Annotated in this window: 41 protein-coding genes (1 of these 41 only partly in view); 26 read left to right on the forward strand and 15 right to left on the reverse strand. The window is 70.4% G+C overall.

Annotation, left to right across the window (positions count from 1 at the left end; genetic code table 11):
* Positions 1 to 72: 72 nt before the first annotated feature.
* The 4 genes from OV208_RS24200 to OV208_RS24215 form a co-directional block, all read right to left on the reverse strand.
* Positions 73 to 1623: a DHA2 family efflux MFS transporter permease subunit gene (locus OV208_RS24200; protein ID WP_267576246.1), complete on the reverse strand. Its 1551-nt coding sequence runs from the start codon at positions 1621 to 1623 to the stop codon at positions 73 to 75.
* A gap of 3 nt (positions 1624 to 1626) precedes the next feature.
* Complete coding sequence (locus tag OV208_RS24205) at positions 1627 to 2907, reverse strand: HlyD family secretion protein (protein ID WP_267576247.1); 1281 nt, start codon at positions 2905 to 2907, stop codon at positions 1627 to 1629.
* Positions 2908 to 2950: 43 nt separating this feature from the next.
* Positions 2951 to 3457: a MarR family winged helix-turn-helix transcriptional regulator gene (locus tag OV208_RS24210; protein ID WP_267576248.1), complete on the reverse strand. Its 507-nt coding sequence runs from the start codon at positions 3455 to 3457 to the stop codon at positions 2951 to 2953.
* Positions 3458 to 3583: 126 nt separating this feature from the next.
* Positions 3584 to 4705 carry a glycerophosphodiester phosphodiesterase family protein gene (locus OV208_RS24215; RefSeq protein WP_267576249.1) on the reverse strand — a complete coding sequence of 374 codons (1122 nt, stop codon included), beginning with the start codon at positions 4703 to 4705 and terminating at the stop codon, positions 3584 to 3586.
* A 173-nt stretch (positions 4706 to 4878) separates the two neighbouring features.
* On the opposite strand from OV208_RS24215, the gene OV208_RS24220 reads away from it, so the two are divergent.
* Positions 4879 to 5595 carry a sterol desaturase family protein gene (locus OV208_RS24220; RefSeq protein WP_267576250.1) on the forward strand — a complete coding sequence of 239 codons (717 nt, stop codon included), beginning with the start codon at positions 4879 to 4881 and terminating at the stop codon, positions 5593 to 5595.
* Positions 5596 to 5649: 54 nt separating this feature from the next.
* A complete protein-coding gene (locus tag OV208_RS24225; RefSeq protein WP_267576251.1) occupies positions 5650 to 5880 on the forward strand; it encodes a hypothetical protein in 231 nt (76 codons plus the stop codon).
* Here OV208_RS24225 and OV208_RS24230 read toward each other — a convergent pair whose 3' ends face one another.
* On the reverse strand, positions 5881 to 6351 hold the full coding sequence (locus tag OV208_RS24230) for a nuclear transport factor 2 family protein (RefSeq protein WP_267576456.1): 471 nt from the start codon (positions 6349 to 6351) through the stop codon (positions 5881 to 5883).
* Positions 6332 to 15091, reverse strand: a complete 8760-nt coding sequence (locus OV208_RS24235; RefSeq protein WP_267576252.1) for a non-ribosomal peptide synthetase/type I polyketide synthase — start codon at positions 15089 to 15091, stop codon at positions 6332 to 6334. Before OV208_RS24235 ends, OV208_RS24230 begins: the two co-directional genes overlap by 20 nt.
* Before the next feature lie 119 nt (positions 15092 to 15210).
* On the opposite strand from OV208_RS24235, the gene OV208_RS24240 reads away from it, so the two are divergent.
* Complete coding sequence (locus tag OV208_RS24240) at positions 15211 to 15747, forward strand: metal-dependent hydrolase (RefSeq protein ID WP_120533975.1); 537 nt, start codon at positions 15211 to 15213, stop codon at positions 15745 to 15747.
* Between the two features lie 9 nt (positions 15748 to 15756).
* On the opposite strand, the gene OV208_RS24245 is transcribed toward OV208_RS24240, so the two are convergent.
* Positions 15757 to 16557 (reverse strand): glutaminyl-peptide cyclotransferase, encoded by an 801-nt coding sequence (locus OV208_RS24245; protein WP_267576253.1) that lies wholly within the window; start codon positions 16555 to 16557, stop codon positions 15757 to 15759.
* A gap of 66 nt (positions 16558 to 16623) precedes the next feature.
* The gene (locus OV208_RS24250; protein ID WP_420715042.1) at positions 16624 to 17085 is read right to left on the reverse strand and encodes a response regulator; all 462 of its coding nucleotides are present in this window, start codon (positions 17083 to 17085) and stop codon (positions 16624 to 16626) included.
* 444 nt (positions 17086 to 17529) lie between these two features.
* On the opposite strand from OV208_RS24250, the gene OV208_RS24255 reads away from it, so the two are divergent.
* Positions 17530 to 19053 (forward strand): Do family serine endopeptidase, encoded by a 1524-nt coding sequence (locus OV208_RS24255; protein WP_267576254.1) that lies wholly within the window; start codon positions 17530 to 17532, stop codon positions 19051 to 19053.
* Between the two features lie 24 nt (positions 19054 to 19077).
* On the opposite strand, the gene OV208_RS24260 is transcribed toward OV208_RS24255, so the two are convergent.
* On the reverse strand, positions 19078 to 19740 hold the full coding sequence (locus OV208_RS24260; RefSeq protein ID WP_267576255.1) for a hypothetical protein: 663 nt from the start codon (positions 19738 to 19740) through the stop codon (positions 19078 to 19080).
* Between the two features lie 117 nt (positions 19741 to 19857).
* Positions 19858 to 21522, reverse strand: coding sequence for a hypothetical protein (locus OV208_RS24265; protein WP_267576256.1), 1665 nt, complete (start codon positions 21520 to 21522; stop codon positions 19858 to 19860).
* A 301-nt stretch (positions 21523 to 21823) separates the two neighbouring features.
* Between OV208_RS24265 and OV208_RS24270 the strand changes: the two genes are divergently transcribed.
* Positions 21824 to 22177 carry a calmodulin gene (locus tag OV208_RS24270; RefSeq protein ID WP_267576257.1) on the forward strand — a complete coding sequence of 118 codons (354 nt, stop codon included), beginning with the start codon at positions 21824 to 21826 and terminating at the stop codon, positions 22175 to 22177.
* Positions 22178 to 22572: 395 nt separating this feature from the next.
* The gene (locus OV208_RS24275; protein WP_267576258.1) at positions 22573 to 26496 is read left to right on the forward strand and encodes a serine/threonine-protein kinase PknK; all 3924 of its coding nucleotides are present in this window, start codon (positions 22573 to 22575) and stop codon (positions 26494 to 26496) included.
* A 16-nt stretch (positions 26497 to 26512) separates the two neighbouring features.
* Here the strand turns inward: OV208_RS24275 and OV208_RS24280 are convergent, their stop codons facing one another.
* Complete coding sequence (locus OV208_RS24280; RefSeq protein WP_267576259.1) at positions 26513 to 28327, reverse strand: OPT/YSL family transporter; 1815 nt, start codon at positions 28325 to 28327, stop codon at positions 26513 to 26515.
* On the reverse strand, positions 28324 to 30588 hold the full coding sequence (locus OV208_RS24285) for a PAS domain S-box protein (protein ID WP_267576458.1): 2265 nt from the start codon (positions 30586 to 30588) through the stop codon (positions 28324 to 28326). Before OV208_RS24285 ends, OV208_RS24280 begins: the two co-directional genes overlap by 4 nt.
* A gap of 261 nt (positions 30589 to 30849) precedes the next feature.
* Here OV208_RS24285 and OV208_RS24290 point away from each other — a divergent pair, with 261 nt between their 5' ends.
* The 8 genes from OV208_RS24290 (at position 30850) to OV208_RS24325 (ending at position 42391) form a co-directional block, all read left to right on the forward strand.
* Positions 30850 to 32238: a serine/threonine-protein kinase gene (locus OV208_RS24290; protein WP_267576260.1), complete on the forward strand. Its 1389-nt coding sequence runs from the start codon at positions 30850 to 30852 to the stop codon at positions 32236 to 32238.
* Positions 32239 to 32544: 306 nt separating this feature from the next.
* Positions 32545 to 33456, forward strand: coding sequence for a hypothetical protein (locus OV208_RS24295; RefSeq protein ID WP_267576261.1), 912 nt, complete (start codon positions 32545 to 32547; stop codon positions 33454 to 33456).
* Positions 33457 to 33752: 296 nt separating this feature from the next.
* Positions 33753 to 34742, forward strand: a complete 990-nt coding sequence (locus OV208_RS24300) for a sensor histidine kinase (RefSeq protein ID WP_267576262.1) — start codon at positions 33753 to 33755, stop codon at positions 34740 to 34742.
* A gap of 49 nt (positions 34743 to 34791) precedes the next feature.
* Entirely contained in the window at positions 34792 to 35625 is an 834-nt protein-coding gene (locus OV208_RS24305; RefSeq protein ID WP_267576263.1) for a sterol desaturase family protein, read from the forward strand.
* Between the two features lie 127 nt (positions 35626 to 35752).
* Positions 35753 to 37273 (forward strand): FAD/NAD(P)-binding protein, encoded by a 1521-nt coding sequence (locus OV208_RS24310; protein WP_267576264.1) that lies wholly within the window; start codon positions 35753 to 35755, stop codon positions 37271 to 37273.
* 172 nt (positions 37274 to 37445) lie between these two features.
* Entirely contained in the window at positions 37446 to 38726 is a 1281-nt protein-coding gene (locus OV208_RS24315) for a hypothetical protein (protein ID WP_267576265.1), read from the forward strand.
* Between the two features lie 126 nt (positions 38727 to 38852).
* Positions 38853 to 41081 carry a hypothetical protein gene (locus OV208_RS24320; protein ID WP_267576266.1) on the forward strand — a complete coding sequence of 743 codons (2229 nt, stop codon included), beginning with the start codon at positions 38853 to 38855 and terminating at the stop codon, positions 41079 to 41081.
* 155 nt (positions 41082 to 41236) lie between these two features.
* Complete coding sequence (locus OV208_RS24325) at positions 41237 to 42391, forward strand: bestrophin family protein (RefSeq protein WP_267576267.1); 1155 nt, start codon at positions 41237 to 41239, stop codon at positions 42389 to 42391.
* A gap of 5 nt (positions 42392 to 42396) precedes the next feature.
* Here OV208_RS24325 and OV208_RS24330 read toward each other — a convergent pair whose 3' ends face one another.
* Positions 42397 to 43185, reverse strand: coding sequence for a 2-keto-4-pentenoate hydratase (locus OV208_RS24330; protein WP_267576268.1), 789 nt, complete (start codon positions 43183 to 43185; stop codon positions 42397 to 42399).
* A 193-nt stretch (positions 43186 to 43378) separates the two neighbouring features.
* Between OV208_RS24330 and OV208_RS24335 the strand changes: the two genes are divergently transcribed.
* From OV208_RS24335 to OV208_RS24375, 9 genes are read left to right on the forward strand one after another with little or no spacing between them, the layout of a single operon-like run.
* Positions 43379 to 44821 (forward strand): aldehyde dehydrogenase, encoded by a 1443-nt coding sequence (locus tag OV208_RS24335; protein WP_267576269.1) that lies wholly within the window; start codon positions 43379 to 43381, stop codon positions 44819 to 44821.
* Between the two features lie 26 nt (positions 44822 to 44847).
* The gene (locus tag OV208_RS24340) at positions 44848 to 45276 is read left to right on the forward strand and encodes a RidA family protein (protein ID WP_120542578.1); all 429 of its coding nucleotides are present in this window, start codon (positions 44848 to 44850) and stop codon (positions 45274 to 45276) included.
* A gap of 1 nt (position 45277) precedes the next feature.
* On the forward strand, positions 45278 to 45802 hold the full coding sequence (gene nbaC, locus OV208_RS24345) for a 3-hydroxyanthranilate 3,4-dioxygenase (protein WP_267576270.1): 525 nt from the start codon (positions 45278 to 45280) through the stop codon (positions 45800 to 45802).
* On the forward strand, positions 45799 to 46815 hold the full coding sequence (locus OV208_RS24350) for an amidohydrolase family protein (RefSeq protein ID WP_120542580.1): 1017 nt from the start codon (positions 45799 to 45801) through the stop codon (positions 46813 to 46815). The genes nbaC and OV208_RS24350 overlap by 4 nt, the downstream gene beginning before the upstream one ends.
* Positions 46812 to 48089: a kynureninase gene (kynU, locus tag OV208_RS24355; RefSeq protein WP_267576271.1), complete on the forward strand. Its 1278-nt coding sequence runs from the start codon at positions 46812 to 46814 to the stop codon at positions 48087 to 48089. The genes OV208_RS24350 and kynU overlap by 4 nt, the downstream gene beginning before the upstream one ends.
* Positions 48076 to 49467: an FAD-dependent oxidoreductase gene (locus OV208_RS24360; RefSeq protein ID WP_267576272.1), complete on the forward strand. Its 1392-nt coding sequence runs from the start codon at positions 48076 to 48078 to the stop codon at positions 49465 to 49467. The genes kynU and OV208_RS24360 overlap by 14 nt, the downstream gene beginning before the upstream one ends.
* Positions 49445 to 50182, forward strand: a complete 738-nt coding sequence (locus OV208_RS24365) for an SDR family oxidoreductase (RefSeq protein WP_267576273.1) — start codon at positions 49445 to 49447, stop codon at positions 50180 to 50182. Before OV208_RS24360 ends, OV208_RS24365 begins: the two co-directional genes overlap by 23 nt.
* 34 nt (positions 50183 to 50216) lie before the next feature.
* Positions 50217 to 50699: a hypothetical protein gene (locus tag OV208_RS24370; RefSeq protein ID WP_267576274.1), complete on the forward strand. Its 483-nt coding sequence runs from the start codon at positions 50217 to 50219 to the stop codon at positions 50697 to 50699.
* Positions 50696 to 51277 carry a hypothetical protein gene (locus OV208_RS24375; protein WP_267576275.1) on the forward strand — a complete coding sequence of 194 codons (582 nt, stop codon included), beginning with the start codon at positions 50696 to 50698 and terminating at the stop codon, positions 51275 to 51277. Before OV208_RS24370 ends, OV208_RS24375 begins: the two co-directional genes overlap by 4 nt.
* A 62-nt stretch (positions 51278 to 51339) precedes the next feature.
* Here OV208_RS24375 and OV208_RS24380 read toward each other — a convergent pair whose 3' ends face one another.
* Positions 51340 to 51690: a hypothetical protein gene (locus tag OV208_RS24380; protein WP_267576276.1), complete on the reverse strand. Its 351-nt coding sequence runs from the start codon at positions 51688 to 51690 to the stop codon at positions 51340 to 51342.
* A 202-nt stretch (positions 51691 to 51892) separates the two neighbouring features.
* Between OV208_RS24380 and OV208_RS24385 the strand changes: the two genes are divergently transcribed.
* Together OV208_RS24385 and OV208_RS24390 are read left to right on the forward strand one after the other, a co-directional pair.
* The gene (locus tag OV208_RS24385) at positions 51893 to 55099 is read left to right on the forward strand and encodes a TonB-dependent receptor (protein WP_267576277.1); all 3207 of its coding nucleotides are present in this window, start codon (positions 51893 to 51895) and stop codon (positions 55097 to 55099) included.
* A 47-nt stretch (positions 55100 to 55146) separates the two neighbouring features.
* Entirely contained in the window at positions 55147 to 55899 is a 753-nt protein-coding gene (locus tag OV208_RS24390) for a hypothetical protein (protein WP_267576278.1), read from the forward strand.
* Here OV208_RS24390 and OV208_RS24395 read toward each other — a convergent pair.
* On the reverse strand, positions 55871 to 56587 hold the full coding sequence (locus OV208_RS24395) for an HAD family hydrolase (protein WP_267576279.1): 717 nt from the start codon (positions 56585 to 56587) through the stop codon (positions 55871 to 55873). The two genes, OV208_RS24390 and OV208_RS24395, sit on opposite strands and share 29 nt — an antisense overlap.
* Positions 56588 to 56820: 233 nt before the next feature.
* Here OV208_RS24395 and OV208_RS24400 point away from each other — a divergent pair, with 233 nt between their 5' ends.
* On the forward strand, positions 56821 to 57671 hold the 5' portion of the coding sequence (locus OV208_RS24400; RefSeq protein WP_267576280.1) for a sigma 54-interacting transcriptional regulator. The gene runs 805 nt beyond the window's last position; 851 of the gene's 1656 nt are visible here — the first part of the coding sequence; the start codon lies at positions 56821 to 56823; the stop codon falls past the right edge of the window.

Genomic DNA, 57671 nt, shown 5'->3' on the forward strand with positions numbered 1-57671 from the left:
TGACGTAGAAACGCGCGGACCCGAATGCACCCGGGTCCGCGCGTCTTCATTTCCGGCCGGCCGCCAGCGCCGTCAGTGCGCGCCTTCCACCTTCACCGTGGGGTCCGGCTTCTGGAGCATGCCGACCAGGATGAGGGCGCAGGCGAAGATGACGGCGAGGATGAGGAAGTTCGCGTTGAAGGCCCGCACCAGCGCCTGCGCGTTGACGCGCTGTCCGAGCAGCCCCATCGCCGCGCCCGTCGGGTCCAACACGCCCTTCGCGGCCATGGCGCCCTTGAGCTGGGCGAACTGTTCCTGGGCCACCTGACCGTACGCGTCCACGTGCGACGTGATGGCGGTGAAGTGGGCCTTGGTGGTGCGGCTGAGCGCGCTGCTCATCCACGCGGTGCCAATGGAGCCGCCCAGCTCACGCGTCAGGTTGAAGAGACCCGCCGCGTTGCCGCGCTGCTCCGGACGCAGGTTGCTGAGCGCCATCACCGACAGCGGCACGAAGATGAAGCCCATGGAGCAGGCGCGGATGAACACCGGCGTAATCAGCGTGATTTCGTCCACCCGGGTGGTGAGGTGGCCGTTGGTCCACAGCGACGCGCTCATGCCGATGACGCCCAGGGCCACCAGGAAGCGTCCGTCCACCTTCCCGCCGAACTTGCCGATGAGCGGCATCAGCAGGATCTGGATGGCGCTGCCCTTGAGGAAGATGAGGCCGATGTCCAACGCCTCGTAGTGCATCACCGAACCGCAGAAGAGGCTGAACAGGAACGAGCCGGAGAACAGCGCGGTCCCCACGAGGAAGTTCACCCCCGTGGCCGCGGTATACGAGCGGTTGGCGAACACCCTCAGGTCCACCACCGGACTGGGTGTCTCCAGTTCGTGGATGACGAAGGTGATGAGCGCGATGCCGGCGATGACTGCCAGCAGCGTGATGAGCTTGCTGTCGAACCAGTCCTCGCGGTTGCCCTCCTCCAGCACGTACTGGAGGCAGGCCATGCCCACCGCCAGGAGCGCGATGCCGTTCTTGTCCACCTTCTCCGTGGAGCGCTCGAAGTGGGGCTGGTCGATGGAGCGCCACGCCATGTACGCGGCGAAGAGGCCCACCGGCACGTTGATGAGGAAGATCCAGTGCCAGCTCGCCGCGTTGATGAGCAGCCCGCCCACGGTGGGCCCCAGGAGAGGCCCCGTCACAGCGCCCAGGCCGAAGAGCGCGCCCGCCATGCCGTGCTCCTCGCGCGGGTAGCGGGCGAAGAGGATGGCCTGCGAGGTGGGGATGATGGCGCCGCCGCCCATGCCCTGGAGGATGCGGAAGGCGACGAGCGACGGGAGGTTCCACGACAGGCCGCACAGCACGCTGGCCAGGGTGAAGAGCAGGATGGAGAAGGTGAAGTACTTGCGGAAGCCGAACCGGCGCTGGAGCCAGCCCGTCATCGGGATGACCACCACGTTGGCCATCATGTAGCCGGTGGACACCCAGGCGATCTGATCCAACGGCGTGCCGAAGCTCGCGCGGATGTCGCTCAGCGCCACGTTGACGATGGAGATGTCCAGCACGGACATCAGCGCCGCCGCCATGGCCGCGATGGTGATGCCCGCCTTGGAGCCCTGGATGACGTCGCGACGCGCGTCCACGGGCTACTCCGCCTTCCGGACGTCCACCGCCGCCGTCTTGTGGGGCTCCGGCTGCGCGCCGGTGGCCACCGTCACGTAGGCGCTCATGCCCGGCTTGATGGGCAGCGCCTTCAAGTCCCCGTCGAAGCGGATGAGGACCGGGATGCGCTGCACCACCTTCACGAAGTTGCCGGACGCGTTGTCCGGGGGCAGCAGGGCGAAGCGCGCACCGCTGGCGCCCGCGAGGCTGTCCACGTGGCCGCGGAAGGCGTGGCCACCGAAGGCGTCCACCTTCACGTCCACCGGCTGGCCCGCGCGCATCTCACCGACCTGGTCCTCCTTGAAGTTGGCCACCACCCAGAGGTCGTTCTGCGGCACGACGGCCATCAGCGGACGCTCCGGGCCCACCATCTGCCCCACCTCCACCGTGCGGCGGCTCACCACCCCGTCCACCGGGGCGCGCACCTGGGCGTAGGACACGTTCAGCTCCGCCAGCGTCAGCGCGGCGCGCGTCTGCTTGAGGCGGGCCTCCGCGAGCCTGAGCGCGGCGTTCGCGGACTGCACCTGCACGGGGCCCGTCTCCGCGGCGGTCAGCTTGCCCTGCGCGGCCTCCAGGCCACCGGACGAGCTGGTGATGCCCGCCTCCGTGGACACAAGCCGCGCGCGCGACTGGTCCAGGGCCGCCTTGGCCTGGTCGAACGCAGCCTGACGCGTGTCCAGGTCGGACTGCGACAGCGCGCCCTGCTCGCGCAGCTGCTTCACGCGGCCCAGGTCCGTCTCCGCCAGCCTGAAGCGCGCCTCCGAGGACGCCACGTCCGCGCGGGACTGGTCGAGCGCCGCCTTGGAGGAGCTGATGCCGCTGGAGGCCTGGGTGACGCCCGCGCGGGCCTGCCGCAGGGTGGCGCCCGCGTTGGTCTCCGTGAGGGTGAGCTGGGCCTGGGCGTTGGTGAGCTGGGCCTCCGCGCTCATCACGTCCGCGCGGGCCACCTCCAGCCGGGCGTCCAGGTCCGCGTGGTCCAGCACCACCACCACGTCGCCGGCCTTCACCGACTGGTTGTCATTCACCAGCACGCGGGCCACCTGCCCCGACACGCGCGGCGACACGTTGGCGATGCGGCCTTCCACCTGGGCGTCGTCGGTGGATTCGTGGCCGTGGGTGAGGAGGAAGCGCGCGCCCCCGCCCAGCACCGCCACGCCCACGAGGAGGGGCAGCACCTGCTTCGCGCGGGAGCGCTTCGCGGGCTGCGGGGCGACGGGGGCTTCGGCGGGAACGGCGTCCAGGGGGGCGGCGGTGCGGGTCGTCATGGTTGTTGCTCGAATCGGATGATGAAAGGGGTCGAAAGGCGGATCAGGGATCGCGCAGGGCGGGGACGCCGGCGGACACCTTGGCCAAGAGGGCGCGCAGGGTGTCCCGCTCGTCGTGGCTCAGGTGGGCCATGAGCGCGGCGGTACGGCGGTAGTGGTCGGGCAACATGCCCTGCATGAGGTCGCGGCCGCGCTCGGTGAGGTGCACCGAGTACATGCGCCGGTCCTCGGGGTGGTCCACGCGGGAGACGAGGCCGTCCTTCTCCAGCGTGTCCAGCAGCCCCGTCATCGTGGCCCGGCTGCACGAGGACAGCTCCGCGAGATCCGCGGGGCTCAGGGTTTCCCCCCCGTCCTCCGCCAGGAACAGCTGCACCAGCACCACGAAGCGCCCCTGCGACAAGCCATGCCGCGAGAAGTGCGCTTCGTAGGCCCCCGTCAGCTCATTGGACAGACGCAGCATCGTGACGCACGTCTCGATGGCGCTCGGGTCCAACGTGGGGAAGCGGTGGACCAGCCGCTGCAACCGCTCGTACCGAGGCACGAGCTTCATCGGGGTCGCGTTCTTGGGGGGTGTGGGAGCCAAAGCGAAGCATCTAGTAAGGCCCCTAACGATTTCGCGCAAGGTGATTCGGGCCCTGACTACCTTCCCGAATCCTGGGGGCGGATGGGGGCTCTCCTACTCGGAGGCCACCTTCAGGTCCGACCCTGTTGGTAGGTGCTCCAAGAGGTAGACGGTGCGCAGCTCGGGGTGGTGGGTGTGCATGGTGCGGAGAGCTCCCACATCGAAGGACTGCACGTCCGCGCGGGCGGTGAATCCGGAGGACAGGATGGCCTGGGCGACCGCGTCTCCGTGTGTCGGGGGAATGTCTCGCTTCGCGGAGGTCCGTTTGAGTTCCACGTTGAAACGCACCCGCTTCGCGTTCCGGGCGCGGAGCGGGTCGCGGGCGGTGTGCTCGGCGTCTGACTGTGTTTCAGCGAAGGCGAACACCTGGCGCAGGGTGGGCACTGTGTAGGCGTCCGGAAGGCCCGTGCGGGCGGCGAACGCGACGGCTTCGGGAGACAGGGTGCGGTCGTTCGCCTGTTCGGGACGGTCCTCCAGGAGCCGGTCGCAGACGAAGTCGGACTGGAGTCGGGCGACGGGCAGGGAGGCGATGGGGACCGGGGCGGAGAGTGGGCTTCCGTCCGCGCGGCGGCACTTCTTCGGGGACAGGTCCGGGTCGTGGGAGAGCACGGGCACGCCGTCCGCCGTGAGCACGGTGTCCAGCTCCAGTGTGGTCATGCGGTGGTCGAGCGCGGCCTCGAAGGCGGGCAGCGTGTTCTCTGGACGCAGGCCCCGTGCGCCCCGGTGCCCCTGCGCATCGAAGCGCTTCGGGTCGATGAGGCCGTCCGCATCCAGCAGGTCGCCGGGTGTGCCATCCGCGTTGGCGTCGAAGTCGCGCACCGCCTGGGCGAGCAGGTCCGGCCGGTCGCTGATGATTCCGTCCACGCCTCGCTGGAGCAGGGCCCGCATCGTGGGCAGGTCGTTCACGGTCCAGACCACGACGGGATGCCCGGCCGCGCGGAGGCGCTCCAGGTCGATGCCCCGTCCTGACGTCGCGGACGGCGTCAGCAGCGCGACGGACGGGGAGCAGACAGGCCTCTGGCTGGAACCCTGGGCCTGGGCGTGTGCTCGCGCGGCATCCATCAGCCGCACGGTGGCATCGTCCCCGGGGGCGGGGGTGGTTCGAAGGGGCCCGGTGCAGGAAGCAGCGAGGCCCGCGAGGAACAGCGCGGAGGCGGTCAGTGAGGCGGTGGACACGGGCACATCCTGCCAGCAGCCGGGCTCGGGGATGGGCGTGGGCCGCGCTGAGGGCCCGCCGTCGCGGAGCCCCAGCACCTGGGCGGCGGAGCGCAGCTTTGTGCAAGGCGACACTTCAGACAGACAAACGGCCAGAGGCATCCGGCGGTTCTCATCCCAAGACTCAGGGTGTCATGGGACGCGCGTACTTCCGGAATCAGTCCACCCGCATGTTCGAGAACGACTTTCTCGAAGCTTGCTCGAAGGTCCATCCCGCGGTGCCGGTCCTCCTCTACGGCCCGTTCACGCTGGGCCTCTTCGGGTGGGGCCTGTCCACGGGAAGGACAACGGTGGGGACGAGCGTGCTGTTCGTGCCGCTCGGCCTGCTGACGTGGATCGCGATGGAGTACTGCATCCACCGGTTCTTCTTCCATTGGGAGGGCAACGGCCCCATCACCCGGCGGGTGCATGAGATTGCACACGGCTATCACCACAAGTACCCGGACGATGCCCGGCGTCTGGTGATGCCGCCCAGTGCGAGCATCCCGCTGGCCCTCCTCATCGGCGGGCTGCTGTGGCTGGTGGGCCACCCGGCGCAGACGCTTCCGTACTTCATCGGCATCGTCTGGGGCTACATGACCTACGACACCATCCACTGGGCCACGCACCACCACACGCCGCGCACGAAATGGGGCAAGGAGCTGCGCGCGCACCACATGGCGCACCACTTCGCGACGCCGGACCGCAACTTCGGCATCAGCAACCGGTGGGTGGACATCCTGATGGGCAGCGGCGGACGACGCAGCAGGCCCTCCGAGAAGCGCGCGCCCGACCGACACGCTCGTCCCGAGCAGGGCTCCGGCGAACGACCTTGCCCACCCCTGAGCGTCCCGGTTAGAGAAAATCCCTGACCCCGAAACCTGGAGCCAGGGCGAGGGGCCCGCGCTTCAGGAAGCAGGGACGATGTGGATGTGAAGGACGCCACCGTGCAGACCGCGCTTCGCCAGGCCTGCGAGGACGCCGGCCTGCCAGAGTCCCTGCGCGGCTGCGTGTACCCGCTGCTGCGCGATCCGGAAGGCGAGTGGCCTTCGTGCTGCGGTGGAGGCTGCATGCCGTGCTCCTCCACGTTGACGGATGTGGCGGTGCGCACCCTGGAGCTGCTGGGCACGCCGCGCCGTTCGCCCCTGCCGCCCTGACTACCGATACTTGTGGTCCACCAGCACCTCCGTGCGCGGAAGCGACCAGTGCATCTGGACCATCCGCCACTCCGTGCCCCGGCGCTCGAAGGCGCAGGCCACGCGGATGCCCTCGAAGGTGACGGGACGGCCGCCCGCCACCAGGGCGATGTCCATCGCGGGCAGCGTGAGGCACGCCATCGTGGAGGGCGGCGCCCCGCCGTGCCAGAGCTGTTCGGAGCGCAGCGTCACCCGGATGCCGCTCAGGCTTCCGAACTGGGTGCGGAAGGAGTGCTCGACCTGGGCCCAGCCGACGAAGTGCAGGTTGGAATGGGTGCCCACGACCACGATGTCGTCGTCGTGCCAGAACAGCTCCCGCAGCGCGTCCAAGCTGCCGCGTTCGTAGGCGTCCACGAACGCGGTGAAGCGCTGTCCCAGTTCGGCCTTCCAGCTCCCCGGCTCCTTCGGACGCTCAACCCACGTTGTCGTCATCACGCCGTGCTCCCTTCCCCGCCGTCAGGCAGTCCTCGATGAGCCGGGCCACCTGCCTCACGAAGGGGGCCTCCATGACGCTGAAGTGGTTGCCGGGCACTTCGTGGAACTGGAAGTCCGCCGTCGTCATCGCGCGCCACCATTGCTCCGCGTGGCCGTCCAGGACCGTGTCCCGCTCCAGGGCCCGCAGGTACACCAGGGGAATGGGATGCCGTCCGGGCGAGTACGCGGCGATGGCCTCGTTGGTGGCGAGCACCACGTCGCGCAGCCGGAAGTCGAGCTCCATGGCCGTCTTCAAGCCCTCCGCCGCGCGCGGAGAGATTTCCCGGAACGCGTCGATCAACTCGAGCACGTCCCCCACGCTGCGAATGCCCAGCCTGCGCGAGTCATCCACCGTCACCGTGTCGATCTGGATGACGCCCGACACCGCGTGCCCCCGCTCCAGCAGGACGGCCGCCATCTCGTAGGCAATCACGCCGCCCGACGAATGGCCTCCCAGCCAGAAGGGCCCCTTCGGATGGGATACCAGCAGCTCGTCCACGTACCGTCGCGCCATCGCGGGCACGTCCCGATAGAGCACCTCGCCGGGCTCCAGTCCCGAGGCGCGGAAGGCATGCACCGGCCGGGCGGGCCCCAGCCGTCGCGTCAGCGGCATGTACGTGAAGACCGTTCCCCCGACGGGCTGCACGAAGAAGAGCGGCGTCTGGCCGGGCCGCCCCTCCTGGAGCCGCATCAACAACGCGGCCTCCTTGCGGAACGGCCGTCCCGTCTTCTCCAGCTCGGCGAGGATGGCCTGCGTCAACGCGCCCAGCGTCGGATGCTCCAGCACCGCATGCAGCGACAGGCCCACCGACAGCTTCGCCTTGAGCTCGCGGTTGAGCTGCACGACCAGGAGGGAGGTTCCCCCCAGCTCGAAGAAGTGGCTGTCGGGCGTCAGCGACTCCTCGCCCAGCAGGTCCTTCCAGATGGCCTCCACCCTCGCCCGCACGCCCTCCCGCTGGAGGCCCCGGGACCCGACGACAGGTGTCGGTGGCAGCTCCACCGAAGGACGCGGCTCCGTCGTCGCCAGCGAGTACCGCTTGCGCTCGAAGGGGTACGTCGGCAGTGGGACGCGCCTCCGGGACACCCCGCCCCGCATCACGCTCCAGTCCACCGGCACGCCCGCGGTCCACAGGTGGCCCACCGCGCCCAGCAGCGACTGCTCGTCGGATTCCGGGGCGGTGCGCCGGCCCTCGGGCACACCGAGCGTGGGAAGGATGAGCCGGTGCGAGCCCGCCTGCGGATGCAGCAGGGCCAGCGTGGAGAGGATCCGCCCCGGCCCCACCTCCACGATGAGCTGCTCGCGGCGTTCCAGGAGCAGGTCCAGGCCCCGGTAGAAGCGGACCGTGTGTCGCAGGTGACGGGCCCAATAGGAGGGGTCTCGCGCGGTGGCCGCGTCCATCCAGGTGCCCGTGACGTTGGAGACCAGGGGAATGCCCGGGGCCTTCGGACTCATGGATGATGCCAGGGCCGTGAGCGGCGCCATCGCCGGCTCCACGAGCGCGGAGTGGAAGCCGCTCGCGCGCGGCAGTCGCTTCGTGCGAACGCCCTTCGACAGCAGCAGCGTCGCGAAGGACTCCAGCGCTCCTTGCGTCCCGGACACCACGCACTGGCCGGGACCATTGACCGCGGCCAGCGACAGGTCGTCGGGAAGCTCCTGCGCCAGCACGCTCTCCGACAGCGGCACGGCCAGCATTCCCGAGGGCGGCAGGGCATCACAGAGTCGACCGCGCAGCTCGACCAGGGCCACGGCCTCCTCCAGCGACAGGACGCCGGACAGACATGCCGCGGTGTATTCGCCCAGGCTGTGGCCCATGAGGGCCGTGGGATGGACGTTCCAGGAGAGGAGCAGCCGCGCCAGCGCGTACTCCGTGGAGAAGATGGCGGCCATGCCCAGCGACGGTGCGCGCAGGGCCTCCTCGGCGCGGGCCCGGTCCGCTTCTTCCGCGAACAGCACGGCGCGCAATTCGCGCTCCAGGTCCTGACCGAAGCGTTCGAGGCATTCATCCAGGGCCTCGCGGTACACCGGTGAGCGCCGGTACCACGCCGCGCCCATGCCCACCTCCTGCGTCCCCGTCCCGGGGAACAGGAAGACCACTTCGGGCACGTGGCGAGGCGCGCGCCGAGAAGGCCCCGACCGCCGGAGCTTCGTGATGGCGTCCGCCGGATCCCGACTCACGACCACGCGCCGGTATTCGAAGGCGGTCCGCCCTTCGCGCGACGTGTACGCGACGTCCGCGAGTGATTGCGTCGGATGCTGCTCCAAGTGGTTCGCGAGCAGCCGCGACGCCGCGTCCAGGGCCTCCTCGCTCCGGGCCGACAGCACCAGCACCGTCTCGCCTTCGGGCGCGTCGGTGGCCACTGGCGCGGGCGGGGCCTCTTCGAGCACCACATGGGCGTTCGTCCCGCCAATGCCGAACGCGCTCACCCCCGCGAGGCGTGGGCGCCCCTCGGGGAGCATCCACGCGTGTCCCTCCCGGCTCACCACGAAGGGGCTTTGCTCCAGCGCCATGTCCGGAGGGCTGTGTTCGAAGTGGACGGTTCCAGGGATGAAGCGGTGCTCCAGCGCCAGCGTCACCTTGAGGAGTCCGGCCACGCCGGCCGCCGAGTCCAGGTGCCCCACGTTGCTCTTGAGCGAACCCAGCGCGCAGGCGGGCGCCGTGTCCTCGCGGTCTCCGAAGGCCAGCCGCAGCGCCTGGACCTCCAGCGGGTCTCCCAGCGGCGTCGCCGTCCCGTGGGCTTCGACATAGGTGATGTGACGCGGATCCACTCCCGCGGCCTCGTGCGCCCGCGCGATGACGTCGCGCTGTCCCTCCACGCCCGGCGCGGTGAAGCCGACCTTGCCGTTTCCATCGTTGTTGATGGCCGAGCCCCGGATGACGGCGTGGACGGTGTCGCCATCGCGCAGCGCGTCCTCCAGGCGCTTCAACACCACGAGCCCCACGCCACTGGAGGGCACGGTGCCGCGCGCCCGCGCATCGAACGGTCGGCAGTGGCCGTCCGGGGACGTGATGCTCCCCTCTTCGTGGAGGTAGCCGGCGGGGCCCGAGGCGAAGAGGGAGACCCCTCCCGCCAGCGCCAGCTCGCACTCGCCCGCGCGCAGGCTCTGACAGGCCAGGTGGATGGACACCAGGGACGTGGAGCAAGCGGTCTGCACCGTGAGCGCGGGCCCGCGCAGGCCCAGTTGATACGCCGTCGTCGTCGCGAGGAACTGCCACGGATTGCCCAGGATGGACCGGTACGATTCAGACGCCACCGACAGGGTGCGGTAGCGCGACGCGACCTGCTCCAGCCAGTAACGCGGCACGCCCGCGCCCGCGAAGATGCCTGCCTTTTCGGACAGTCGCTTCGGGTCGTAGCCCGCGGACTCCAGCGCTTCCCAGGCGCACTCCAGGAACAGGCGGAGTTGCGGATCCATCAGCCGGGCGTCCTGCGTGCTGTAGCCGAAGAAGCCAGCGTCGAAGAACTCGGCGTCCTCCAGGATTCCCGACGCGCGGACGTAGGCGGGCTGCTCCACGAGCTTGGGATCCTCTCCCGCCGCCAGCAGCTCCTCCCGGCTGAAGCGGGACAGGCCCTCACGGCCTTCCACCAGCAGCGACCAGAGCGCTTCGAGATCCGGCGCCCCCGGGAAGCGGCCCGCCCGCCCGATGATGGCGATGCTCCCCGGATGCTCCGGGCGCGCACTCCGCTCCCGGTGAGGCGTTCGCGAAGGCTGCTCCACCGGCACGTCGTCCAGGTGCCGCGCCAGCGCCTCGATGGTCGGGAACTGGAACAGCCTGGCCATGCTCAGGCGGATGCCCAGCTCCACTTCGAGCGCCGACTGCATCCGCGCGAGCAGCAGGGAGTTTCCCCCCGCGTCGAAGAAGCCTTCCTGTCTGCCGACCCGCTCCACGCCGAGCAGCCGGCACCAGATGCGCTCCAACGCCTTCTCACGCTCCGTGGACGCAGCCGTTCCGGAAGCCACGTCGCGCTCGCGGGTTCGCGAAGAGGGCGGCGGCAGTGCACTCCGGTCGATCTTCCCGGTGACGCCCAGTGGGAACGACTCCAGCACCACCAGCTCCCGGGGAATCATGTGGGGCGGCAGCGTCTGGCCCAGCGTCTCCTTGAAGCCCCGCGACTGGAGGCGCCCCGCCGCGTCGGCATCCCTTGGGACGACGTAGCCCACGAGGTGACGCTCCCCCGCGAGCAGCCGGAGTTCGACCACGGCATCCCGCACGTCGGGGTGCTCGCGCAGCGCTGCCTCGACCTCGCCGGGTTCGATGCGGAAGCCGCGCAGCTTGAGCTGCCGGTCGGAGCGCCCGTGGAACTCGATGCTGCCGTCCGGACGGTGGCTTGCGACATCACCGCTGCGGTAGAGCCGCGCTCCCGGCTCCGTGCTGAACGGATGGGGAACGAACCGCTCCGCATCGAGTTCGGGGCGGTGCAGGTAGCCCCGCGCCAGCCCCACCCCGCCAATGTAGAGCGAGCCCCGGACGCCCACGGGCACCGGCGCCAGGGCGTCATCGAGCAGATAGACCTCGTAGCCCGGAAGCGGCTTGCCGATGGGTGACCTTCCCGCGCCCGCCACGCAATCGCCGGCCGTCGTGAAGACGGTGGTCTCCGTGGGCCCGTACACCTGGATGAACCGCCGCCCCGGAGCCCAGGTGTCCACGAGCTGCTCCGGCACCTCTTCGCCGCCGACCGCCAACACCTTCAGGTCCGGGAGCGCCCGCCAGGCCATGGGGCTCAGCGCCGCGGGCGTGAACATCGCGATGTGGATGCGCTGGGACTCCAGGAAGTCGGCCAGCTCCTCGCCGGGCATCACCTCCGCCTGCGCGAGCAGGTACAGCGTCGCGCCGGAGAAGAGCGTGGGGAAGATCTCCGCGACGGAGAAGTCGAACCCGAAGCGCGTGAACTGCAACGCGCGGATCCCGGGCCCGAAGCCGAAGCGTGAGGCCACGGTCTCGCAGAGCTGAACCGCCCCCCTGTGCGCGAGCAGCACGCCCTTGGGCTGTCCCGTCGAACCCGAGGTGTAGATGACATACGCCAGGTCATCGCCCGTGACGGACACCCGGGGATTCTCCACGGAGGCGCTGGCGAGCGCTTCGCGCAGCTCCTCCAGGCAGAGGACCCGGCCTCCCGTGTCGGCCACGAGCGACCGCGTCGCCTCCTGCGCGAGCACGAGCTTCAGCCCCGCGTCCCGTGCCGTGAACTCCAGCCGGGCCTTGGGGTAGCTGGGGTCCAGTGGCACGTAGGCCGCGCCCGCCTTCAGCGTCCCCAGCACGCCGATGATCATCTCGAAGGAGCGCTGAAGGCACAGGCCCACCAGCGCCCCAGGTCCGATGCCCAGCGAGCGCAGGTGGTGGGCCAACCGGTTCGCCTCCGCGTTCAGCGTCCGGTAGCTCATCACGCGGCCCTGGAAGACCAGGGCGGGTGCATCGGGCGTGCGTTCGACCTGGGCCTCGAAGGGGCGGTGCAGACAGCCAGCGGTGGACACGTCCTCCACCGGGCCCTGTGCCCAATCGAGGAGCCGCGTCTTCTCCTGCTCCGACAACAGCGGCAGCGCGGAGACGGACACCCCTGGATTGCGCACGGCCTCGCGGAGCAGCGTCACGAAGTGCTCGCCCAACTGGGTGATCATCCAGGGGTCGAACAGGTCCAGCGCGTACTCCATCCGCACGGACATTCCCTCCGGTCGCTCGTCCAGTTCGATGGAGAGGTCCAGCTTCGACGTGCCTGTGTCGGTGTCGTGCGGTTCCACCCGCCACCCCGAGCCCGGCACCGAGATGGGCGGCTCCAGGGTGCACGACACCTGGAGGAGCGGATTGGCACCGGGGATGCGCACCGGATTCACCGCCTCCACGATGCGCAGGAGCGGCGCCTCCTGATGTTCGAGCGCCTCCAGGCACACCTGCCGCACCTGCTCCAACAGGGCCCGGAAGCTCAACCCTTCGGAGAACCGCAGCCGCAGCGGCAACAGGTTCACGAAGTGTCCGGAGATGGAGCGCAGCTCCTCACGTCCGCGCCCCGAGAAGGCACCACCGAGGATGAAGTCGTCGCTGCCGGAGTAGCGGTGCAGCAACGCGCCGAACGCCGACAGCATCGTCATGAAGAGCGTGGCGTCCTCGCGGCGCCCCAACGCCTTCACGGCCTCCAGTAGCTCCCGGGGAATGCGCACGACGTGCTTCGCGCCCCGGAAGCCCTGCACCGGAGGACGGGGACGCTGGGTGGGAAGCTCCAGGTGCGAAGCCCCCGCGAGCGTCCGCGTCCACCAGGCGAGGTGCGGCGCGATGGCCTCCTGATAGCGCGAGCCCTGCTGCCACACCGCGGCATCGCCGTACTGGAGCGGCACGGGCTCCAACGCCGCGGGCCTCCCGTCGATGGCCGCCCGATAGAACCGATGCAACTCCTGGAGGAACCCCGCCATCGTGAAGCCATCCACGACCAGATGATGCAGGACCAGCGCGAGGCGGCACTCCGAAGGGCCCAATCGCATCAGCGTCGCCCGCACCAGCGGCCTGTGTTCCAGGTCGAAGGGCTCGCGCGCCTCCTGCGTGGTCAGTTGCGCGGCCTTCGCGCCACGGAGTCCTTCGGGGAGCGAACGAAGGTCCACGCTCCGCAGTCGGAACGGTGTCCCGGACTCCACTCGCTGGAAGGGGCCTTGGGACGTGGATCCGAAGGTGGTGCGCAGGATCTCATGGCGGGCGATGAGCGACTGGAACGCCTGCTCCAGCGCGGCGGGTTCGATGTCGCCCGGCAGGTACAGCGTGAAGGGCTCGTTGTAGAAGGCACTCCGGGGCGCCACTTGATGCAGCAGCCAGAGCTGCCGCTGGGCATCGGACAGCGGCAGGGGCCCGCTCCGGTCCACGGGAACGACCGGAGGCAGGTCCACGCCACGCGCTTCGCCCCTCGCGGACTCCACGCGCCGCGCCAGCGCTTCGAGGGTCGGATTCTCGAACAGCGCCCGCACCGGCAGGCGGACCGCCACCGCTTGATCCAACCGTTCGATGAAGCGGATCGCCAGCAGCGAGTCCCCTCCTGAATCCAGGAAGCGGTCCTGGGTGCCCGCTCGCTCCGTGCCCAGCACCTCCGCCCAGACGCGCGCCACCTCGCGCTCCAGTCCCTCGCGCGGCGCACCACCGTCCCCTGAGCCGAAGTGCGGCGCCGGGAGCTGCTGGAGGTCCACCTTCCCACTGGGGTTGAGCGGCAGCCGGTCCAGGACGCTCACCGCGTGGGGCACCATGAAGGCCGGCAGTCGGGAGCGCAGGTGCGCCAGGAGCTCCGTCGCGTCCGGGGAGGCACCGTCGCGCGGTGAAACATAGGCGACCAGCCGCTTGTCCCCAGGTGACACCTCATGCACCCGGACCACCGCGTCACCGACCTGCCCGTGAGCCCGCAGCGCGCTTTCGAGCTCCGCCAATTCGACGCGGGCGCCCCGGATCTTCACCTGGTGGTCCACGCGCCCCAGGAACTCCAGCGTGCCGTCCTCCAGCCACCGCGCGCGGTCCCCCGTCCGGTACAGCCGCGCGTCGGGAGCGTCGCGGAAGGGGTCGGGGAGGAACCGCTCTTGCGTCAGGTCGGGACGGTCCAGGTAACCGCGCGCGAGCCCTTCCCCACCGATGTACAGCTCTCCCACGTCACCGATGGGCAGGAGCCCCAGCGCGTCATCCAACACGTACACCTGGAGGTTCGCGAGCGGCCCCCCGATGGAGATGGACTCCCCCGGCGTGGGCCGTGAACGGATTTCATACGCCGTCGCGGAGGTGGTGCACTCCGTCGGGCCATAGCTGTTGAGCAGGCGCTGGGGCTTCCCATGCGTCATCACATGCGCCACCCACTTCGGATCCAACACGTCGCCACCGACCATCAACACGCGCAACTGGCGGAACGCAGCCGGGATGGCCGCGGCCAGTTGATGGAACAGCGACGTGCTCAGGACCGCGACCGACACCGCGTCGCGTTCGAGCCGTTCCGCGAGGAGAGGAGGCGACAGCAGCGTCTCCTGCGAGATGAGGCACAGCGTGGCGCCGTTCAGGAGCGCACCCCAGACCTCCAGGGTCGAAGCGTCGAACGAGAACGAAGCGGCCTGGAGGACGCGGTCATCGGACCGGAACCCCATGAAGCCTTCGTCCAACACCAGCCGGGCCACGCCCCGGTGCGGAATGCAGACACCCTTGGGCCTGCCCGTGGAGCCCGACGTGAACAGCACGTAGGCCAGCGAGTCGGGACCCGCGCCGCCCCGGACGTTCCAGGCGTCACGTTCCTCCATGGGTTCGTCCAGAGAGGAAGGCTCGACGATGTGCCCCTGGAAGCGCAGCCCCTGGAGGTCCTCGCGCCGGCCCACGAGCACGCGCAGCCCGGCCTCTTCGACCATCACGTTGAGACGATCCACCGGATGATTGGAATCCAACGGCAGATAGGCACCGCCTGCCTTCAGGATTCCCAGCAATCCGATGATTGTCTCGGGCGTGCGGTCAACGCGGATTCCCACGGGTTGATCCAACCCCACGCCTTGCGCCTGGAGCCGCCGCGCCAACCGGTTCGCCCGCCGGTTGAGCGTGTCATAACCGAGGGTTCCCCCTTCGAAGCGCAATGCCACGGCATCCGGTGTGTCGCGTGCATGGGCTTCGAACAGCGTTGCAATGTCCTGCCTGGAAAACTCCGTCTGGCGTCCCTGTGAAAAAGCCCGGAGTCTGTCTGGGTGCGCGGAGATGGTATTCACGATGAATCATTGCCCCCTCCTCTCTCAACGCACGGAGCCAGAATCCTTCACCCATGGCATGGGCTTCCCGAGGCCTGGGTGACGGCCGGACGTGAATCACCGTACGCTTCCGCACATCCATGAATCCCATCGTCCACGCCGAACTGTCCTGGCTGCTGGCACAGGGCCTCCGCGAGCGGCGTGACCGCATCCTCGTCACCTGCGCGGGGCTCGCACCGGACCTGGATGGACTGTCATTGCTCGCGGGTGAAGAATTCTACGCGCGCTATCACCACGTCATCTTCCACGGCTACGTGGGGGCGCTCGTCACCATGACGGTCTGCGCCGCGCTGGCCCGGCGGCGCGCGGCGGTGGCGCTGCTGTCGGTGGCGGCATTCCATGGGCATCTGTTGTGCGACCTCGCGGGCAGTGGTCCCGGTTGGCCCATCCACTACTTCTGGCCGCAGAGCTTGAGGGAGTGGTTCTGGTCCGGACAGTGGAACCTGGCCTCGTGGCAGAACACGCTCATCGGACTGGCCGCGACGCTGGCCTGTCTGGCGTGTGCCCTGCCCTTCCAGCGGACCGTGGTGGAGCTGTTCTCCCTCCGCTGGGATGCGGAGGTCACCCGGACGGTGCGGCGGCGCTTCTCCCGACAGGGGGCCACCGGGGCGCCTTGAAGCCGGTCATTACGGAGTGGTCGCGGGCTCCAGCTTCACCTCGAAGAGGTCGGGCCAGCGCTTGCCGGTGAAGAACAGCCGGCCGGTGCCCGGCTCCAGCGCGATGCCGTTGAGCACGGCCTCATAGCCGGGTGCCCGTCCGCGCACCGCCCGCACCAGCTCCGACGCGTCGATGACCGCCAGCACGCGGCCCGTGGCGTAGTCGATCTTCAACACGTGGTTGGCGTGCCAGACGTTGGCGTAGACGCCGTCCTCCGCGCACTCCAGCTCGTTGAGCCTCTCCTGCGGCACGCCCTGCGACGTCACCTCTACCTGGGACTTCACGTGGAAGTCCTTCGGGTCGTGGAAGCGCAGCGTGGACGTGCCGTCGCTGCGCACCAGCTGGCCGCGCCAGAAGCACAGGCCCCAGCCCTCGCCCGTGTACGCCACCTGCTTCTCCTGCACGGGCGTCGCGCCGTTCCACACGAACAGCGTCTCGTCCTGCCATGTGAGCTGGTACAGGCGCTCGCCGTCGCTGGCCAGCCCTTCCGGGAACACGTCCGGCAGGGACTGCTTCCACAGCGGCGCGGACTGCTCCAGCGAGATGCGCCGCAGGTCTCCGTCCTCGCCGGTGCTCTCGTAGAGCTGGCCTTGGTGGAACTGGAGGCCTTGCGTGAAGGCCGTCGGGTCGTGCGGGTATGTGTGGACGATGCGCGCCACCAGCCGCTGGGGCACGGCCTCGGAAGGTCCCGCGTCCGGCGTCTGACGCTGCGCGGGCGCGCACCCCAGGCACAGGAGCGACAACGACAGGGACCAGGACATGCGGCGCATGGGCTTCCTTGCAAGGGTGTGGCTTCGCGAGCGGCCCAAGCCTAGCGCGCCGCGCCCGGCGTCGCTTCAGCCCCGCGTCACCGCGAGCGCCGCCTCCACCGCGTTTCGCAGCTCGTCCAGTTCGAACGGCTTGTCGAGCACATAGGCGGCCCCCAACCGCTGGGCCTCGCTGTGCAGCTTCGCGTCGCCAAAGGCGGTGATGAGGATGACGGGCGTGTCCCACTGCTCGCGGCGCAGGCGAGCGAGCACCTCCAGGCCGGTGAAGCCCGGCATGCGCACGTCGGTGATGATGAGGTCGGGCGCGCGGGACTCGTCCGCCGTCAGCCCGTCGATGAGGACGCGCACCAGGTCCGGTCCGTCCGACGCCTCCACCACCTCATAGCCGCGCCGAACCAGCATCTTGCGGATGAGGGTGCGCATCTCCAATTGATCATCCGCCACGAGGATGCGGGTGGCCCGCGCTGGCGCCATCGTGGGGTCTTCCCAGGCCGCGGCGCGCGCGGCCCCTTCCGTCTGCTCGTGCACCATGGGAGGAGTCTCCTGGAGGGTTGAAGGTGCGCCGGACGGCGTCACGGCGGTGGGACGTTCCTGACCTGGAGCATCCGCCGTGCCATGTCCGCGGCCCCCGGGCCCTGGCGAAGCGCGGCGATGGGGCGTGGGGCAGGCTGCCCCCGGGCGAAATGCCCCGGCTGGGGCACTTTGCCCCGCCTCCACGAGGCCTCCGGGCACGGCTCCCCTCTCATGAGCGGTTCCGGAGGGTTTGGCCCACGGGCTGCAATGAGGTCCGGGCGTCGGACCGGATGCGGGGCTTCCTCCAAGAGCTCCCTTCAGGCAGCTGGGCCACTGGTGGCTCCCGGTGTCGCTGGTGGAACGGGACCGCTGCCTCCTTCCCAGGGTGCCCACCGCATCCGGTTCGACTCTTTTTCCCCGCCCGGAAGGTCGCTTCCGGAGCCCACCCAAGGAGAACGCACGATGGTCCGCACCCTTCCGTCCCGCCGCCGCCTTGCCCGCGCGCTCGCGCTCACGCCCCTGGTCGCACTGGGCGCGTGCAAGCCTGCTCCGGACACGGCGCCGCCCGAGCGCCCCACGCTGTCCCTGAAGACGGCCACCACGCCCTCGGGCGCGAAGGTGGAGCCCGCGGTCTATTCACCCGCGATGGCCACGCCCGGCACACCCGGCGCGCTCATGTCGCTGGCGCCGCTGGTGGACACGGTGAAGGGCGCGGTGGTGAACGTGGAGGTGCAGGCCCGCGCCCGTCCCGCGATGGGCGGCATGCAGGGCCTGCCCCCGGGGCTCGCGGAGCGCTTCGGCATGCAGGGCGGACAGAATCCCTTCGGTGAGGGCGGCGGTGCGCCGTCGAAGCAGGGCCTGGGCTCGGGTTTCGTCGTCGACCCTTCGGGCCTGGTGCTCACCAACAACCACGTGGTGGAGGGGGCGGACACCGTCCGGGTGAGGCTGGAGGACGGGCGCTCGTTCGCGGCGGAGGTGCTGGGCCGCGACGCGCTCACGGACGTGGCGTTGATCCAACTGAAGGGCGTGTCCGGCAAGCTGCCCTTCGTGAAGCTGGGCGATTCCGACGGCCTGCGCGTGGGCGACCCGGTGATGGCCATTGGCAACCCGTTCGGGCTCGCGTCGAGCGTGAGCGCGGGCATCCTCTCCGCGAGGGCGCGCGACATCCACGCGGGCCCCTATGACGACTTCCTGCAGACGGACGCGGCCATCAACCCGGGCAACTCCGGCGGCCCGCTCTTCAACATGCGGGGCGAGGTGGTGGGCATGAACACGGCCATCATCGGCGGGGCGACGGGCATCGGCTTCGCGGTGCCCGCGAACCTCATCCAGGCGCTCCTGCCGCAGCTCCAGGAGACCGGCGTGGTGCGCCGGGGCTGGGTGGGGCTGGCGGTGCAGGACCTCACGCCGGAGCTGGCGCGGGCGCTGCGCGTGGAGGCCGCGAAGGGCGCGGTGGTGGCGGGTGTCAGCGCCGGAGGCCCCGGAGCGAAGGCGGGCCTGCGCGAGGAGGACGTCATCACGTCGGTGGGCGAGCGCGCGGTGGACTCCGCCGGCTCGCTGACGCGCGCGGTGGCGCTGCTCAAGCCGGGCAGCGAGGTGCAGGTGAGCCTGGTGCGTGGCGGCAAGGCGATGGCGGTGCCGGTGAAGCTGGGCACGCGTCCGACGCAGCGGGGCGAGGAGGAGATGACGCCCCGGGATGCGACGCCCGCGCCGCTGTCGAAGCGGCTGGGCCTGCGGTTGTCGGAGGCGCAGGACGGCAGCGGCGGCGCGCAGGTGGTCGCGGTGGAGTCTGGCAGCGCGGCGGAGCGCGCGGGGCTCGTGCCCGGCATGGTGCTCACGCAGGTGGGCGACCAGAAGGTGTCCGGCGTCGCGGAGGCCGCCCAGGCGCTGACGTCCGCGGAACCCGGTGGCGCGCTGCTGCTGCGTGCGCGGGTGCCCGGACAGGACGGCGCGCTCTTGCGTGCGATTGAAGTGCCGGCGCGGTAGAGCGCGCGCTGCCTCCGGGCGGGCTCAGGAGGAGAGCGCGCCCGGGTGGGGCAGGTCGGGCACGCGGCGCGGCATGGTGCGTGCCACCTGGTCGTAGAAGCACTCCGGTCCAAGGACTTCGCGGAGCTGTTGCTCCGCGGCCTCCGCGGCGGGAGTCATCGCGTCGGTGGGCAGGGCGTAGGGCTCCACGAGCACGATGCCGTCCGCGACCGTGCGCCGCTGGGTTTCGGGGATCGCGTTCAGCCGGTCCCCGAACATCTCGATGAACGGCGGACCGTAGAAGTTGCGCCAGAAGACCCCGGCGAGGCCCTCGCTGGGGTCGCGAACGGTTCGCGTCCGGCGTTGCCCGAACCCCGAGGGGGAGGGGATGAGCTGGTCGCACTTCCGGTCTTCGTCCTCGGAGGTCGAGGAGACGGCCAGCGGTGAATTGAACAACTTCATCAGCACCGTGACCTGTTGGACATGGGCGTCACGCCACTTCGCGTTCTTCGCGCGAGAAAGCGCGGCAGCCCAGGTGAGCTTGCCCACATGCGGAGGACCGTCCGACTTCCTGGCGGAGAACAGGAAGAAGTCACGGTCCGTCTTCGCCAGCACCATGAGGCTGCGGACTCCGAGGAAGCCAGCGACCAATGTGTCGTAGTCGATCCGCAGAGGATCGATCTGCTCATCGAGAGAACGAGCAGGCACGAACCACTGGTACTCCTCGAACGCGCTCTTGAGAAACGCGCGGACCGCAGCCTCCGAGGGAACAATGGGCGGCAGGCTGATCCTGGTCGTCAGATACCTCAACGGCACACGCGAGCCTCACGGATAGACGTCAGACAGGGCTTTTCCATCATCTTCGAGCTTCTTCAAAAGCTGTTCGAGGGGAAAGGTCAGCTTCGTCTGCCCCGCTGGATGCTTCGCGGAGCGGAAGTACACCTCGATGTGGCCACCGTATGTTCGGACGTATTTGAGCATGGCCTCCAGGTTGCCCGTGAGCGCCATCTCCGCTCGGCCCTTGGCCTCCACGAAGTGGTAGGGCTGTCCCCACACCAGTTCCACGGGGTTGCCCTTCACCGCGTCCGGGACGAAGCCCTGGGCCTTGCTCCCCGGAGGCGGCAGCATCAACGCCGTGTTCTTCTGCTGGCCCTTGGCCTTGAGCACGGCCTGCTCGAACTCGCTGCCCGCGCCCTTGTTCTTGATGACCGTCTGGTAGAGCCGCTCCCACTCCGGCTCCACCGCGTACTGGATGCGGGGGTACTTCGACGGGTGGCGGAACTGGTAGTCCACCCACGCCTGCGCCAGGTGCTCCGCGCTGCCCGGCACCAGCCGCGTGCCTTCCGCCGTCACCCGCGAGCCCACCCATGGCACGCGCCTGCCCTGTGCCAGCACGCGGCCCGCCTCCGCCAATGGGGACTCCAGTCGCTTCGCCACGGTTTGCAGCTTCGCCACGTCCTCCGCGGACACCGCATCACCGCGCGCCGCGGCTCGCAGCACCCGGCGGATCTCCTGCGCGTCCTGGGGTGACAGGTGCTGCACCACCCGCTGCAACACCTGCACCTCGCGCAGGCTCCGGCCCGTCAGGAGCGCCACCTGCGCCACGCCCTGCGCGCCCTCCGACAGCAGGCGCCCCGACACCACCGGCAGCGCCACGCTCACCGCGCACAGCAACCGCTCTCCGCCCGTCAGCGGGTAGCCCAGGAGGCTCTCCCCGAGCACCACGCCCTTCATGTCCGCCACTTCTCCGGCGACGGGCAACAGGCCTACCGCGATCTCCAGCACGAGCTCCTCGGGAGGAATGCCTGGAGGCTCCTTGCTCGGGTCCCACGTCGGGGGCGCGAGGCGACCCGCCTCCACCGCCGAGGCCAGCAGGCTGTCGCGCGCCAGCAGGTAGAGCGCCACCTCGCTGGGGCTCTTGCGCACGAAGTCCGGATCCAACGTGTGCTCGTAGGCCCAGTCGAGCACCGCCTCCACCAGCGCCCGCTGCGTCGCTTCGTACAGCGCGCTTTCGGTGAGCAGCCCGTCTGTCCCGAGCCTGCGGAAGTGCGCCCCGGCCAGGGCCCGGCCTCGCGCATCCGCCCAACGGTGGTACTCGCCCAGCTTCGCCTCCACCTGCTTCACGCGCACCGTCTCCGCACGCCCCTGCTCCGCGTGCGAGACCTTCATCCGCAGGTACACCTCCAGCGGCGCATCCTCCGCGAGCTGTTCCTCGGTCCGTGCGATGGCCCAGATGAACAGCTCATTCAGCGCGGCATGCCCCGCCTGACGCTCCGCCTCCTTCATCTCAGGCTTCTTCAGGGCCGCCCGCTGCTCCTGGATGAACGCGAGATAGCGGCCCAGCACCGCACCGCCCACGGTGCCTCTGTCAGGGCCCCGCGAAAGCCGTGGCGGCGACGCGCTCCGGTAGCGCGAGTATCCGTGCAGTCCCACCGGCAGCTCACCGGCCTGGGCCAGACCCCATCCCATGAGCCCGATGAGGGACGTCACGTGCCGCCACGTACGCCCGGACCGTCTGCCTCCGTACGCTGCTTGAAGCCCGCCCATGCATGCTCCTCCGCTTGGGCAGGGCTAACAGGGAGTCCTGACATTCACTGCGCGGGGGAGCGCGGCGTGTCGCTGACGCCGCGTCTCACGCCTGGCCTTCTGGAGACCCACCAGGGTTAACAAGGACTTCCGATTAATAATTAATGTGTCGATTTTCTAAATTTCATGACTAAACAAACAACCGGATTGCCGGCATGGGCATGGATCTCTACATGGGGTCGACAACCCGTTCGTAGGAGTTCCCATGTCGCGTCCCGTTCAATTCGCCTTCACCCAGCCCAGCTCTCCCGGCATCGAGTTCATCATCGAGCTGACCGATGAGAACAGGATCGCCCAGGCACGCCGGATCCTCTCCGGTGAGGAGCAGAATGAGATCCACGTGCACGGCCGGATCGTGAAGCGGAAGGCGGAATACAACCCGAGGTTCTCCTTCCACCTCGATCCCGCGAGCATCGCGTTCTTCACCATGGCCATCGAGGTCTGTGACGCCGACATGATTTACGTCGAGGATCACCTCGACGAAGCCGGCGGCGCCTTCCTCCCGGGCAGCCACTGGTGCCCGTGGACCTCGAGGCTGACCCGCGAGCTGTCGGCCTGAGCTGTTCCCCGCGACGCACGTGAGGGTCGGGCCCGCGCATCCCATTGAGCAGGGATTGCACGGAGTTCCGTTCCCACGGCGCGATGCGGCGCGACATGACGCAGCGGGTGCACATCCGACCCGCTGCACTTGCGTCCGTTCGGGATGTCAGGTGTCGCGCGTTTCGCGGTGACGCCGTGCCTGGACGCCCTCCGGGCATGGCGGAACTTCTGACCGATCGTTCACGTGGGCGCCGCCTGCCCCACCCAGGGGTTCGGAAATCGTCGGAGCCCTGGCATAGAGTGGCACCCGTGCCGCGCTGCCTCACATGCGGGCGGCGTTGGGAGGGTGCTCACGCGCCGTGCCCTCCCGGCGCTTCGCCCATCACCGTCCCGCCGCCCGATGTCTCGCTGCTCGTGCCCGAGGTTCCGGGCTACCGGTGCGAGAAGGTCATCGCGCGCGGAGGCTTCGGCGTCCTGCTGGCCGCGCACAAGCGCGCCCCTGATGGCGGCGAGGGCGAACGCATCGCGTTGAAGCTGGCCCGTCCCGGCGTGATGCTCGCGGAGGCGCAGCTCGCCCGTGAGGCGGAGGCCCTGCGCGTCATCGGGCCGCCCACCGTGCCCGCGCTGTATGAGACGGGCACGCTTCCGGGTGGACAGCGCTTCCTCGCGATGGAGTTCGTGCCGCTGCCCACGCTGGCGGACTGGCTCGCGCAGGTGTCCGGGCCGCTGTCGCCGCAGGAGTTCTGGCCTCGGGCCAGCGCGCTGCTGGACGCGGTGGCCACCGTGCATGCGCACGGACTGGTGCACTGCGACCTCAAGCCCGAGCACGTGTTCCTGGACGACGCCCATCGCCAGGCCCGCGTCTTCGACTTCGGGCTCGTGCAGCGCCCCGCTCCCGACGCCAACGCCGAGGACGGCACACCCGAGGAGACCTCCTCCTTCGCCGGCACCGCCGAATACATGGCGCCCGAGCAGTGCGCCGGCCACGCGGCCCTGGACGCACGCACGGACGTGTACGCGCTGGGCGTCATCCTCTACGAGCTCATCACCGGCCGGCCGCCCTTCTTCGGGGCGCTGCCGGAGGTGCTCCAGGCGCACCTGTCGCTGCGTCCGCCGCCTCCGTCGGAGTACGCCCCGGTGGCGCCTCCGGTGGAGGAGGTCGTGCTGCGGTGTCTGGCCAAGGAGCCCGTGCGCCGTCCCCGCGACGCGGCCGCCGTGTCCCAGGCGCTGCGGGCGGCCCTGGACCACGCGGGCCAGTCCTCGGTGCAGCCCGCGCCCCGGGTCACCCTCACCGTGCTGCCGGAGGTGCGCCCCGCCCAGACGCGCCGCTCCGTGGCGGTGCTGTTCCTCGCCTCGCGCGCGAACCCGGTCGCGGTGCAGAAGGCGCTGACCGCCTACGGAGGCCACATGGCCTTCACCGACGGCGCGCGCTTCGCGGCGGTCTTCGACCCGGACGTGGGAGAGAACCCGGTGCGCCGCGCCCTGCGCGCCGCCGAAGGCCTGGCCGAGCGGGGACTCGCGCCAGCCGCCCACGTGGACGTGGCCACCGTCACCGTGCAGCGCCGGTTGGATGGCGCGCCCCGCTACCTGAGCGCCATCTTCGCGCGCGAGGAGCGCTACCCCACCGGGCCGGAGACGCGCGGCCTGCTGCTGTCGCACGCCGCGGCGGAGGCCGTGCCAGAGGTGCCGTGCCTGCCGGTGCCGGGACGCTCGGGGTTGATGCGTCCCGCGCCTTCGGGCGCCGCGCCCCGGCCAGATGTCACCGTGTTGCAGTTGGGCAGCGCGGTGCTGCTGGGCCGCGACGCGGAGCTGGAGAACCTGCTGGACAGCGCCCGGGGCGCGGTGTCCGAAGCGGCGCCCACCATCGTCACCGTGAGAGGCGACCGGGGTCACGGCAAGAGCCACCTGGCCGCGACGCTGGCCCTGCGCCTGCGGGCCACGCTGCCCCACGCCCGCGTCTACTCCATGCGCGCCCGCGAGCCCGTGCAGGGCGACCCGGAAGGCACGCTGCGCACGCTCTTGCGCGTCGCGCTGCACGGCTTCGACCGCGACGACACGGACACGCAGGAGGATGGCCGCACCGCCATCCTGGACCGGCTGGGCTCGCGGCTGGGCATGGAGCTGTGGCCCGGCGTGGCCGCGACGCTCGGGTGGTACGCGCCCGGCGGTCCGGAGCTGCACAGCTGGGCCGCGGCTCCGGGCGCGCTGCGCTCGCTGGCCCTGCGCGCCACGGGTGAGCTGCTGGCGGCGAGCGCGAGGGAGCGGCCCCTGTGCCTCATCGTGGACGACGCGCACTTCGCGGAGGAGACGGCGCTGGACGCGCTGGAGTACGCGGCGCTCGCGGAGACGCGCGTGCCCCTGTGGGTCTGCGTGCTGGTGCGTCCGGGCTTCGAGCAGAGCCGCCCGTCCTGGGGCGCCCGCGCCGCGCGTCAGCTGGAGCTGCCCTTGTCCGGCCTGACGCCGGGTGATGCGCAGGCGCTGTGCCGCACGCTGCTCAAGCCGGTGGAGAACGTGCCCGCGCAGGCGGTGGAGCGCATCGTCGAGCGCGCGCAGCGCGTGCCCCTGTTCCTGGTGGAGCTGGTGCGCGGACTCAAGCGCCAGGGCCTCGTGCGCCAGCGCTCACCGGGCGGCAACTGGTACCTCGTCACCGACGAGTTGGACCGCGTCCCCGAGCTGCGGCTGGTGGAGTGGCTGGCCGACCGCGAGCTGGGCGCCCTGCCTCCGGCGCTCGCCGCGCATGCCCGCCTGTGCGCGCTGCTGGGCGCGGCCTTCACCGCCACCGCCGCGGACGGCGTGGTGCGCGAGCTGGAGCGCGACGGGGCCGCGTCGCAGTTCCCGCTGGACATGGGCCACGCGACGCGGCGGCTCCTGGATTCGGGGCTGCTGGTGGAGCACCGGCTGGAGGGCCTGAGCTTCCGCAACGAGCTGGTGCGCGAGGCGGTGGTCGCGGGATTGCCCGCCGAGGAGAAGGCGCGCATCCACCACGCCGCCTACCGCCACTACCTGAGCCCGGCGGGTTCGCAGGAGCGCCAGCGGCTGGCCCGGCTCGCGCTGCACGCGGCGGCGGCTGGCCTGCGCGATGAAGCGGCGGCGCTGACCATCGACCTGGCGGAGTCCGCGCGCGGCCGTCACGCCTTCCTCGACGCGGAGGCCATGTACACGCGCGCCCTGGAGCTGCTCGACCCCGAGGACGAGCTGCGCTGCCTCACCGCGCTCCGGGGCCGGGGGCTGATGCGCTACCGCATCGGCCGGTATGAGGACTCGCTCACGGACTTCGCCATCGCGCGCGAGCGGGCCCGGGGCGTGGGGGATGCCCGCGCGGTGGTGGAGTTGCTGCTCGACGAGGCGATGGCGCTCGACTGGGTGAACGACTACGCGCGCAGCGAGGAGCGGGCCCAGGAGGCGCAGCACCTGTCGGAGACGGTGACGTCGCCCTACGTGCAATCGCGGTTGCTGCTGGCGCTGGGCCGCGCGCAGTTCCGCAAGGGCGAGTGGCTGGACGCGCTCATGCCGCTGGAGGCCGCTGCTGAGAGAGCCCGGAAGCTGGGCGACGCGGGCTACGAGACGCTGGTGGTGGCGCTGCTGCTGATGGCGGTCATCCTCCCGAACCTGGGCGACATCGACGGCGCCGAGCGCGTGATGGACGAGGTCATCAGCGCGTGCACGGAGCGCGGAGACCGCTTCCACCTGGGCTCGGCCATCAACAACCGCCGCAACCTGTGGGTGGCGCGCAGGGATTTGACGCACGCCCTGAAGGACCAGGAGCGCTTCATGCAACTGGGGCGCGAGCTGGGCGTGGTGGGCTGGGAGTACTTCGCCGAGCACAACATGGGCGAGCTGTACTACCAGGCCGGCGACGTGGAGGCCGCGGCGCCGCACATCGCCCGCGCCATCGTGCTGGAGCGCCGGCATCCGGAGGTGGCGCACCGTCCGTGGGCGCTGCTGCTCCAGGCGCGCGCCATGGCCTGGACGGGCCGGCACGACCGGGCCCGGGAGCTGCTCGCGCAGGTGCGGCAGACGATGGCGAACAGCCGGCACGGCGTGAACCTGAGCCCGTCGGAGGAAGTGCTCTTCACCATGGTGGAGCTGGCTGCCCGCGACGCGACGGCGGAGGACTGGCACGCGCTGCGCGAGCGCTCCTCGCAGGTGTCCGTGGAGCAGGAGCCCCTCGAAGTCCTGGAGATGATGGGCCTCGCGGCCTGGCGCCGGGGCGACTTCGCGGAGGCGATGCTCGCGCTCGGGGAAGCCATGGCGCGGGCCGCGCAGTTGCCGAACCTGATGGAAGACCGCATCCGCCGCTCGCTGGAGCGCGTGCGGGACCTGACTCCGGCTGCGTGAGCAGCCAGGCCCGGCGCTACACCGACCGCTGAAGCGCCGTCGTGGCGGCGATGATGAGCCCCATCAACGACTCACCCACCAGCGCCCCGGAGCCCAGCGCGGGCACCTGCGCATCGGTGTGCTTCGGCGACCACCGCCGCGCGAGCGCCGCCAGCCCCGCGCCCAGGCACAGCGTCACCGCGAAGAAGGCGGGCGTGATGAACCCGATGCCCATCGCCACCGGTGACGGCAGCCACTTCGCCGCCCTGCCCCGCGCGGCCAACGTCAGCACCGCGCCCACCGCGCACCCCACCAGCGCACCCATTCCCGCATGCGGCGGCAGGCCGGCCAGCCCTCGCACGGACACCTCCGCCACCGCGCGGAACTGCGCCGCCGCGGGCACTGGCAGCGCGGCTGTCCCCAACCCGTACGCATCCACCAGCAGCAGGTAGGCCGGCACCGCCACCACCGCGCCCACCGCCACTCCCACCAACTGCGCGGCGAGCTGCTTCGACGACGAGGCCCCCAACAGGTGCCCCGCCTTGAGCGACCACAGGCTCACGCCCGTCTGCGCCGCCGCGCCCGCCACCACCGAACCCGCCGCCACGTTGGGCGCCAGCTCTCCGGGCCTCACGAAGCCGAAGGCGACCTGCGTGAGGTTGCCCATCTGGCTCACCGGCGACACATCCGTCTGTCCCGCGCCGCGAGCACACACCGCGCACAAGGGCACCAGCAGCGCGAGTGCCAGCACCATCGACGGCACGCCCAGCCCGAACAACACCCGGCCCAGCACCACCGCCAGCACGCACGCCACCACCGCCAGACCCAGCGTCCACCGGGGCAGGCCGCTGCGGTCCGCGCCCACCGAACGCAGGTCCCTCGCCGCGCTCAGGAAGTCGCGCGCCTGCGCGCCCAGCGACACCACCGCCGCGCCCACCATCAACCCCACCCCGGGCCACGTCAGCCACGCGGACAGCGGCCCATACTCCGCGCCCACGACGACGCCCGCACTCAGCAGGACCGGAGCCAGCACGCCCCACGCCACGACCGCGCCCAGCAGCATGCTCAGGGCGAGCTGCAGCCCCGTCATCATCCCCACCGCCAGCAGCATGGGACTCACGCCCACGCCCCAGTTCAGCGACTCCAGGGAAGCGCCGCCCACGCGGCCCGGCAGGCCCACCATCCCCGGCAGCAACCCGCGGGAGTCCCGCATCCACGTCACCACCATGGCCACGACGCCCGCGCCCACCAGCGTCCGGCCACGCCCCACCGACGTGCCCGGGGCCTCCGTCGGCGTGGCCGAGTGCAGCGTGGAGATGAGCTCCGCGGTGGCGATGCCCGTGGGGAACGGCAGGGCCTCCTGCACCAGCAGGCGTCGGCGCAGCAGTCCCGCCACCAGCACGCCCACCGCGCCCAGCACCACGCCCCAGGCCGCGATGCCCCAGCCCGGCACCGTCACACCCAGCAGCGCCAGCGCCGGCAGCGCGCCCAGCAGGCCCGCCGCCGCGGGCATCGCGCCCACCGCCGACGCAGCCGTCTGCGTGAGGTTGTTCTCCAGCGGCGTGTACGGCACGCCCCGCCTGCGCCCATAGGCGGCAAGCCCGCTGAACCCCAGCACCGTCGCGGTGATGGAACCGCTGTCCCACCAGCCCGTCTTCATCCCCATGTAGAGGTTGGTGACGGCCAGCAGCGCGCCGATGAGCAGCCCCATCCCCAGCGCGCGCACCGTCCACTCCCGGCCCTCGGAAGCGGGGACCACCACGGAGCCCAGGTCCTGGCCCCCGGGCAGCGGCTCCTCCGGCCCCACCGCGGCCTCGGGAGGGGACGCGGGGTGACCGGAGGGAGGACTCATCGCCCGGCCTCCGCCGAGCGTCCCACCAGCTCCCGCAGCTGCGCCAGGTCCAGCGGCTTGCTCAGCTTGAGGTTCGGCACGTCGCGCAGGAAGGACACCGTGCGCGGCGTGAAGGCCCCGCCCGTCATGAACACCATGCGCCCGGCCTGCTCCGGCGACGAACGCCCCAGCTCGAAGTACAGGTCCATGCCCGTCATCCCCGGCATCATCACGTCACAGAGGATGAGGTCGAAGCGGCCGCCCTCGTTCACCAGCCGCAGCGCCGCCTGCGCGCTGTTCGCCGTGGCCACCTCGTGCTCCGCCGCCAGCGAGCGTTGCAGCGCCACCGTCACGTTGGGCTCGTCGTCCACCACCAGGATGCGCGCCCGCGCTCCGGGCTGCGCCGTCGACGACAACCGGGGGTAGAGGTCCGGCTCGTGCTGCGCCGAGCGCAACACCACGCGGAAGGTGCTGCCCTGCCCCGGCACGCTCTCCGCCTGGATGGAGCCGCCCATGGATTCGATGATGCCGTGGCAGATGGACAGCCCCAGCCCCGTGCCCACGCCCACCGCCTTCGTGGTGAAGAACGGATCGAAGATGCGCCCCAACACCTCGGGCGTCATGCCCACGCCGGTGTCGCGCACCTCCACCACCACCTTGCCGGGCTCGCCCTGGCGGATGATGGCGCGAATCTCATGCTCGGTGACGGAGGACGGGTCCTCCGGAATCGCCTGCGCCGCGTTGAGCAGCAGGTTCAGGAACACCTGACACAGCCGCGCCTCGCTCGCCTCCACCGCTGGCACCGGTTCAAATTCGGTGATGAGCCGCGCGCGGTGACGGATGACGTTGTCCGCCATCTTGCACGCCAGCTCCACCGAGCGGCGCACGTCCACCGGCATCGGCCGCGACTCCTGCTCGCCGCGCGCGAACACCTTCAGGTCCCGCACGATGGTGGCGATGCGCTCCGCGCCTTCCGTCGTCTCGCGCACCAGTTGCTGGATGGCCGCCACCGGCTCCGACGGCGCGCCCTCCGCCTCCATCTTGTCCAGCCCCTCGCGGATGAGGTGCAGGTTCACCAGCATGTACGCGAGCGGGTTGTTGATTTCGTGCGCCACGCCCGCGCCCAGCGTGCCAACGCTGGCCAGCCGGTCCGCCACCACCAGCCGCGCCTGGAGCTGCCGGCGCTCGCTCATGTCCCGGTGGACCATGATGTTCGCGATGATGCGCCCTTCAGCGTCGCGCAGCGGCACCACCACCGACTCGCAGACGCACGTCATGCCGTCGTCGCGCCGGAACTCCAGCTCCCCGGACCAGCGCCCGTGCACCTCCAGCGCGGTGAGGATGGCGCCCGTCAGCCGGTCCTGCTCGCCCGGGTGCAGCACGCTGAAGAGCGTCTGTCCCATGGCCTGCTTGCGGCTTCGGCCAAACATCCGCTCCGCGCTGGTGTTCCAGTCGATGACCCCGCCCGCCAGGTCCGTGATGACGACGCCGTCAGAGATGCTCTCGAAGATGAGCGCCTGCCGGTGCAGTTCCTGCTCCGCCTGCTTGCGCGCGGTGATGTCCATCACCGTGCCCGTCACCCGCGCGGGCTGCCCCGCCGCGTCGAGCAGCACGTCGCCCTTGCACGAAATCCAGCGGTAGCCGCTGCCGGACGGTTCGATGCGGTACTCCACGTCCACCTGCGACTTCTGCTGGAGCGCCGTCGCCAGGCCCGCGCGCAGCCGGGGCAGGTCCGCCGGGTGGACGATCTCCTCCAGGTCCATGGCGCGGCCGGACAGCTTTCCCACCGCCAGACCCAGCAGCCGGTCCACGTGCTCGCTCCACGTCACCTGACCGCTCTTCGCGCTCCAGTCCCAGATGCCCACGCGCGCGGCGGACAGCGCCTGTCGGAGCTGCTCCTCGCGCTGCTCCAGCACCTCGCGCCGGGAGAAGCGGAACACCGTGACGGTGCCCACCTGGAGCCGGTCGCCCTCCTGCAGCTCCGCCGTGGACACCGGCAGGCCGTTGAGGAACGTGCCGTTGGTGGATTCCAGGTCGGTGACGCGGCAGGTGCCGTCAACGGCACGGAGGATGCGCGCGTGCTTGCGCGACACCCCGTGGTCGTCGATGCGGACCTCCGCCTCCGAACCCCGCCCGATGACGTGCTCGCCCGGCTCCAACCGATACGCCTTGCCGATGGCGGCCGGCGTCGTGGTGCTGATCAGGATGAGGCACGCCCCGGTCGAGGACGGAGCCGTCACCGATTGGCCCGCGCAGGTCGTGAGCTCGTCCAACAACGTCATCATGTGTGCCAGCCCCCTTGCGTTCCCCTGCGCTCGGGCCGGCACTCTCCTCGCCGCCTGTCGTGCATGACGCCGCGCTCCGTGAGGGCCACAAGCCTTGGCCCGGTTCGCAACCATACTCCAACGGCTTCCAATGAACGTCGCTTCCACCTCCGGGGCAGGAAGCCTGACTCCTGGTGAACGGGCAAAAGGGCAGGCAGGGAAGCAGCCGGCGGCGGGCGCTCGCGACCCACCCGGCGGATGCTAGGGTGCGGGACATTCATGGCGGCGGACTCCGACAGCACCTTCCGCATCCAGGCGCGCGCCGCGGCGAGCGCCACGGACAAGGGGCATGACGCACCCCCCCGATCCGAACGGGGACCGGGCACGCTCGCGGGCGAGTACGTGCTCAAGTCGATGATCGCCGCCGGAGGCCACGGCAGCGTCTACGAGGCGGAGCACCGCATCCTCGGCCGGCTCGCCGCGGTGAAGGTGCTGCACGCGCACCTGGCGGACCAGGGGGAGATGCTCCAGCGCTTCGTGCGCGAAGCCCGCGTGGTGAATCAGATCCACCACCCCAACATCGTGGACGTCTACGACTTCGGCCTGATGCCGGACGGCAGCCCCTACTACGTGATGGAGCTCTTGTCGGGGCGCACGCTGAGCCAGGTGGTGCAGGAGCGCGGACGGCTCTCCGCGTCACGCGCGCTGGCGTACCTGGAGCCCATCTGCGGCGCGCTGGAGGCGGCGCACCGCTCCGGCGTCGTCCACCGCGACCTGAAGTCCAGCAACATCCTCGTCGTGGAGGAGGGGGAGAAGCCTCGGCTGAAGCTGCTCGACTTCGGCATCGCGAAGCTCATCCAGCAGGAGCCCGGCCAGGAGGGGCTCACCACCGCCGGCCAGCGCCTGGGCACCGCGCACGCGATGGCGCCCGAACAGTTCCGGGGCGGCCGCATCGGTCCGCCCACGGACGTGTACGCGCTGGGCGTGCTGCTGCACCAACTGCTCACCGGCCGCTACCCGTTCCAGTCCGACGACCGCCTGGAGCTGGAGCGGATGCACCTGGAGGCCCCGCCGCCGCGCCCCAGCGTGCGCGCGCCGGTGTCCCCCGGCATGGACGCGGTGGTGCTGCGCTGCCTGGACAAGGACGCCACCCGCCGCTACCCCAGCGTGAATGCCTTCCTCACCGCGCTGCGCGAAGCCGCCGAGGAGCCCGGACAGGTGGAGGGGCAGACCCGCCCCGTGTTCGCCGTGCACGCGGAGGTGGTACTGCCCGCCACCGACCAGGACGACGACACGCTCTACGCCGCGCTCGCCGTGGTGCTGGACACGCTGGAGCAGGGCCTGCGCGCCCGGGGCTTCCTGCTGGCCCTGCAGACCGGCACCACGCTCCTGGGCGTGCGGCCCCTCACCCCCGACACCGCCCCCGCCGACACGCTCAAGGCCCTGCGCGACCTGCACGCGGAAGCCCAGTGTCTGGCGGACGCCGCCCAGGCCCACGTCCACCTCTGCCTCCACCATGGCGAGGCGGAAACCCGGGGCGAGGCCGATGAGGCCGAGGTGGTAGGGGGACCCGTGACGCATGTGGCTACCTGGAACGTCCGCGATCCTGACGGCTTCGCCCTGACCCCTCCGGCTTCGCGATTCCTGCAGGGCCCACCCTCGCAGTGAGTTGTCCTCCAGCCACCCCACCCCGATCGTCCTTGTGGTGACAGGCCCTCCAGAGGCCTACTGAAGGTCGCGTCTGGATTCAACCTGCACAGTAATTTTCTGCAGGCGCGGTATTTCCTTCCCCCCCAGAATGCGTCACGATTCCCCTGTCTGACAGTTTCAACGACTTTCTAGTTGAAAGCCTGGACTGCCTGACATCCTGGAAGTCGTTCATCCGACTTCCCTTGAGCGGGAGCCCCCTACATGCGCCTCACCCCTGCTTTTCAGCCTGGAAGTGGATGCAGCGAGTGGTGGAACCGGAGTGCCTTGGCCCAACCCCTGAAGGCGCTGTTGCTGACAGGTGCGTTGTTGGCCGTGGTGGGTTGCGGTGGGGTGGCCTCGGAGAACACCCCGGACGAGGCGTGGGTGCTGGCGTCGGCGGAGCAGTCGCAGATGGTGGACAACGGCCTGTCCACCAACGGCCTGTCGACGAACGGCCTGTCCACCAACGGCCTGTCCACCAACGGCCTGTCCACCAACGGCCTGTCGACGAACGGCTTCAACGACTGGTTCAACGCGAACGCGGGCACGTCGCCGGCGCTGATGGCCTACATCGTGAAGTGCGCGGTGGCCGCCGGCCAGACGCGCGCCTACGAGAACGCGTCCACGGGGGCGAAGTACACGTGGCAGGGCAGCCTGGGGCTCGCGCCGGGCTGGGCGTCGGGCAAGCCCGCGACGGTGGCGGAGCAGCAGGTGGTGAGCGCGTGCCTCGCGGCGCACGCGAACAAGTACGGCCTGCACATCTCGCTGTCGGTGCTGGGACGCACCGCCGAGGGCACGGCGCTGTCGTACTCCTCCGAGGAGCTGTCCACGTTCAAGGAGAAGGAGGGGTGCTTCTTCGGCAACCTCTTCACCACCGAGGGCCTGTTCGCGGCGCGTGATCGCGACTTCAGCTCCGCGGAGAGCTCCACGCGCGCTTGCGGCCTGACGCTGAAGGGGGACAGCTGCGCGCCCATCACCAACGTGGGCGCCTGCTCCCAGTTCTGCACCAAGGGTGACGCGAGCCAGCCCTACTACACGCAGTGTACGTACAACGGGAAGACGTACCCGACCATCACCACGCGCGTGCAGCCCCAGGAGCTGTACCGCTGCGGCGACGGCACCTGCCAGTTCACCGAACGCTGTGGCACCGGCCTCACCGCTGACAGCTGCAAGGCCGACTGCGGTACCTGCTCCTAGTCTTCCCCGAGTCTCTTCAAGGCACCGGGCACGTCAGGCCTCCCCCAAGGTCCGTGCCCGTGCATCCGGGCGTGCGGCGCTCCCCACCGCGCGCCCGAATCCCGACTCCCAGCTCGCAGCCATGGGATGGCGACGGTGCAGGAATCCGCGCCTGTCGGATCCCCGGCGTCCCCCCACCCCGTGCACCTTGCCCGGCACCGGTCGGCGGTGTTGGATGCCCCTCGCGCAGGCCGGTTCGCCGTTGGGACCACCGCCACGAGGAGCGGTAACGGCCGCGGGTGTTGGAGTGGGCCGCGATGACGGTACGAGCGAAGGTCGGGCGTTTGGCGGCGATGACGCGGCGGCGGAGCACCCTGCGACAGGCCTTCCAGGGGCTTGGCACCGGGACCGGCGTGGGCGTGCGTCCCGGACAGGGCGCGCCCCGCGCGGACAATCACCTGCTGGAAGAGACGGTGCGCGAGCGGACCGCGGCGCTGGAGGCCGCCAACGCGAAGCTGTCCAGCAGCCTGGAGCAGCTCCACGCCACGCAGGCCCAGCTGCTCTTCGCCGACCGGCTCATCGCCCTGGGGCGCATCGCCGCGGGCGTGGGTCATGAAATCAACAATCCGCTGGCCTTCATCCTGAGCAACCTGGAGTACATCCACCAGGAGCTGCAGCAGAAGGAGCGCCTGTCGGAGCAGGACCGGCAGGAGATATTGGAGGCGCTGGCGGAGACGCGCGACGGGGCGGAGCGGATCCGTCTCATCGTGAGGGATTTGCAGACGCTGTCGCGCGCGGAGGACGTGGGCAGCGGCCCCGCGGAGCTGGCGTCGGTGGTGCGCACGGCGGCGAAGATGGCCATGCACGAATTGCGGCACCGCGCGCGCCTGGTGGTGGAGTGCGACGGCGTGCCCCCGGTGCAGGGCAACGGCTCTCGGCTGGGCCAGGTGTTCCTCAACCTGCTGCTCAACGCGGCGCAGTCCATCCCCCCGGGCAACGCGGAGGCCAACGAGGTGCGCGTGGTGGCCCGTCCCGGAGCGCCGGGCCACGTGCTGGTGGAGGTGCGCGACACCGGCTGCGGCATCGCGCCCGAGCACCGCGAACGCATCTTCGACCCCTTCTTCACCACCAAGCCGCTGGGCGTGGGCACGGGCCTGGGGCTCGCGGTGTGCCATGGCATCGTCACCTCGCTGGGCGGGACGCTGACGATGGAGAGCGCGCCGGGCGAGGGCAGCATCTTCCGCGTGTGCCTGCCCGTGGCGGGGGCCTTCGTACAGACACCCCGTTCTCAGGCAGACTGGGCCTGACGGGCGTCCCTTCCGGGTGTCCCGGTGCGTGGCGCGCGCGAGGTCCGGGATGCTGCTGAACGACCCCTCCCTGCCGGTGTTGGCCCTGGTGGTGCTGCTCATCTCCGGGCTGGTGAAGCTGCTGACCGTCGCGTTGGGGTGGCTTGCCTGGCGCACGCGCGCCGCGGAGCGCCTCCGGGTGTACCGGCGCGAGCTGGCGGAAGGTCAGCTGCGCAGCGAGGCGTGGGCGGCGGTGGGCGTGCTGCTGGCCGACGCGGTCATCATCGCCGGCTTCCTCTATTGGACCGGCCCCCTGCATGCGCCGTTCAGCCTGCCCGCCGCGCTCTGGACGTACGCGTGGATGTTCGTGGGCTACGAGGTGTGGTTCTACGCGACGCACCGGCTGATGCACCTGCCCCGCTTCTACCGCTTCCACGCGCAGCACCACGTGGCCCGGGTGACGGCGCCCCTCACCGCGCTGTCGTTCTCCGTGCTGGAGCGCGTGTCGCTGATGGGCGGTGGGCTGTGTCTGCACTACGCGGCGCTCCACCTGATGCCCGGCTCGCAGGTCGGAATCGTGGCCTACATGCTGACCAACTACGCCCTCAACGCGGTGGGCCACGGCAACACGGAGTGGCTGCCCAAGCGCTTCGTGACGTCCTGGGTGGGCCGCATCTTCTTCACGCCCACGTTCCACGCGATGCATCACGCGCGCTACCAGGGGCACTACGGCCTCTACACGGTGCTGCTGGACCGGTGGTTCGGCAGCACGTTCGAGGACTATCCGCAGGTGCATGCCCGGGCCCGGGACGGCGAGGGCCTCACTCGCATGGGAGAGCGGCTGCCCGTGGCCGCCGCACCCGCCGCACCATCCGCCGTGCCGGAGGCGCCCCAGGCGATGTGAGGTCCGCGCGGCCCCGACTCTCCACGGTGGGGCGCGGCGCACGGCAGGCGGCGGCTGACGGACATCAGGCCAGGGACGGCGCTCCGGGAGGGATGTCATCCGCGGGGCCCGGCCCTACAATCGTGCGGTGAACTTCCCGCAGGACGTGATCATCATCGGCGCGGGTGCCAGCGGGACGCTGCTGGCGGCCTGCCTCTTGCGCGGCGCCCGTTCGCCCCTGCGCGTGACCCTGGTTGAGAAGGGGGAGCGCATCGGGCGAGGGGTCGCGTACTCCACCACCAGTGCCCGCCACCTGCTCAACGTGCCGGCGGGCCGAATGAGCGCCTGGGTGGAGGATCCCGAACACTTCCTGCGCTGGCTGCGCGCGGAGGCGCCGGACACGCTGGCGTCCGCGTTCGCCGAGCGCCGCCGCTATGGCCAGTACCTGGAGGCGGTGCTGAAGGAGGCCGCGCAGAAGGCCGCATCCGGAGTCCTCCTGGAGACGGTGCACGACGAGGTGACGGCGGCGGTGGACACGGGGAACGGCGTGAAGCTGTCGCTCGCGAGCGGCGCGACGCTGGAGGGGCGGGGCGTGGTGCTGGCCCTGGGCAACGCGCTGCCCGCGGACCTGCGCGTTCCGGACGGCGGGCTGTATGCGAGCGCCCGCCACCACCGCTCGCCGTGGGCGCCCGGGGCGCTGGAAGGCATCGGGCCCGAGGAGGAGGTGCTGCTCATCGGCACGGGCCTCACCATGGTGGACACGGTGCTGTCGCTGGGCGAGCGCGGCCACCGGGGCCGCGTGCACGCGCTGTCCCGGCACGGCCTGCTGCCCCATGCGCACCGCGTTTCGGGAGCGAAGGCCCCCCCCGCCGCGGAGCCGCTGCGCATCCGGGAGCTGCTTCGCTCGGTGCGCCGGGAGATGGACCGCTGTCGCGACGCGGAGACGGCCACCCAGGCCGCGGTGCCCCAGGATGGCGCGGCGCCGTTCAGCACGCTGCGGATCCGCGACGTGCTGCGCGCGATGCGCCAGGAGGTCGACGCGCAGGTGGCGGAGGGCGCGGACTGGCGCGCGGCGGTGGATGCGCTGCGGCCGGTGACGACGCCCCTGTGGCAGCGGCTGCCGTACGCGGAGCGCCAGCGCTTCCTGCGCCACCTGCGCACGCATTGGGAGGTGCACCGCCACCGCATGGCCCCGGAGATCCACGAAACGCTGGAGGGCTGGCTGCGCGATGGGCGGCTGCTGCTGCATTCGGGCCGCGTGCTCGGCTTCGACCTGGCGCCGGGCGCGGTGACGGTCCGCCTGCGTCCCCGGGGACAGCGCGAGGCCCAGGTGCTGCGCGTGGACCACGTCATCAACTGCACCGGCCCCGAATCGAGCCTCTCCTCGCGCAGTCAGCCGCTGCTGCGCGGACTGCTGGAGGCGGGGCTGGCGCGCTCGGACTCGCTGGGCATGGGGCTGGCCACCGCTGGCGACGGCGCGGTGCTCGACTCGAAAGGCCGGCCGTCCTCCCACTTCTTCACCCTGGGGCCGCCCCGCCGGGGGGACCTCTGGGAGACCACCGCCGTGCCGGAGATCCGCACCCAGGCGCGGGACCTGGCGGACCATCTGCTGCGCCACCTGGGCCTGGCCCGCGTCGCGTCCGCGCCTTCACCGGTCGCGCCCTCCTGAAGCGGGCTGCCGTCCGCGCACGGAGCGTGCCTGCCCGGTAGCTGACCTGACAGGCGCCATGACCTGAAAGGCGGGCTCGCCCGCTGGAGGGGCAGTGGCCCGGCCATGCGGGAGGGTGTGGGGCTCCGGGATTCGTGCGACATTCGAGCCCCCCTCTTGGAGTCCCCCTCTGATGGCCCTGAAACGCCCCCTCCCCGCCCTCATGGGAGGCGTGTTGCTGTTCGTCCTCGCGAGCCTCGGGGTGCTCGCATCCCAGCGTCTGAGCACCGACGCCCTGGAGGCGCGGCTCGTGCGCGAGGTGAACACGCTGACGCACGCGGAGCACCCGCGTCCGGCGCATGTCACGCCCCCTCGGGCCGGCACCTTCGGCGCCGCCCTGGAGCCCTGGGTTGCTTCGCTGGTGCGCCCGCCCCATGCGGCGCCTGGCGCGGAGGACGCCGCGCGCTGCGAGGCCGTGACGGAGGGGCGCGTTCCCGTCGCGAACCTGCCCGCCGCGTGCCGTGAAGCGCTGGACCTGGACCGTCCCCTGATGCGGCAGGTGCTCGCCGCCACCCATGCGGAGTCGGGCGGGCTGCCGGAGGAGCTGCGGCCGTTGTCCGGGCCGGATGTGTCGCGGCGCGATGCGCTCGCGCAGGCGTTGCGACGGGTGTTGGAGCAGGCGGCGCTGGAGACGCGGCTGCTCGTGGCCGGGGGCGACGCGGACCAAGCGGTGGACACCTGCGTGGACGCGCTCGCGCTCAGTCGGGAGCTGGCCCTGGGCGGTGGACTCGCCGGGCAGCGGCTGTCCGTGCACGGCTACACGCGCACGTGGCGGGCCTGCGCGGATGCGCTCGACGCGGCCTCCGTGGGCCGCAAGCGAGAGGCGGCCGCGCAGCTCACCCGGCTGCACGAAGGCTTTCCTCCGCTGTCCCTGACGCTGCACGAGGACTCGCTCGCCGCGCAGCTCACCACCTTCCGCGACCTGCTGTCCGACGATGCCCGGTCCCTGCTGCCTGTCGCCTGGATGGACGCGCCATCCCTGCCGGGTGCCCTGTCGCGGCGGCTCCAGTGGCGGCAGTGGGTGGCGGACTCCGATCGCCTGCGCGCAGTGGTGGACATGCCCGTGGAAGCGCGCCGCCGGGCCATGAGCGCCCTGGACGCCCGGAAGGCCCAGGAGCACTTCCGGCAGGAGGAAGCCGTGTCGGCGCGCCTGTCCTCCGAGGACATGGAGGCGATGGACCTGCGCGCGCTGCGCTCCGAGGCCCTCATCGCCCTGGCGGAAGTCGACGCGGAGCGGGCGGAGAAGGGCCAGTGGCCCAAGGCGCTCGCCACGAAGACGGCCTCGCTCGTGCTGGAGTCGGTGGATGCGTCCCAGGCCATCATCCGCTCGTGCGTGCGGGGCCTGACGCCCGAGGCCCTCCTCCTGAACGCCGACGCCCCGGCCACGCCCCAGCAGGCCCGCGAACAGCCCTGAAGCCCTCCGCCTCCGGCGCGGACCCACCCCCTCCAGGGGATCGTCCGCGCCCGCTTCACGTCCGGCCTCCACGGACAGGGCGGCCATGTACGATGCGACTTTCCGTGACCGCGGGAGACATCTGTCATGGCGTGGAAGCTGGTGCTGCTGGACGAAGTGTCGAAGGTGCTGCCGGACGCGCCGCTCAAGGGCTCCGACATCCGGGTGGAGCTGCCCAACGCCAGCTACGCGCTGCCCTCCGGCCAGAAGCTGGGCCCGCTGACCTTCGCGTTCGACGTGTCCGCCAAGGGTTTCATTGAAGGCTATGACGCCCCGGCGGACGTGGACGCAGCGGGCGTGGTGGGCGAGGCCTCCAGCGAACCGGAGCGGCTGTCCCCGCCGCTCGTCTTCGGCGACGACCAGGCGTGGCTCAAGTACGCGGTGGAGGCGCGCGTGAAGGCGGAGGTCGGCTTCCCGCTGCCGTACGTAGCGCTGGCGGCCAACGGGGACGTGCGCGTGCTGCTCGCGGACTACCACCGGCACACCCAGGACACGAACGCGCGGGCCGCGCTGAAGGCGGACGCTGGCGAGCTCCGGCTGCCCCTGCTCACGTCGTCGCTTTCGAAGCTGGGCGTCGGGGACGCCATCTCCTTCCAGGCGCGCGGCGAGCTGTCCGTCACGGCGACGCTGGACTGGACGGACGTCTACACCACCAACCTCCAGGCGCTGACGAAGCTGCTGTCCGCCAGCACGATGGTCGCCTTCGAGGCCAAGGCGGGCGCCACCGTGTCCGCGAAGGTGAAGGTGACGGACGACTACGCGGTCATCTTCTCCCGCCCGGAGGCAGGGAAGATCCGCGTGCAGGTGAAGAAGGTCGTGGCCCGCGAGGCCGGCGTGACGGCCGACCTCCACGTGGAGGCGACCCTCACCGACCCGGCCGCCGCGCTCACGCAGGTGGAGCGCATCCTCGAAGGGCTGTTGTCGGTGCCGCTCGCCGCCTTCGAATCGCTGATGACGAAGCTGGAGACGCACACCCTGTCGGAAGCCGAGACGAAGGTGCTGCGCATCGTGCTGGACCGCCTGGGCTTCCAGGAGCTGGAGGCCGCCCCCACGGCGCTGCGCCAGGCGTGGGAGAAGCTGCGCACGGAGGCCCGCGCGAAGGTCCAGGCCCTGGCGGAGGCGAAGTTCGCCGCGGGCTTCCGCTACGAATACCTGCGCCTGCGCGAGCAGACGACGCTCTTGTCCACCGTCTGCTCCGACGCCCAGGCCCAGACCCTGCACCCGATGCTGGTGGGCGGCGACATGTCCCGCGCGATGCAGCGCATGCAGGCCGAAGGAATGACGCTGGAGCAGTGCCTGCTCAAGGAGGTCTCCAAGGAGTCTCAGGCGTGGGGCTTCTCGCTGCGGCTGGGAAGCTGGGCGCTGGGCGGCAACGACGAGCGCAACCTCACCCAGGTGGTGCAGCGCAACAGCCTGGAGAAGGAAGCGCCCCAGCGCATCTCCTTCCTGGGCGTGCGGCGCTACACCGGCACGCTGCTCACGCCGTACGCGCACTGGACCGCGGACTTCAAGGCGGACATGTCCGAGTTCCGCAAGTCGCCCACCGTGGCGGACTTCGACCTGGGCCTGTACCTGCTCCTGCGCCGCGACGCGCGCAAGCGGAGCGAGGACGACCTGCGCCAGTCCATTGACGAGGCCATCGTCTGGGGCGCGCTGGATGACGCGGAAGAGGAGGAGGTCCTCAAGCGCATCCGCGAGGCCTCGGGCGGAAAGGCCATCGAGACGCGGGTGGAGCTGAAGCTGGACAACCGGACGCTGCGCGACGTCATCACCCACGCGGCGGATGCGGACGCGCCGACCGTCTTCGCGCGCGCGCTGGCCCGGGCGCTGCCCTGGTACTCCGTGCCCAGCCGCGACCGTCCCGCCGTGCGCGAGTCCGTGTACACGGGCCTCTGGCGGGCATACCTGGACCAGAACTGGTCCGCGTCCGACGCGGCGAAGACGGCCGCAGCGACGCTGAAGAACCATCCGCTCGTGGGGCTCTTCGCGCACACGGAGGGGCAGCTGGGCAACAGCATGCTGACGTTCGCGGAGGTCATCCAGAAGAACCCCGGCACGGTGTCCAAGTGGCGCGACCTGCGCGCGGGCCTGCTGGACCTGCGCAACAACGAGCAGCGCTCCCCGTCCATCTTCGCGGGCGCGTTCAAGGCCCTGTCGCAGTCGTGGGCGCAGTCCTTCCACCTGAAGGCGTCCGGCGCGTTCTTCCTGGAGCTGGCATCGCGCGGTGGCAACGGCCTCGCGACGGTGGAGCGCACCTTCACCGTGACGGTGCCTGACACCGGCGTGAGCATCGTCTTCTCCAAGTCGCGGGCCTGAAGGCTTTCGTTGGGTTCCGCACGCTCCCCTGCGTGCGGAACCCCGCGGGGCCAGCCGATGGACGCGGAAGCAACGCGCCGCATTGCCAGTGTGACAGTGCGGCACTACATCCCGGGCCGCACCGGGCTCTCTCCCCGGCAAGGAGTGCCCGCGCGATGATCGTCGGTCGGATGTTGTCCTGGCGGATCGTCCTTCGCTACACGGGCCTGCCCGTCGCGCTCCACGTCGTCCTCGCGCTCGCCATCGCCCTTGGCTACGAGGTGATGGGCGCGAAGTGGCTGTCGGTGCCCGCGCTGCCGGTGACGGTGCTCGCGGCGGCATTGGGCGTACTGCTCGCCTTCCGCAACAACTCCGCCTACGAGCGCTGGTGGGAAGCGCGCACCCTCTGGGGCGGAATCGTCAACTCCTCCCGCACCCTGGCCCGGCAGGTCATCACCTTCCTGCCTGCGCCCCGGGCCCATCGCAGCGACGGCACCCTGGAGACGCCTTCCTCCGCGTCCCGGCTGGTGCAGATGGCGGTGCAGCCGGAAGGCCCCGCGTTGGCGCCCCTCTGGGCCCAGGTGGGCGACGGCGCGGTGCGGGACCAGTTCGGCAAGGCGCGCGACCTGCGCAAGCCGGGCGCCCCGCGCGCGGTCCTGGCCACGTTCGACCATCCGCCAGCCGACTGGGAGCATCCCCGGGGCGTCATCACCGGCGTGTTCGAGGGCATCACCGAGGACGCCCGCGAGCTCATCTACGCGCAGATCGGCTTCGTGAACGCGCTGCGCTGCCACCTGCGCCGGCAGGATCCTTTCCCGGAGATCACGCCCTTCTTCCGGCCGTCGATGCAGGAGGCGCTGCGCGACGAACAGAACGTGCCCGCCGCCATCCTCTTGTGGATGTCCACGCGCATGCGCCGCGTCTACAGCGACATCGAACACCCGGAGAAGATCTACCTGCGCGTCGCCATGGACGAGACGCTCACCGACCTGACCAACCACCTGGGTGCGTGCGAGCGCATCAAGAACACGCCCCTGCCGCGCCAGTACGACATCCTTCCGCACGCCATGGTGCGCGCCTACCTCACCATGCTTCCCCTGGGCGTCGTCGCGGACCTGGGAGTGCTCACGCCGCTCGTCACCGCCATCATCGCGTTCCTCTTCATCGCGATGGACGCGGTGGGCCGCGACGTGGAGGACCCGTTCGAGGACGGCGTCAGCGACACGCCCATGACGGCGCTGTGCCGCACCATCGAAATCAACCTGCGGCAGATGCTGGGCGAGACCGAATTGCCCCCGCCCCTCCAGCCCAGGGACGGCGTGCTGTACTGACGGCCCTACTCCCGGGCCGTCACCTCCACCGTGCCCAGGCCGTCCACGGTGAGCTTCACGTGGTCGCCCGGCTTCATGAGGTACGCGGCGGTGGCCGCGCCCGACAGCACCAGACTCCCCGCGGGCAGCACCTCGCCGCGCTCCGCGAGCAGCGCGCACAACTGGATGAGGGACACCACCGGGTCCCCGGAGATGGCGTCCGAGCGCGCCTCGCCCTCCACCTTGCCGTTCACCTCCATGCGCATCTGGAGCTTCGTCAGGTCCAGGTCGCGCACGCCGCGCTCCGTGGTGCCGGGCACGAAGAGCGACGACGACGCGTTGTCCGCCACCACGTCCGGCAGGCTGAAGTACTTGAAGCCCACGAAGCGCGAGTCCAGCACCTCCATGGCCGCAAACACCGCCGAGCACGCGTCCAGCACCTCGTCGCGCGTCACGGTGCCCTTCAATTCCTTCGACGTACGGAAGGCGATCTCCGGTTCGATGCGGGGATGGATGCCTGCGTTCACATGCACCACGCCGCCCGCCGGCACGAGCATCCGGTCCGTCAGCACGCCGAAGATGGGCGAGCCCAGGTTCATCTGCTGGCGCTTCGCCTCGGAGGTGAAGCCCATCTTCAGGCCCACGCGCCGCTCGCCCTGCGCCTCGCGCAGCCGGATGCCCTGCGCCTGCACCGCGTAGCCGTCCGGCACGGAGAGGTTCGGGTGCGCGTGCGTCAGCGGGGGGATTTCGCGCCGCTCTCGCCGCGCCGCGTCCAGGGTCTGTGCCAGGGTCATCACGTCCGCTGTCGAAGTCATGTCCGGATCCTTTCTCTGCCCAACCTGTAATTCCACCGGCCAGGTTCACGGGCGGAATGGGGCTGGCAGCATCCGGGAGGCACGACGGCCACGCAAGCGAGCGCCACCCGACGGATGCGCTCGGAATCCTGGAGGCGGTGGACGGGCGCGGCATAGATTCCCGCGCGTCGTGACTCCCCAGGAGGGCGCTGCCTTGGAGAAGGTCCTCAACTACATCGGTGGCGAGCTGGTGCCCGCAGCGGGTGGCCAGTGGCTGGACAAGCCGGAGCCGGCGACGGGCGCGCTGTACGCGCACGTGCCGGACTCGCACGAGGCGGACGTGAACTCCGCCGTGGAGGCCGCCAGCCGGGCGTTCCCCGCCTGGTCCGCACTGCCGGCGTCGGAGCGCTCGCGGATGTTGCGGCGCATCGCGGGCCTCATCCATGAACGCCTGGACGCCTTCGCGCGGGCGGAGTCCATCGACACGGGCAAGCCGCTGTCGGTGGCGCGCACGGTGGACATCCCGCGCAGCGTGCTCAACTTCGAGTTCTTCGCCGACGCGGCGACGCAGTTCGCAAGCGAGGCCCACGCCATGGACGGCGTGGCGCTCAACTACACGCTGCGCTCGCCGCTGGGCGTCGTGGGCTGCATCTCCCCGTGGAACCTGCCGCTGTACCTGCTCACGTGGAAGATCGCCCCCGCGCTCGCCATCGGGAACTGCGTGGTGGCGAAGCCGTCGGAGGTGACGCCGATGACGGCGTTCCTCCTGTCGCAGGTGTGCCGCGACGCGGGCCTGCCGCCCGGTGTGCTCAACCTCGTCCATGGCCTGGGGCCCAACGTGGGCGGACCGCTCACGCGCCATCCGGACGTCAGCGCCATCTCCTTCACCGGCAGCACGCGCACCGGCGCCGAAATCGCCCGCGTGGCCGCGCCCGTCTTCAAGAAGCTGTCGCTGGAGATGGGCGGCAAGAACCCCAACGTCATCTTCGCGGACTGCGACTTCGACGAAGCGCTGGCCACCACGCTGCGCTCCTCGTTCGCCAATCAAGGGCAGATCTGCCTGTGCGGTCCGCGCATCTTCGTGCAGCGGCCCCTCTACGCGCGCTTCAAGGAAGCGCTGGTCGCGCGCACCAAGGCCCTCAAGGTGGGGGACCCGCTGGTGGAGGGCACCGACCAGGGCGCGCTGGTGTCGCGCGAGCACTTCGAGAAGGTGCTGGGCTACATCGACCTCGCGAAGCAGGAGGGCGGCCACGTGCTCACCGGAGGCCAGCGCGCGAAGGTGCCCGGCCGCTGTGAGAACGGCTGGTTCGTGGAGCCCACGCTGGTGGAGGGCCTGTCGCCCGCGTGCCGCACCAACCAGGAAGAGATCTTCGGCCCGGTGGCCACGCTCATGCCCTTCGACGACGAGGAGGAGGTGCTCGCGTGGGCCAACTCCACGCGCTATGGACTTGCCGCCAGCGTGTGGACGAAGGACCTGACGCGCGCGCACCGGTTCGCCTCGCGGCTGCACAGCGGCATCGTCTGGGTGAACACCTGGATGCTGCGCGACTTGCGCACGCCGTTCGGCGGGGTGAAGGACTCGGGCGTGGGCCGCGAGGGCGGCTGGGACGCGCTGCGCTTCTTCACCGAACCCAAGAACGTCTGCATCAAGCTTTAGAAGCCCTGCTGCCCCTGGAGCAACGCGTGAGCGCTGGCGAGCGGATCGATTCGAAGAAGGCCCCGGAGCCCGTCGGGCTCTACCCGCACGCGCGCCGTGTGGGCAACTTGTTGTTCCTCTCCGGCGTGGGCCCGCGTGAGCGCGGCAGCAAGGCCATCCCGGGCGTGGAGCTGGATGCCGGAGGCAACATCGTCTCGTACGACATCGAGACGCAGTGCCATTCGGTGTTCCGCAACGTGCGCTACATCCTGGAGGACGCGGGCTCGTCGTGGGACCGGCTGGTGGACGTGACGGTGTACCTCACGGACATGAAGAAGGACTTCCCCACGTACAACCGGCTGTGGGCGGAGTACTTCAAGGATGACCCGCCGTGCCGCACCACGCTGGAAATCAACCGGCTGCCCACGCCCATCGCCATTGAACTCAAGTGCATCGCCACCATTGGAGACGTGTGACATGGGACGACTGACCCCCATCAACTTCAAGAAGTGGATCGACGAACACCGTCCGCTGCTCAAGCCGCCCGTCGGCAACCAGCAGGTGTGGGCGGACCGGGACTTCATGGTCACCGTGGTGGGCGGGCCCAACTCGCGCACGGACTTCCACGTCAACGAGGGCGAGGAGTTCTTCTACCAGCTCGAAGGCGACATCACCCTGCGCGTCATCGACGAGGGGCAGGTGCAGGACATCCCCATCCTCGAAGGAGAAATCTTCCTCCTGCCGCCCAAGGTGCCGCACTCGCCGCAGCGCCCCGCCGGCACCATCGGACTGGTGCTGGAGCGCCGCCGTCAGCCGCAGGAGTTGGATTCGTTCCTCTGGCTGTGCCCGAAGTGCGGCGAGAAGCTCTATGAGGAATCGCTGCACGTCACGAATCTGGTGACGCAGTTGCCGCCGGTGTTCGAGCACTTCTACGGCGACCCCGAGCACTGCACCTGCAAGCAATGCGGCACGAAGGTGACGCGGGGTGGTGCGCCCAAGTGAAGGTCGATATCCACACGCACCTGCTGCCCCCGGAGATGCCCCGCTTCGCCGAGCGCTTCGGCTACGGCGGCTTCATCACCCTGGACCATCACGCCCCGTGCCGTGCGCGGATGCTGCGGGATGACGGGAAGTTCTTCCGCGAAATCGAGAGCAACTGCTGGGACCCCAAGCAGCGCGTCGTGGAGTGCGACGCGCACGGCGTCCAGGTGCAGGTGCTGTCCACGGTGCCGGTGCTGTTCAGCTATTGGGCGAAGCCCGAGCACGGTCTGGAGGTGGCGCGCTTCCTCAACGACCACCTGGCCTCCGCCGTGGCCACAGCGCCCAGGCGCTTCGTGGGCCTGGGCACGGTGCCGCTCCAATCCACCGACCTGGCGGTCAAGGAATTGGAGCGCTGCGTGCGCACGCTGGGCTTCGCGGGCGTGCAGATTGGCAGCCACGTCAACGACCTGAACCTGAGTGACCCGGCCCTCTTCCCCTTCTTCCAGGCGGCGAGCGACCTGGGCGCCGCCGTCTTCGTGCACCCGTGGGACATGATGGGTGAGGCGAAGATGGCGAAGTACTGGCTGCCGTGGCTGGTGGGCATGCCGGCGGAGGTGTCGCTGGCCATCTGCTCGCTCATCTTCGGCGGGGTGATGGAGCGGCTGCCGAAGCTGCGGCTCGCGTTCGCGCACGGCGGCGGCGCGTTCCCCGGCACGATTGGCCGCATCCAGCACGGCTTCGAGGTGCGCCCGGACCTGGTCGCGGTGGACAACCCGGTGGCGCCGCGTGACTACCTGGGGCGCTTCTGGGTGGACTCGCTGGTGCATGACGCGGAGGCGCTGCGCGCCATCGTGAAGCTGTTCGGCGCGGACAAGGTGGCGCTGGGCAGTGACTATCCCTTCCCGCTGGGCGAGGACCGGCCCGGCACGCTCATTGAATCCCTGACGGACCTGGAGCCGCCGGTGCGCGACCGGCTGCTCTTTCGCAACGCCCTGGAGTGGCTGGGGCGTTCGCACGAGGACTTCGCACCATGACGGCCCCTGTCTACGAGAGCACCGACGCCTTCGCGCACACCCTGGATGCCGAGGATCCGCTGCGGCCCTTCCGCGACGAATTCCTGCTGCTGTCCAGTCCCTCCGGGGCTCCGGCCATCTACCTCGCGGGCAACTCGCTGGGCCTCCAGCCGCGCAAGGCGCGCAAGTACGTGCACCAGGAGATGGAGGACTGGGAGCGGCTGGGCGTGGAGGGCCACGTGCACGGCCGTCACCCGTGGCTGCCGTACCACGAGCTGCTCACCGGACAGGTGGCGCGGCTGGTGGGCGCTCGGCCCCAGGAAGTCGTGGTGATGAACACCCTGTCGGTGAACCTGCACCTGATGATGGTGTCGTTCTACCGACCCACGCGCGAGCGCTTCAAGATCCTCATCGAAGGCAACGCCTTCCCGTCGGACCAGTACGCGGTGGCGTCCCAGGCGCGCTTCCACGGCTACGACCCGAAGGAGGCCATCGTCCGGCTGATGCCGCGCGAGGGCGAGGAGACGCTGCGCCCCGAGGACATCCTCGAAGCGGTGGAGCGGCACGGCAAGCAGGTCGCGCTGGTGATGCTGGGCAGCGTGAACTACCTCACCGGGCAGGCGTTCGACATCGGGGCCATCACCCGCGTGGCGCACGCGCAGGGCTGCAAGGTGGGCTTCGACCTGGCGCACGGCGCGGGCAACCTCAAGTTCTCCCTGCACGACGACGGGCCGGACTTCGCGGTGTGGTGTTCGTACAAGTACCTCAACGGCGGACCGGGGAGCCTGGGCGGCGTGTTCGTGCACGAGCGGCACGCGCACTCGCCGGACCTGCCGCGCTTCGAGGGCTGGTGGGGCCACAACAAGGCCACCCGCTTCGAGATGGGCCCCACGTTCGACCCGCTGCCGGGCGCGGAAGGCTGGCAGTTGTCCAACCCGCCCATCTTCCAGTTGGCCGCGCTGCGGGCGTCCCTGGAGCTGTTCGACAAGGCGACGATGGAGGCGGTGCGCGCGAAGAGCGAGAAGCTCACCGGCTTCATGGAGTTCCTGCTGAACCGGCTGCCCGAAGGGTTCGTGACCATCACCACGCCGAATGACCCCAAGCAGCGGGGGGCGCAGCTCTCCCTTCGCTTCAAGGGCGAACCGAAGCGCCTGTTGGGGCGGCTGTCGGCGGCGGGCATCATCTGTGACTTCCGCGAGCCAGACATCATCCGCGCCGCGCCCGCGCCCCTCTACAACACGTACGTGGATGTCTTCCGCTTCGTGCGGACCCTGGAAGCCCATGTCCTCGAATGAGCCGAAGCTGACGGTGGTAGGGGCGGGCCTCGTCGGCTCGCTGCTGTCGCTGTACCTGGCCCGCCGGGGCCACACGGTGGAGGTGCTGGAGCGCCGGCCGGACATGCGCCGCGAGACGCTGGACGCGGGGCGCTCCATCAACCTGGCCATCTCCACGCGCGGCCTGCATGCGCTCAGGCAGGTGGGGCTGGAGGAGGAGGCGCTGAAGCACGCCATTCCCATGCGGGGCCGGGTCATCCACCCGGTGAAGGGCGAGCTGGCGTATCAGCCCTACGGCAAGGACGACTCCCAGCACATCAACTCGCTGTCGCGGGGCTGGTTGAACCAGTTCCTGATGACACGCGCGGAAGAGACGGGGCGCGTGACGCTCCGCTTCCGGCAGCGGGTCACCCAGGCCGACGTGACGGCGGGGACACTGACGGTGCTGGACGAGGCCACGGGCGACTCGCGAGAGGTGCGCGACGCGGTGGTGTTCGGCACGGACGGCTCCGGTTCGGCGGTGCGGCAGGCGATGCAGCCGCGACCGGAGTTCCATGCGACGCAGGAGACGCTGGGGCACGGCTACAAGGAGCTGACGATTCCGCCGGGGCCCGGTGGCGGCTTCCAGATGGAGAAGCACGCGCTGCACATCTGGCCGCGCGGCGCGTTCATGCTCATCGCGCTGCCCAACGAGGACGGCAGCTTCACCTGCACGCTGTTCCTGCCGTGGAAGGGGCCGCTGAGCTTCGCGGCGCTGGAGACGCCCGCCGCGCTGGAGGCGTTCTTCCAGGAGCAGTTCCCGGACGCGAAGGCGTTGATTCCCGGGCTGGTGGAGGAGTTCTTCGCCCGGCCCACCGGGCACATGGTGACGGTGAAGTGCGCACCGTGGCGGGCGGGCGGACGCACGCTGCTGCTGGGCGACGCGGCGCACGCGATGGTGCCCTTCTACGGGCAGGGGATGAACTGCGGCTTCGAGGACTGCGTGGTGCTGGACTCGCTCCTGGCGAAGCAGCAGGACTGGGAGGAGGCATTCCAGGCGTTCGAGAAGCTGCGCAAGACGAACGCGGACGCCATCGCGGACATGGCGGTGGAGAACTTCATCGAGATGCGCGACAGCACGGGCGACCCGCGCTTCCTGTTGGAGAAGGGCGTGGAGAAGGTGTTGCTCAATGCCTTCCCGGGGGAGTTCGTCAGCCGCTACTCGCTGGTGAGCTTCAGCCGCGTACCCTACCGGCTGGCGTACGAGGTGGGCGTCATCGCGGGCGGCATCGTGGCGGAGCTGTCCCAGGGGCTGAAGCGCCCCGAGGACGTGGACCTGGACGCGGCGGCGAAGCTCATCCGCGGCCGGCTGACCCCTTTCATGAAGGAGCACGCGGATGGATTTCGGTCTGAAGGGTAGACGGGCGCTGGTGACGGGAGCTTCCTCGGGACTGGGGCGCGCCATCGCGGAGACGCTGGTGAAGGAGCGCGCGACAGTGGCCATCTCCTCGCGCGGCGGGGACAAGTTGGAGAAGGCGGCGAAGGAGCTGGGCGCGGCGCTGGCGGTGCCTTGTGACCTGACGCAGGCGGGCACGGCGCGCGAGCTGGTGCGCACCGTGACGGAGAAGCTGGGCGGCCTGGACGTGCTGGTGGTGAACGCGGGCGGGCCTCCGGCGGGCGGGTTCGAGGCCATCACTGGCGAACAATGGCAGACGGGCTTCCAGAGCCTGTGGCTGTCCACGGTGGATGCGATCCAGGCTGCGCTGCCGGGCATGAAGGCGCAGGGCTGGGGCCGCATCGTGCTGGTGACGTCCACGGCGGCCCGCGAGGCGATGAGCAACCTCACGGTGTCCAACGGCCTGCGCGCGGGATTGCTGGGATTGGTGAAGAGCCTGAGCAATGAAGTGGGGCCGTATGGCATCACGGTGAACGCGGCGCTGCCGGGCTACCACGCGACGGACCGGATGAAGGACCTGGGCCTGTCGGACGAGAAGGTGGCGCCGAACATCCCCGCGCGGCGGCTGGGAAGGCCGGAGGAGTTCGCGGCGCTGGTGACGTTCCTGGCGTCGGAGCCGGCCGCGTATATCAGCGGACAGTCCATCGCCTGTGACGGTGGAGCGCTGCGCGGGTTCTGAGGTGTGCTCCGTGTCTTCCCGGGGGGGGAAAGACATGGACGCGACGTTACGGGCGCGGGCGGTGCTCGCGGTGGTGTCGTGGTGGATGACGGGCTGCATGGCCACGAGCACCGTCGTGGAGGGCAGGCTTCAGCCCAAGCACTTCAAGTTCGTTGACATCGTGGAGCAGACGGAGCCAGGGGCGGGAGGCTGGCGAGCGGCCTGTGTGCGGGTGCCGCTGCGGCGCGATACAGGTGAGGTGTTCATGTGCCAGTTGGGCGTCGAGGAGCCCATGGAAACGAGCCGCTTGGGCCCCATCTCCTTGCCGCTGGCCCAACGCATCTCAGCGGACTGCGCGAACCTGGCGGCCCAGAAGGTGTTCAGCGCGACCACGCCCGTGACCGCACTGGGCCTCGCGTGCATGGAGTTCAGGAACACCTTTAAGGTTGCGCTCTTCGGGGCCATCCGTGGTTCGCGCGTCAGCATGGAATGCCGAAGCGAAACCATCCCCGTCGAGCCCAGGTTCAAGAAGCCATGAGCCCTTCTGCCCAAGAGCTGCTCGCGATCGCTCGCCATTATTGGCGTGACGACGATCTCTATGACTTCCGGCTCGACCACAGCCCTGAGTACTCCCGTTACGAAGCGCTATGGAAGGAGAAGCGCAAGGAGTTCGACCGCTGGCTGGCCTTGATGAGGCAACTCAAGCAGGCGTTCCCGGATTGCGACGTCTGGGATTACACCCCGCCCTCCGCGAACCCGGCCTTCGGTGTGATCGTCGCCCCGCCGAATGAGAAGACCCTACGGGGTCCCCAGCTTGAGTGGCGGGTCGTCGGTTACCTGAGCATCCTGGCTCCGGTCTACACCGTGCACTGCGTCCGCCATGAGGTCTATGGGCAGCACCACACGGACTCCAAGGTGTTCCTGGGGCCCACCCCCCTGGAACTGCAAGGCATCGCCGACGTCATCGCCCAGCGCATCGAGGCGGACTACGGCGCCACCGCCCTTCCGCTCGACATCGCCCAGACGCCCGTCCCCCTCTACGTCCACTTCATGAGGCCGCCCCAGACGACCCTCTTCCACGCCCTCTTCTCCTCCGAGCCCTGGAACATCTTCTGACCACCGGAGGGTGCGACGGGAGCCCGCTGTAACCTCACGGGCCCCCGCACGCGTCAGGACGCTCAGCCGCCCTTGACGATGTCCCCGGCGCGGGACTCGCCGCTGGCCGTCACGCTGGCCGTGGTGAACTGGGACGCGAAGTGGCCGAGCAGCGTCTCCAGGAAACGCCCGTGGTACGCGGCGTAGGCCTCCGTCGAGATGGCCTTGTCCTTCTGCGCGCTGATGGTGAAGACCACGCCCGCGCCCGGCACCAGCGTGGGCCGGAACCAGGCCTGGTTCGCCAGCGACGCCTCGGAGGACGTCACGTCGCCCTCCGCGTCGTAGGCCCAGCCCGCCACCTTCTTGGAAGCCACCGCGCTCTTGATTCCGTCAATCAAGCCCTGCGGGTCCGTCGTCGTCACGAAGATCGCCATGTGCGTACTCCTTGGTTGGGTGTCCGAGACCTTCAACCCGCTCCCCGGAACGATCCAGTTCCTGGAAGCGGGGCCGTCCCGCCCCTTGCGACGCACCGGGTCGGGCATTCCCCGCACTAACAGACCAGCCAGATTGTTTGTAGCTGGTGGATTTCTCATGATTTGCGACAGAGTGCGCCGCCTTCGCCGGGAGGGGCATTCCGTGTCCAGACGCAACCGTGTCAACCGTGGGCTGTGGCTCGCGGTGCTGCTGTGGGGAACCGGGGCTTTCGCCCAGGGCAACTCGGTCATCACCGGGACCCTGACGAACGCCGCGAACAAGAGCTCGCTGGAGAACGTGGTCGTCACCGCCACCTCGCCCCAGCTCCAGGGCGAGCGCACGGTCGTCACCGACAAGAGCGGCCTGTACCGCCTCCCCCAGCTGCCCTCAGGCACCTACCTGCTGAGATTCGAAGCCCAGGGCTTCAAGCCCTACGAGCGCGGCGGCATCCTGCTGCGCATCGACCGCACCATCCGCCTCAATGCCGAGCTGCTCCCCGACGAGGGCCTCACGGAGAACGTGGAGGTCGTGGGCGCCCCTCCCAGCGTGGACGTGGGCTCCAGCGCCGCGGGCGTCACCGTGGACCAGGACTTCATCCGCAACATCGCCGTCATCCGCCCCGGCACCAAGGGCTCCGCGTCGCGCTCCTTCGAGGGCCTGGCGGAGCTGGCCCCCGGCGCCACCGAGGACCGCTACGGCGTGAGCATCAGCGGCAGCAGCTCCCCGGAGAGCCAGTACGTCGTGGACGGCCTGTCCGTGAACGACCCCGGCGTGGGCACCCTGGGCACGCCCCTGTCGGTGGAGTTCGTCAAGGAGGTCAACATCATCACGGGTGGCTACATGCCGGAGTACGGCCGCTCCACCGGCGGCGTGCTCAACGTCGTCACCAAGTCCGGCTCCAACGAGTTCCACGGCTCCGTGTTCGCCAACATGGCCCCGGGCGCCCTCCAGACGGCGGGCACCGTGGTGCGCCGCGAGGGCAGCGTCATCTCCGCTCAGGGCAGCGCCCACAACCTGGGCGACTTCGGCTTCGACCTGGGCGGCCCCCTGCTCAAGGACAAGCTCTGGTTCTACGTGGGCGTCGCGCCGTCCTTCAACCGCATCCAGGTGGACCGGCAGCTCAGCAGCTACGAGCTGTGCACGGAGGTGGACCCCGCCAACGGCTGCTCCGCCGTGAACGCCCGCCGCAAGGACACCACCACCGGCTTCTCCCAGGTGACGCCCATCGAGGGCACCCAGGTCAGCCGCTTCGCCGACGAGCGCTCCCTGCAGTACCTGGGCAAGCTCACCTACAACTTCAACCAGGACCACAGCCTCGCGGTCTCCGTCTTCGGCACGCCGCGCTCCTCCGGCGGCAGCAACAAGTACGCCTTCAGCGACGACGGAGAACCGGAGGTGTGCACCAGCCTGTCCTGCACCGGCTTCGTGCAGGGGGCCTACGGCGCCATCGCCACCCGGCGTGAGAACAGCGCCCTGGACATGGTGGCCAAGCAGACCTCGTCCTTCTTCGACAAGAAGCTGCTCGTGGACGCGACGCTCGGCTGGCACCACCAGGCCGACTCCACCCTTCCGTCGGACGGCTCCGGCCTGGGCTCCGGCCAGGGCCTGTCCGCGCAGTCCAACATCGCGTGGCGCCGCACCCGCAACCCCGGCCCCCACACCATCAACGAATTCGAAGCCCTGCCGGATCCGAACGCCTGCGGCACCACCCCCGCCGAGCAGGCCCTGCGCTGCCCCGTCACCGCCTATTCCACCGGCGGCCCCGGCACCATCAGCATCCAGCGCCTGGACCGCGTGCAGGGCAAGGTGATGGGCACGTACCTGCTGGAGGCCCTTGGCCACCACATCCTCAAGGCCGGCGCGGACATCGAGCGCATGAGCTTCTACAACAACCGCGCGCGCACCGGCCTCACGCCCTGGCAGGAGTGCACCGGCGGCGACTGCTTCTTCAGCCTCAACCAGTACGGCTACCTGGAGGCGCCCGACCGGCCGGTGTTCCTGGCCAGCAAGGAAGGCACCTCCACGTCCACCACCGTCGGCGGCTTCATCCAGGACAGCTGGTCCGTCCTCGACAAGGTCACCGTCAACGCGGGCCTGCGCTACGACGTGCAGACGCTGTACGGCCTGGACGGGGAGGTGGGCCTGCACCTGCCCAACCAGTGGTCCCCGCGCCTGGGCGTCATCTACGACCCGACGCAGGCGGGCCGCGCGAAGCTCTTCGTCAACTACGCGCGCTTCTTCGAGAACGTCCCCCTGGACATGGCGGACCTGTCCTTCCCCCAGCAGCAGCTCTTGTCCTCCACCTACCGCGCGCCCCCGTGCAACCCGTCGCGTGAGGGCTCGCTGCTCACCGACTGCACCATCGACGCCAACCGCACGCCCATTGGCAGCCGCGAGAGCCCCAACCAGCTCTGGGATGCGCAGGGCGGAGACCGCGTGCCGGTGGATCCCCAGATTCGCGCCCAGTCCGCGGACGAGTTCGTCCTGGGCGGTGAGTACGAGCTGCTGGCGGCGAGCCGCGTGGGCGCCACGTACACCCGGCGCTACCTCAACGACGTCATCGAGGACATGAGCCGCGACGACGGCAGCACCTTCTTCCTGGGCAACCCGGGCAAGGGCTACTCGACGGACTTCCCGCTGGCGAAGCGCGAGTACGACGCGGTCAACCTCTACTTCCAACGCGCCTTCACCGACGGGTGGCTGGCCCAGGCCAGCTACACCTGGTCCACGCTGCGCGGGAACTACTCCGGCCTGTTCCGCGCGGACACCGGCCAGCTGTCGCCCAACCTCACGCGCGACTTCGACCTGGTGTCGCTCACCGTCAACCGCGACGGCCAGCTGCCCGGCGACCGCACGCACTCCTTCAAGGTGTTCGGCGCGAAGGAGTTCTTCATCACCCCGCGCACCAGCATCAACGTGGGCGGCAACTACCGGGCGCGCTCCGGCACGCCGCTCAACTACCTGGGCGCGCACCCGCGTCGCAGCGGTTCGGAGACCTTCATCCTGCCGCGCGACAGCGCCGGCCGGCTGCCCTGGGTGCACGGCGTGGACGGCCACGTGGGCCTCAACCAGAAGCTGGTGAAGGACTATGTGCTCACCGTGTCGCTGGACGTCTTCAACCTCTTCAACTTCCAGCAGTACACGGACGTGGACCAGACCTTCACCACCACGCGCGTGTACGCCATCGAGCAGGGCGGCACCCCGGACGACCTCACCGCGTGCCTCACGAAGAACAACCCCGGTTGCAAGGTCATCTCCACCACCACGGGCCTGCCCATCGTCGAGGCGGACATCAACCCCAACTTCAAGCGGCCCACCGCCTATCAGGCACCGCGGGCCATCCGTCTGGGCGCGAAGCTGAGCTTCTAGGCCTCCGCGCCACACGAGAAAGGACACCCGCGATGAAGCTTCGATGGATGGCAATCAGTGGAGGCCTGGCGGCCGCGGTCGTCACCGCCGGCGCCTGTGGCAGTGAACCCGTGGCGCCGTGCGTGGTGGCCAGAGCCGTGTCGGACGGCTCCACCGGCTCGTTCGCCGCGACCTATGAGCTCAAGGCCGGGCAGAACCCGGACCTCGCCTGCGCCCAGCTCAAGCCGGAGCCCCTGGGCCTGCAGAAGTACTTCAGCCAGGACCCGAAGGCCCCCGACACGGTGGGCATGCGCAGCACGCGGCTGGGCACGCTGCTGCAGACCTTCGCCTCGCGCCTGTCGGAGGAGTCCAAGGCCAGCGCCACCGCGGTGGGCCCCTTCGCCTCCGAGACGCCGGGAGAGGACCGCTTCTGCACGGTGCCCCAACTCACCCCCACGCGGCTGGAGGTGACGGAGGCCCAGGATCCCGACGGGGGCCTCCTGCCCGCGCAGGAGTTCGGCTACGCGTGGAACAACCTGCGCATCTACAACACGCCGGAGATTCCGGGCACGCAGTTCACCGCGGACCTCGTCTACACGGAGAACGGCTGCACCGCCGAGTACACCGTGAAGGGCATCTGGCCGGTGGTGAAGTGCCAGGACAGCAAGACGAAGGGGCCCAGCGACGCGCTGTGCGACCCGTACGCGGACTACGACGCGGGACGGCTGCGCGGCTCCGGTATCAACCCGCTCTTCCCCGTGAAGTGCGACCCGGTCGCGTTCATCTGCGTGCTCACGGGTGAAGTGCCGTCAGCTCCCTGAAGGCGCCCGGGCTTCCGGGACGCAGGGGCGCGGGCAGGTCCCGGAAGTCCTTCACCAGGAAGTCCGGCTGCTCGCGCACCAGGAACTCGCGCGGGAACGACGTGGCGACGGCGACACACGCCGCGCCCGCGGCCCGCGCGGCCCTGAGGCCCGACACCGCGTCCTCGAACACCACGCACCCGGTGGGCGCCACCCCCAGCGCGGAGGCCGCCTTCAGGTACACCTCCGGATCCGGCTTGCCCCGGGTGACGTCCGTGGACGTGACGCGCACCGGGAACATCTGCTCCAGCCCCACGCGCTCCAGGGCCAGCTCCGCGTTGTCCGCCAGCGCGCTCGTGCCCAGCGCCCAGGGCACGCCCGCCTGCTCCAGGGAGCGCAGGTAGGCCCCCACCCCGGGGACGGCGGACACGGGCTCGTGCTCCAGCAGCCGTTGGAAGGCCATCTCGCGGTCGTACGTCAGCGCCTCCACCTCCTCGTCGCTCAGCGTCGCGCCGAACCACGCGCGCAGCGTCTCCCCTGCCCGCCGCCCGTTGGTGGCCAGCAGCTCCTCCCCCGTGGGCGTGTAGCCTCGCTCCCGGGCGAACTCCTCCCAGACGCGGTAGTGCAGCTCGGTCGTGTCGATGACGACGCCGTCCAGGTCGAAGAGGACGGCGTCGAAGGGAGCGATGTTCGAGGTCGATGGGGACATGGAGGCTCGCGCTTTCTCGAAGATCCACACGGCAGGCCCTTCAACCCTATTCACGGGGGGGACCCGGGGCGCGGCATTCGCCCCTCATGGCCGTGCCTACCGTGCGGGTAGGCGGGCGGTCGGCTTCCAGGCGGCCCCATCGAAAAGCACCGTCCGCGCTGAAGTAAGGACCCGCAGGGCTCGCCTGGTCGCTCCAGGGCCAGCCAGCCCGTTGTAGGCTTCACCGGAGGTCCATGTCGCCCCCCAAGAACCCCGCTGAATTTTCGACGACCGCCGTCCGCACGCAGGGCACGCCCACGCAGGCGGCCCATGCCGTGCCCGCGCTGACCATCATCGGTCACGCGCAGCCGCAGCGCATTGGCGAGCGGCTGCTGCTCGAAGGGCTGCTGTCCGACGAGCGCGCCGTGTCGCTGTCGCGCAACGCCCCGGACTTCAGCCGTCCAGGCGGCGTGCTGTCACTGCCACTGGGGGACCCGTTCCTGAGCCGCACCCCGGTGCGCTTCGAGCCCGGCCTGCGCGGTGGCATCCGCATGCTCGTGCCGGAGGATGGGACGCCGGTGCTGGTGGGCGGAGAGCCGGTGAAGGGCGGGCGGGAGTTCCCGGCCGACGCGCTGGTCGCGGGCGTGCCGCTGGTGCTCGCCGGGCGCGTGGCGCTGCTGCTGCACCGGGCCACCCCGCGCGCGTCCACGGCCCCCCGGCCGGCGAACCCGGCGAACCCGGCGGGGCTGGGCATGGTGGGCGACAGCGAGGGCATCGTCCGGGTGCGCGAGGACGTGCTGCGCGTCGCCGACCTCCAGGTGCCCGTGCTGGTGCGGGGCGAGACGGGCACGGGCAAGGAATTGGTGGCGCGGGCGCTCCACGAGCAGGGGCCCCGCCGCGGCGGCCCCTTCGTCAGCGTCAACCTGGGCGCCCTGTCCCGGGACCTCATCGCCGCGGAGCTGTTTGGGACGCTGCGGGGCGCGTTCACCGGCGCCACGCGCGACCGCGACGGCTTCTTCCGCGCGGCCCATGGCGGCACCCTCTTCCTGGACGAGGTCGCCGAGGCGCCCCCGGAGGTCCAGGCGGCGCTCCTGCGCGTGCTGGA

Source organism: Corallococcus sp. bb12-1, assembly GCF_026626765.1.
GTDB lineage: Bacteria > Myxococcota > Myxococcia > Myxococcales > Myxococcaceae > Corallococcus > Corallococcus terminator.

Excerpts from the sequence above, each read along its gene's own strand:
- OV208_RS24365 (WP_267576273.1), top strand. The coding sequence starts at position 49,445 with ATGGATTTCGGTCTGAAGGGTAGACGGGCGCTGGTGACGGGAGCTTCC.
- OV208_RS24205 (WP_267576247.1), bottom strand. The coding sequence starts at position 2,907 with ATGACGACCCGCACCGCCGCCCCCCTGGACGCCGTTCCCGCCGAAGCC.
- OV208_RS24230 (WP_267576456.1), bottom strand. The coding sequence starts at position 6,351 with ATGACGACAACGTGGGTTGAGCGTCCGAAGGAGCCGGGGAGCTGGAAG.
- OV208_RS24395 (WP_267576279.1), bottom strand. The coding sequence starts at position 56,587 with ATGTCCCCATCGACCTCGAACATCGCTCCCTTCGACGCCGTCCTCTTC.
- OV208_RS24325 (WP_267576267.1), top strand. The coding sequence starts at position 41,237 with ATGATCGTCGGTCGGATGTTGTCCTGGCGGATCGTCCTTCGCTACACG.
- OV208_RS24285 (WP_267576458.1), bottom strand. The coding sequence starts at position 30,588 with ATGACGTTGTTGGACGAGCTCACGACCTGCGCGGGCCAATCGGTGACG.
- OV208_RS24370 (WP_267576274.1), top strand. The coding sequence starts at position 50,217 with ATGGACGCGACGTTACGGGCGCGGGCGGTGCTCGCGGTGGTGTCGTGG.
- OV208_RS24290 (WP_267576260.1), top strand. The coding sequence starts at position 30,850 with ATGGCGGCGGACTCCGACAGCACCTTCCGCATCCAGGCGCGCGCCGCG.
- OV208_RS24210 (WP_267576248.1), bottom strand. The coding sequence starts at position 3,457 with ATGAAGCTCGTGCCTCGGTACGAGCGGTTGCAGCGGCTGGTCCACCGC.
- OV208_RS24315 (WP_267576265.1), top strand. The coding sequence starts at position 37,446 with ATGGCCCTGAAACGCCCCCTCCCCGCCCTCATGGGAGGCGTGTTGCTG.
- nbaC (WP_267576270.1), top strand. The coding sequence starts at position 45,278 with ATGGGACGACTGACCCCCATCAACTTCAAGAAGTGGATCGACGAACAC.
- OV208_RS24280 (WP_267576259.1), bottom strand. The coding sequence starts at position 28,327 with ATGAGTCCTCCCTCCGGTCACCCCGCGTCCCCTCCCGAGGCCGCGGTG.
- OV208_RS24300 (WP_267576262.1), top strand. The coding sequence starts at position 33,753 with ATGACGGTACGAGCGAAGGTCGGGCGTTTGGCGGCGATGACGCGGCGG.
- OV208_RS24255 (WP_267576254.1), top strand. The coding sequence starts at position 17,530 with ATGGTCCGCACCCTTCCGTCCCGCCGCCGCCTTGCCCGCGCGCTCGCG.
- kynU (WP_267576271.1), top strand. The coding sequence starts at position 46,812 with ATGACGGCCCCTGTCTACGAGAGCACCGACGCCTTCGCGCACACCCTG.
- OV208_RS24360 (WP_267576272.1), top strand. The coding sequence starts at position 48,076 with ATGTCCTCGAATGAGCCGAAGCTGACGGTGGTAGGGGCGGGCCTCGTC.
- OV208_RS24380 (WP_267576276.1), bottom strand. The coding sequence starts at position 51,690 with ATGGCGATCTTCGTGACGACGACGGACCCGCAGGGCTTGATTGACGGA.
- OV208_RS24375 (WP_267576275.1), top strand. The coding sequence starts at position 50,696 with ATGAGCCCTTCTGCCCAAGAGCTGCTCGCGATCGCTCGCCATTATTGG.
- OV208_RS24245 (WP_267576253.1), bottom strand. The coding sequence starts at position 16,557 with ATGCGCCGCATGTCCTGGTCCCTGTCGTTGTCGCTCCTGTGCCTGGGG.
- OV208_RS24240 (WP_120533975.1), top strand. The coding sequence starts at position 15,211 with ATGAATCCCATCGTCCACGCCGAACTGTCCTGGCTGCTGGCACAGGGC.
- OV208_RS24390 (WP_267576278.1), top strand. The coding sequence starts at position 55,147 with ATGGCAATCAGTGGAGGCCTGGCGGCCGCGGTCGTCACCGCCGGCGCC.
- OV208_RS24250 (WP_420715042.1), bottom strand. The coding sequence starts at position 17,085 with ATGGTGCACGAGCAGACGGAAGGGGCCGCGCGCGCCGCGGCCTGGGAA.
- OV208_RS24270 (WP_267576257.1), top strand. The coding sequence starts at position 21,824 with ATGTCGCGTCCCGTTCAATTCGCCTTCACCCAGCCCAGCTCTCCCGGC.
- OV208_RS24305 (WP_267576263.1), top strand. The coding sequence starts at position 34,792 with ATGCTGCTGAACGACCCCTCCCTGCCGGTGTTGGCCCTGGTGGTGCTG.
- OV208_RS24220 (WP_267576250.1), top strand. The coding sequence starts at position 4,879 with ATGGGACGCGCGTACTTCCGGAATCAGTCCACCCGCATGTTCGAGAAC.
- OV208_RS24330 (WP_267576268.1), bottom strand. The coding sequence starts at position 43,185 with ATGACTTCGACAGCGGACGTGATGACCCTGGCACAGACCCTGGACGCG.
- OV208_RS24320 (WP_267576266.1), top strand. The coding sequence starts at position 38,853 with ATGGCGTGGAAGCTGGTGCTGCTGGACGAAGTGTCGAAGGTGCTGCCG.